The 57,671-nt window shown below is 62.3% G+C and carries 47 protein-coding genes and 1 pseudogene (2 of these 48 only partly in view); 21 read left to right on the top strand and 27 right to left on the bottom strand.

Going from position 1 to position 57,671, the window contains the following annotated elements; translation table 11 throughout:
• Positions 1 to 330: the 5' portion of a nuclear transport factor 2 family protein gene (locus J5286_RS05770; protein ID WP_209189564.1), read on the bottom strand. Its footprint begins 18 nt before the window's first position; only the first 330 of its 348 coding nucleotides appear in the window; its start codon is at positions 328 to 330; its stop codon lies beyond the left edge, outside the window.
• Positions 331 to 610: 280 nt separating this feature from the next.
• Between J5286_RS05770 and J5286_RS05765 the strand changes: the two genes are divergently transcribed.
• On the top strand, positions 611 to 1,846 hold the full coding sequence (locus J5286_RS05765) for a multidrug efflux MFS transporter (RefSeq protein ID WP_209189563.1): 1,236 nt from the start codon (positions 611 to 613) through the stop codon (positions 1,844 to 1,846).
• Positions 1,847 to 2,328: 482 nt separating this feature from the next.
• Here the strand turns inward: J5286_RS05765 and J5286_RS05760 are convergent, their stop codons facing one another.
• Together J5286_RS05760 and J5286_RS05755 are read right to left on the bottom strand one after the other, a co-directional pair.
• Positions 2,329 to 3,255, bottom strand: coding sequence for a bestrophin family protein (locus J5286_RS05760; protein WP_209189562.1), 927 nt, complete (start codon positions 3,253 to 3,255; stop codon positions 2,329 to 2,331).
• A 225-nt stretch (positions 3,256 to 3,480) separates the two neighbouring features.
• Positions 3,481 to 4,368: a branched-chain amino acid aminotransferase gene (locus J5286_RS05755; protein WP_209189561.1), complete on the bottom strand. Its 888-nt coding sequence runs from the start codon at positions 4,366 to 4,368 to the stop codon at positions 3,481 to 3,483.
• A 304-nt stretch (positions 4,369 to 4,672) separates the two neighbouring features.
• Here J5286_RS05755 and J5286_RS05750 point away from each other — a divergent pair, with 304 nt between their 5' ends.
• The 7 genes from J5286_RS05750 to J5286_RS05720 all read left to right on the top strand — a co-directional run bounded on the left by J5286_RS05750 (position 4,673) and on the right by J5286_RS05720 (position 12,391).
• Positions 4,673 to 5,722 carry a patatin-like phospholipase family protein gene (locus tag J5286_RS05750; protein ID WP_209189560.1) on the top strand — a complete coding sequence of 350 codons (1,050 nt, stop codon included), beginning with the start codon at positions 4,673 to 4,675 and terminating at the stop codon, positions 5,720 to 5,722.
• Positions 5,723 to 5,875: 153 nt separating this feature from the next.
• On the top strand, positions 5,876 to 6,310 hold the full coding sequence (locus tag J5286_RS05745; protein ID WP_209189559.1) for a cupin domain-containing protein: 435 nt from the start codon (positions 5,876 to 5,878) through the stop codon (positions 6,308 to 6,310).
• Positions 6,311 to 6,706: 396 nt separating this feature from the next.
• Positions 6,707 to 8,266, top strand: coding sequence for a TerC family protein (locus J5286_RS05740; RefSeq protein WP_209189558.1), 1,560 nt, complete (start codon positions 6,707 to 6,709; stop codon positions 8,264 to 8,266).
• A gap of 18 nt (positions 8,267 to 8,284) precedes the next feature.
• A complete protein-coding gene (tam, locus tag J5286_RS05735) occupies positions 8,285 to 9,055 on the top strand; it encodes a trans-aconitate 2-methyltransferase (RefSeq protein ID WP_209189557.1) in 771 nt (256 codons plus the stop codon).
• 634 nt (positions 9,056 to 9,689) lie between these two features.
• A complete protein-coding gene (zwf, locus tag J5286_RS05730; RefSeq protein ID WP_209189556.1) occupies positions 9,690 to 11,213 on the top strand; it encodes a glucose-6-phosphate dehydrogenase in 1,524 nt (507 codons plus the stop codon).
• A gap of 363 nt (positions 11,214 to 11,576) precedes the next feature.
• Positions 11,577 to 11,783 carry a hypothetical protein gene (locus J5286_RS05725; RefSeq protein ID WP_026282725.1) on the top strand — a complete coding sequence of 69 codons (207 nt, stop codon included), beginning with the start codon at positions 11,577 to 11,579 and terminating at the stop codon, positions 11,781 to 11,783.
• 179 nt (positions 11,784 to 11,962) lie between these two features.
• Entirely contained in the window at positions 11,963 to 12,391 is a 429-nt protein-coding gene (locus tag J5286_RS05720) for a hypothetical protein (RefSeq protein WP_209189555.1), read from the top strand.
• Positions 12,392 to 12,651: 260 nt separating this feature from the next.
• Here J5286_RS05720 and J5286_RS05715 read toward each other — a convergent pair whose 3' ends face one another.
• The gene (locus J5286_RS05715) at positions 12,652 to 13,047 is read right to left on the bottom strand and encodes a hypothetical protein (RefSeq protein WP_209189554.1); all 396 of its coding nucleotides are present in this window, start codon (positions 13,045 to 13,047) and stop codon (positions 12,652 to 12,654) included.
• A gap of 244 nt (positions 13,048 to 13,291) precedes the next feature.
• Here J5286_RS05715 and J5286_RS05710 point away from each other — a divergent pair, with 244 nt between their 5' ends.
• The 4 genes from J5286_RS05710 (at position 13,292) to J5286_RS05695 (ending at position 17,496) form a co-directional block, all read left to right on the top strand.
• Positions 13,292 to 14,848 (top strand): helicase HerA-like C-terminal domain-containing protein, encoded by a 1,557-nt coding sequence (locus tag J5286_RS05710; RefSeq protein WP_209215329.1) that lies wholly within the window; start codon positions 13,292 to 13,294, stop codon positions 14,846 to 14,848.
• A gap of 28 nt (positions 14,849 to 14,876) precedes the next feature.
• Positions 14,877 to 15,263: a hypothetical protein gene (locus J5286_RS05705; RefSeq protein WP_209189552.1), complete on the top strand. Its 387-nt coding sequence runs from the start codon at positions 14,877 to 14,879 to the stop codon at positions 15,261 to 15,263.
• A 144-nt stretch (positions 15,264 to 15,407) separates the two neighbouring features.
• Positions 15,408 to 15,629, top strand: coding sequence for a hypothetical protein (locus J5286_RS05700; protein ID WP_209189551.1), 222 nt, complete (start codon positions 15,408 to 15,410; stop codon positions 15,627 to 15,629).
• 340 nt (positions 15,630 to 15,969) lie between these two features.
• A complete protein-coding gene (locus tag J5286_RS05695) occupies positions 15,970 to 17,496 on the top strand; it encodes an ABC-F family ATP-binding cassette domain-containing protein (RefSeq protein ID WP_209189550.1) in 1,527 nt (508 codons plus the stop codon).
• An 86-nt stretch (positions 17,497 to 17,582) separates the two neighbouring features.
• Here the strand turns inward: J5286_RS05695 and J5286_RS05690 are convergent, their stop codons facing one another.
• The 3 genes and pseudogenes from J5286_RS05690 to J5286_RS05685 all read right to left on the bottom strand — a co-directional run bounded on the left by J5286_RS05690 (position 17,583) and on the right by J5286_RS05685 (position 19,420).
• Entirely contained in the window at positions 17,583 to 17,903 is a 321-nt protein-coding gene (locus J5286_RS05690; protein ID WP_449089923.1) for a YccF domain-containing protein, read from the bottom strand.
• Positions 17,889 to 18,014, bottom strand: a pseudogene (locus J5286_RS31710) (YccF domain-containing protein); the annotation flags it as partial. The pseudogene J5286_RS31710 and the gene J5286_RS05690, both read right to left, overlap by 15 nt.
• Before the next feature lie 173 nt (positions 18,015 to 18,187).
• Positions 18,188 to 19,420 (bottom strand): ABC transporter substrate-binding protein, encoded by a 1,233-nt coding sequence (locus J5286_RS05685; protein WP_209189548.1) that lies wholly within the window; start codon positions 19,418 to 19,420, stop codon positions 18,188 to 18,190.
• Positions 19,421 to 19,833: 413 nt separating this feature from the next.
• On the opposite strand from J5286_RS05685, the gene J5286_RS05680 reads away from it, so the two are divergent.
• Positions 19,834 to 20,631 (top strand): transglutaminase-like cysteine peptidase, encoded by a 798-nt coding sequence (locus tag J5286_RS05680; RefSeq protein WP_245205372.1) that lies wholly within the window; start codon positions 19,834 to 19,836, stop codon positions 20,629 to 20,631.
• Between the two features lie 118 nt (positions 20,632 to 20,749).
• Here the strand turns inward: J5286_RS05680 and J5286_RS05675 are convergent, their stop codons facing one another.
• Both J5286_RS05675 and J5286_RS05670 read right to left on the bottom strand, forming a co-directional pair.
• The gene (locus J5286_RS05675) at positions 20,750 to 21,178 is read right to left on the bottom strand and encodes an SRPBCC family protein (RefSeq protein ID WP_209189546.1); all 429 of its coding nucleotides are present in this window, start codon (positions 21,176 to 21,178) and stop codon (positions 20,750 to 20,752) included.
• A 4-nt stretch (positions 21,179 to 21,182) separates the two neighbouring features.
• Positions 21,183 to 21,506, bottom strand: a complete 324-nt coding sequence (locus J5286_RS05670) for an ArsR/SmtB family transcription factor (RefSeq protein WP_047507735.1) — start codon at positions 21,504 to 21,506, stop codon at positions 21,183 to 21,185.
• 167 nt (positions 21,507 to 21,673) lie between these two features.
• On the opposite strand from J5286_RS05670, the gene J5286_RS05665 reads away from it, so the two are divergent.
• The 3 genes from J5286_RS05665 (at position 21,674) to J5286_RS05655 (ending at position 22,898) form a co-directional block, all read left to right on the top strand.
• Positions 21,674 to 21,967: a type II toxin-antitoxin system Phd/YefM family antitoxin gene (locus J5286_RS05665; RefSeq protein WP_209189545.1), complete on the top strand. Its 294-nt coding sequence runs from the start codon at positions 21,674 to 21,676 to the stop codon at positions 21,965 to 21,967.
• A gap of 4 nt (positions 21,968 to 21,971) precedes the next feature.
• Positions 21,972 to 22,424 carry a hypothetical protein gene (locus J5286_RS05660; protein WP_209189544.1) on the top strand — a complete coding sequence of 151 codons (453 nt, stop codon included), beginning with the start codon at positions 21,972 to 21,974 and terminating at the stop codon, positions 22,422 to 22,424.
• 81 nt (positions 22,425 to 22,505) lie between these two features.
• Entirely contained in the window at positions 22,506 to 22,898 is a 393-nt protein-coding gene (locus J5286_RS05655) for a GFA family protein (RefSeq protein WP_209189543.1), read from the top strand.
• A gap of 12 nt (positions 22,899 to 22,910) precedes the next feature.
• Here the strand turns inward: J5286_RS05655 and J5286_RS05650 are convergent, their stop codons facing one another.
• From J5286_RS05650 to J5286_RS05635, 4 genes are read right to left on the bottom strand one after another with little or no spacing between them, the layout of a single operon-like run.
• Positions 22,911 to 23,570, bottom strand: coding sequence for a ribbon-helix-helix domain-containing protein (locus tag J5286_RS05650; protein ID WP_209189542.1), 660 nt, complete (start codon positions 23,568 to 23,570; stop codon positions 22,911 to 22,913).
• Between the two features lie 2 nt (positions 23,571 to 23,572).
• The gene (locus J5286_RS05645) at positions 23,573 to 24,862 is read right to left on the bottom strand and encodes an HlyD family type I secretion periplasmic adaptor subunit (RefSeq protein WP_209189541.1); all 1,290 of its coding nucleotides are present in this window, start codon (positions 24,860 to 24,862) and stop codon (positions 23,573 to 23,575) included.
• Positions 24,859 to 27,270 (bottom strand): type I secretion system permease/ATPase, encoded by a 2,412-nt coding sequence (locus J5286_RS05640; RefSeq protein ID WP_245205370.1) that lies wholly within the window; start codon positions 27,268 to 27,270, stop codon positions 24,859 to 24,861. Before J5286_RS05640 ends, J5286_RS05645 begins: the two co-directional genes overlap by 4 nt.
• A gap of 20 nt (positions 27,271 to 27,290) precedes the next feature.
• Positions 27,291 to 28,652: a TolC family outer membrane protein gene (locus J5286_RS05635; protein ID WP_209189539.1), complete on the bottom strand. Its 1,362-nt coding sequence runs from the start codon at positions 28,650 to 28,652 to the stop codon at positions 27,291 to 27,293.
• A 454-nt stretch (positions 28,653 to 29,106) separates the two neighbouring features.
• Here J5286_RS05635 and J5286_RS05630 point away from each other — a divergent pair, with 454 nt between their 5' ends.
• A complete protein-coding gene (locus tag J5286_RS05630; protein WP_245205369.1) occupies positions 29,107 to 29,733 on the top strand; it encodes a GGDEF domain-containing protein in 627 nt (208 codons plus the stop codon).
• A 547-nt stretch (positions 29,734 to 30,280) separates the two neighbouring features.
• On the opposite strand, the gene J5286_RS31485 is transcribed toward J5286_RS05630, so the two are convergent.
• The 3 genes from J5286_RS31485 to J5286_RS05615 all read right to left on the bottom strand — a co-directional run bounded on the left by J5286_RS31485 (position 30,281) and on the right by J5286_RS05615 (position 43,512).
• Positions 30,281 to 41,674, bottom strand: coding sequence for a VCBS domain-containing protein (locus tag J5286_RS31485; protein ID WP_209189538.1), 11,394 nt, complete (start codon positions 41,672 to 41,674; stop codon positions 30,281 to 30,283).
• A gap of 256 nt (positions 41,675 to 41,930) precedes the next feature.
• Entirely contained in the window at positions 41,931 to 42,710 is a 780-nt protein-coding gene (locus J5286_RS05620; RefSeq protein WP_209189537.1) for a VOC family protein, read from the bottom strand.
• Between the two features lie 73 nt (positions 42,711 to 42,783).
• Positions 42,784 to 43,512, bottom strand: a complete 729-nt coding sequence (locus J5286_RS05615) for a DUF899 domain-containing protein (protein ID WP_209189536.1) — start codon at positions 43,510 to 43,512, stop codon at positions 42,784 to 42,786.
• An 84-nt stretch (positions 43,513 to 43,596) separates the two neighbouring features.
• Here J5286_RS05615 and J5286_RS05610 point away from each other — a divergent pair, with 84 nt between their 5' ends.
• Entirely contained in the window at positions 43,597 to 44,043 is a 447-nt protein-coding gene (locus J5286_RS05610) for a MarR family winged helix-turn-helix transcriptional regulator (RefSeq protein ID WP_209189535.1), read from the top strand.
• A 2-nt stretch (positions 44,044 to 44,045) separates the two neighbouring features.
• On the opposite strand, the gene J5286_RS05605 is transcribed toward J5286_RS05610, so the two are convergent.
• The 4 genes from J5286_RS05605 to J5286_RS05590 form a co-directional block, all read right to left on the bottom strand.
• Positions 44,046 to 44,804 (bottom strand): RES family NAD+ phosphorylase, encoded by a 759-nt coding sequence (locus J5286_RS05605; protein ID WP_209189534.1) that lies wholly within the window; start codon positions 44,802 to 44,804, stop codon positions 44,046 to 44,048.
• Entirely contained in the window at positions 44,764 to 45,147 is a 384-nt protein-coding gene (locus tag J5286_RS05600) for an MbcA/ParS/Xre antitoxin family protein (protein WP_047507755.1), read from the bottom strand. Before J5286_RS05600 ends, J5286_RS05605 begins: the two co-directional genes overlap by 41 nt.
• Before the next feature lie 136 nt (positions 45,148 to 45,283).
• Positions 45,284 to 46,615, bottom strand: coding sequence for an MFS transporter (locus J5286_RS05595; RefSeq protein ID WP_111564410.1), 1,332 nt, complete (start codon positions 46,613 to 46,615; stop codon positions 45,284 to 45,286).
• A 398-nt stretch (positions 46,616 to 47,013) separates the two neighbouring features.
• The gene (locus tag J5286_RS05590; protein ID WP_018898985.1) at positions 47,014 to 47,436 is read right to left on the bottom strand and encodes an organic hydroperoxide resistance protein; all 423 of its coding nucleotides are present in this window, start codon (positions 47,434 to 47,436) and stop codon (positions 47,014 to 47,016) included.
• 120 nt (positions 47,437 to 47,556) lie between these two features.
• Between J5286_RS05590 and J5286_RS05585 the strand changes: the two genes are divergently transcribed.
• Positions 47,557 to 48,039 (top strand): MarR family winged helix-turn-helix transcriptional regulator, encoded by a 483-nt coding sequence (locus J5286_RS05585; protein ID WP_280638443.1) that lies wholly within the window; start codon positions 47,557 to 47,559, stop codon positions 48,037 to 48,039.
• A gap of 114 nt (positions 48,040 to 48,153) precedes the next feature.
• Complete coding sequence (locus J5286_RS05580) at positions 48,154 to 48,864, top strand: gamma-glutamylcyclotransferase (protein ID WP_245205368.1); 711 nt, start codon at positions 48,154 to 48,156, stop codon at positions 48,862 to 48,864.
• 29 nt (positions 48,865 to 48,893) lie between these two features.
• Here J5286_RS05580 and J5286_RS05575 read toward each other — a convergent pair whose 3' ends face one another.
• Entirely contained in the window at positions 48,894 to 49,772 is an 879-nt protein-coding gene (locus J5286_RS05575; protein WP_209189533.1) for a LysR family transcriptional regulator, read from the bottom strand.
• A gap of 96 nt (positions 49,773 to 49,868) precedes the next feature.
• Between J5286_RS05575 and J5286_RS31590 the strand changes: the two genes are divergently transcribed.
• Entirely contained in the window at positions 49,869 to 50,096 is a 228-nt protein-coding gene (locus J5286_RS31590; RefSeq protein ID WP_209189532.1) for a DUF1127 domain-containing protein, read from the top strand.
• A gap of 84 nt (positions 50,097 to 50,180) precedes the next feature.
• Here the strand turns inward: J5286_RS31590 and J5286_RS05565 are convergent, their stop codons facing one another.
• The 6 genes from J5286_RS05565 to J5286_RS05540 form a co-directional block, all read right to left on the bottom strand.
• A complete protein-coding gene (locus J5286_RS05565; protein ID WP_111564405.1) occupies positions 50,181 to 50,906 on the bottom strand; it encodes a L,D-transpeptidase family protein in 726 nt (241 codons plus the stop codon).
• Between the two features lie 169 nt (positions 50,907 to 51,075).
• The gene (locus J5286_RS05560; protein WP_209189531.1) at positions 51,076 to 51,912 is read right to left on the bottom strand and encodes a L,D-transpeptidase; all 837 of its coding nucleotides are present in this window, start codon (positions 51,910 to 51,912) and stop codon (positions 51,076 to 51,078) included.
• 100 nt (positions 51,913 to 52,012) lie between these two features.
• A complete protein-coding gene (locus tag J5286_RS05555; RefSeq protein ID WP_209189530.1) occupies positions 52,013 to 52,945 on the bottom strand; it encodes an alpha/beta hydrolase family protein in 933 nt (310 codons plus the stop codon).
• Between the two features lie 158 nt (positions 52,946 to 53,103).
• Complete coding sequence (locus tag J5286_RS05550; protein ID WP_209189529.1) at positions 53,104 to 54,729, bottom strand: cisplatin damage response ATP-dependent DNA ligase; 1,626 nt, start codon at positions 54,727 to 54,729, stop codon at positions 53,104 to 53,106.
• A 241-nt stretch (positions 54,730 to 54,970) separates the two neighbouring features.
• Positions 54,971 to 55,981 (bottom strand): ligase-associated DNA damage response exonuclease, encoded by a 1,011-nt coding sequence (locus tag J5286_RS05545; protein WP_209189623.1) that lies wholly within the window; start codon positions 55,979 to 55,981, stop codon positions 54,971 to 54,973.
• 90 nt (positions 55,982 to 56,071) lie between these two features.
• Positions 56,072 to 57,671, bottom strand: partial view of a sensor domain-containing protein gene (locus J5286_RS05540; RefSeq protein ID WP_209189528.1) — the 3' portion only. Its footprint extends 689 nt past the window's final position; only the last 1,600 of its 2,289 coding nucleotides appear in the window; the start codon falls outside the window, past its right edge — the gene reads right to left on this strand; the stop codon is at positions 56,072 to 56,074.

Genomic DNA, 57,671 nt, shown 5'->3' with positions numbered 1-57,671 from the left:
ATAGACCTCGACGGCGGCAAGCCTGTCATCTCTGAAGCGGAGCGTTTCCATGTTGCGGAACGCTCCTCCATCGTGCTTTACGGCGCGATAGCGCACCACGGCCTCATCGCCTGACAGGCCGAGATATTCGATCTCCATGGTGCGGAAGGGCGGCGGCACCGGCCAGCAGCGTGCGAAATAGGCGTCGCGGTCGATATGGTCGTCGCGCGGGCTGGAGAAGGTGAAGTCCTCCGTCAGCATGGCAGCGACGATATCCCTGCGGCCGTCGATATAGGCGGCGTAGAGGGCGCGGACTGTTTTCTCGCGCCCGGTGTCGGTTTCATCCGTCATGTCGGTTATCCTCCTCTTTCGGAAACTGCGGTCGCCCAAGCAAAAGGCCAGCCCTATCGGCCGGAATCCGACGTCGAGCGAACCGAATGGCCCCTTATCCGTCCTTGATGGCCTGTCGGCAGCGGGGCTATACCGATGGCGTGCCACCGGAAACGGAGGCTCTCCTGTCTTTCCTCACCCGCTCCGCCCGGCCCTCGCCCGGGCCTGACCGGTTTGTGATCGACATCAGTGCCGCCTTTCTCTTGCGATGTGGACGATCGATAATGCAGAAGGCCCTGACATGAGTGACAAGACAGAGGATGCCGGCGCGGATGCGCCAGGCTCGATCCATTGGAAACGCAACCTGGCGGTTTCGCTTGTCGGCTCATTCACGACCATCGTGGCCATGACGCTGCTTCTTCCCTTCCTGCCGCTCTACGTCGAGGAGCTCGGCGTCAGCGACCATGCCGCCATCGTGCAATGGTCGGGGATCGCCTATGGCGCCACCTTCTTCGCCGCCGCCTTCGTGGCGCCGCTCTGGGGACGGCTGGGCGATATCTACGGGCGCAAGCTGATGCTGGTGCGCGCCAGCCTCGGCATGACCGTTGCAATCTCGCTGATGGGCATGGCCGGAAACGTCTGGCAGCTGGTGGCGCTCCGGCTCTTCGTTGGGCTCGCGGGCGGCTACTCATCCGGCTCGATGGTGCTGGTGGCGACGCAGACGCCGAAGGATCGGTCGGCCTGGGCGCTGGGGACGCTGGCCTCGGGCATCATGGCCGGCAATCTCGTCGGGCCGCTGATCGGCGGCGTGCTGCCGCCCCTGATCGGCATTCGCGGCACGTTTTTGGCCGCCGGCGCGATGATCTTCCTCGCCTTTCTCGCCACGCTTTGCCTCATCAAGGAGGAGAAGTCCCCTGCCCGCAAGAAGGCCGCCAAGCAGAGCGGCGGCTGGGCCTCGATACCGGACAAGCGGCCCGTCATCGCCATGCTCTTCACCGGTATGCTGTTGATGCTCGCCAACATGTCGATCGAGCCGATCATCACCGTCTATGTCGCGCAGCTTGTGGACGACGCGGCGAGGGTGACTGTTATCGCCGGCATCGTCATGTCCGCGGCGGCCCTCGGCAGCATCCTTTCGGCCTCGCGGCTGGGCAAGCTCGCGGACAGGATCGGCCACTGGCCGGTCATCGCAGGCGCGCTCGGCATTGCCGGCCTGCTCCTGATCCCGCAGGCTTTCGTGACGTCGTCATGGCAGCTGATCGTGCTGCGCTTCCTGATGGGCGTGGCGCTCGGCGGCCTGCTCCCCTGCATCTCCGCCGTCATCCGCCACAGCGTCCCCGACAGCGCGGCCGGCAGCATCCTCGGATGGTCGGTCTCCTCACAATATGTCGGCCAGGTCGCCGGCCCGATCCTCGGCGGCTTCGTCGGCGGGCATATCGGCATGCGGGCGGTGTTTCTGGGCACCTGCGTGCTGTTGATCGCCGGGGCGGCCTATTCGTGGATGGTGCGGCCGAGAGGGGATGTGGCGCACTCGTAAGGTGTTGGAGTTGCTCGGCTTCCACGCCCTCGACGTCGTCCTCGGGCTTGTCCCGAGGATCTAAGCACGCAGCAACGCGTTCGACGTGGATGGATCGACCGAGGCGCAAGCCAGTGTTTGCGGCCACGGTTGTCCCAGCGGTCGCACCGTTGCATTCGTGGAAACGGCCGAGGATGACGGTGGAGAACATCCCCGTAAGTCGTTGATGCACAAGGCTTTCATCTCGCTCGACGTCATCCTCGGGCTTGTCCCGAGGATCTGCTGAGGCGGCAACGGGCTGGACGTCAGTGGATCGACCGATGTACGGGCTGGCATTACCGGGCTGCCGTCGCGCGCACCGGCACCGTTACATCCGTGGCGGCGTGCTTAGATCCTCGGGACAAGCCCGAGGATGACGATGGAATGAGGGGCGTCCACCAGCAACCCTTTGAAACGACGCAGTTTCCCCTGGCGCCGCCATCCGCTCGCAAACGCCACTCCCCCTACATCAACAAATAATCCACCGCCACCGGCAGCGGCGGCAGGTCCTTCTCTCCCATCGCCTCGCGAATGTTGATCTCGACCGTGTCGGCGATCGCCTCGATCGGGAGTGCGTTGGGTTGCTTTCCGAAGGGTTCTTCCAGTTCGTCGCCCAGCGCGTCGAGGCCGAAGAAGGTGTAGGCGACGAGTGCGGTGCCGAAGGGCATGAACCAGCCGAGCACGTCGTCGAAGCCGAAGGGCAGCATCAGGCAGAAGAGATGGGCGGTGCGGTGCAATAGCAGGGTGTAGCCGAAGGGAACGGGCGTCCAGCGGATGCGTTCGCAGGAGGCCTGGGCGAGCGTCAGATCGGCCAGTGTGCGGTCGAGCATCTGGTAGTTGATGTCGGTGAGCAAGCCCTTGGCGCGGAGATCGGCGAGTTCTCGGGCGATTTCCAGGGAGAGCGCTTCCGGTGGGTTGCGGCTGGCGGCATAGTGGGCGTTGATATCATCCGGCAGCAGGCGCTCGACCTTGTGGCGGGAGATGCCGGTGCGCAGGTGCGGAACGAGCGACTGGACGAAGGCGATGACGAGCGTCAGCACGCGCTTGCGGGCGTCCTTTCCGGCTTCGCCTGACATCGTTTCGAGGATCAGGGTCTGGCGGGCAAAGTGGCGGGCGGAGAAGACGATCACGCCCCATTGCCGGCGCGCTTCCCACCAGCGGTCGTAGCAGGCGTTGTTGCGGAAGCCGAGGAAGATCGACAGCGCGATGCCGAGCAGGGCGAAGGGGGCGCCGTTGAAAACAGGCAGGACACCCGGCCACAGCGTGTGACAGAGCACGACCAGCGAGGAGAGCACGGCGGTGAGTATGATCTGCGGCAGGACGCGCTTGATGATAGAGCCGCGGAGGATGAAGAAGAGGCGAAAGAGGGTTGGGCGGGGGCGCACGATCATGATGCGGGGGACCAGGTGGGGGTGGGAGTGATGAGTTAACGCAGTGGGTGTTGCCCCCTCATCCGCCTGCCGGCACCTTCTCCCCGCTGGGGAGAAGAGACTCGAGGCAAGCCGCTCGCGCCGACCTCCCCTTCTCCCCCACGGGGAGAAGGGGGCCCGAAGGGTTCAGGCACAACGAGTTGCGCCGGGGATGAGGGGGCCACACTCTCCTCCCTCAATAGCAGATCAGCTGTCGCTTGCGCTGCGACCAAATGCCCAGTTCATGTAGATTTCGAGCGCCTTGCGGGTGACCGGGCCTTCCTGCAGCTCGCGATCGTCGAGGCGGTTGACGCCGACGACCTTGGAGTAGTTGCCGGAGGTGAAGATCTCGTCGGCCACCATGAAATCGTCGACCGAGAGCGTCTCCTCGCGAACCTCGAAGCCGGCCTGGCGCAAAAGGCCGATGACGCGGGCGCGGGTGATGCCGGCGAGGAAGGTGCGGTTGGCGACAGGCGTCTTGACGACGCCATCCTTGACGAGAAACACGTTGGAGGACGCGGTTTCGGCGACATTGCCGTTCATGTCGCGCATCAGGGCGTTGTCGAAGCCGCGGCTTCTCGCTTCCGCAATGGCACGGCCGCTGTTCGGATAGAGCGAGCCGGCCTTGGCATCGGTCATCGCGGTCTCCGGCGACGGGCGGCGGAAGGGCGAGACGGTGAGCGAGTTCGGCTTGTTGTTGCCGAGCGGGGCTTCGAACAGGCATAGCGCGAAGCGGGTGCTGTCACCATCAACGGTGACGACGCTGCCGGCCGAGCCATGCTCGCCCCAGTACATCGGCTTGATGTAAATAGGCGTCTTGCCGTCGAACTTCTTGATGCCTTCCCAGGCGAGCGCTTCGATTTCTTCCGCGGTCTTCACCGCCTTCAGGCCCATGTTGACGGCCGAGCGGTTGATGCGCTGGCAATGCAGGTCGAGATCCGGCGCGATGCCGTCAAACCAGCGGGCGCCGTCGAAGACGGTGGAGGCCAGCCACATGGCATGCGAGGTCGGCCCGATCAGCGGCGGGTTGCCGGTCAGCCACTCTCCCTCGACATAGGTCCAGGTGTTGGAACGGGGCGATGTATCGACGGCCATGAGACTCTCCTTCAAGAAATTGCAGGGAGACAAAACCCCGCACGCGGACCGGGTCAAGGAGAAATATGTCGCGGCAGAGGCTAAGCAAGAAACGGCATGCCGTGGCTGAGTCAGTGGCAATATTCATGCGCACACCTCAAGCGCTGACGATGGGTGTATCAGCGAAACTCATGGGTGTAGTGAGGTACGCGTTCGGGCATGCATCCACAACTGCCCTCAACCAAAGCGATTGTTTCAGTTTGTTGCAATCTTTAGTTTAAGTCGCATACTTCCCTCAACCGGATGAACCGGCATGGAGGGGAGCATGGCAAAGCGTTTTATTCTTTCGATCGATGGCGGCGGCATTCGCGGGATCATCCCGGCGGCCATCCTGGTGGATTTGGCCGCGCGACTGGATGGGCTGCCGCTTTACAAGGCATTCGACATGATCGCGGGGACATCCACCGGCGGCATCATCGCGGCGGGGCTGACCTGCCCGCATCCGGATGGGTCGCACAAGGCCGCATGCACGCCGGCAGATCTGCTGGAGCTCTATGCCGATGAAGGCGACGAGATATTCAAGCAGAACCCGGTCCTTGGGCTCATCAACCCCTTCGGCATCAATGATCCGCGCTACAAGCCCGACGCGCTTGAAGACAGACTGCAGAAGAAGCTCGGCATGGCGACCCTCGACAACGGGCTCTCCAAGGTGCTGATCACAGCCTACGACATAAAGCAGCGGCAGGCGCTGTTCATGGCAAACACCGACAAGGAGAACAGCAATTTCCGCTATTGGGAAGCGGCGCGGGCGACATCGGCGGCGCCCACCTATTTTCCGCCGGCGCTGATCGAAAGAATTGGCGAGAAGAACAAGGACAGGCGCTTCGTGCCCTTGATCGATGGCGGCGTCTTCGCCAACGATCCTATCCTTGCGGCCTATGTGGAGGCGCGCAAGCAGAACTGGGGCAATGACGAGCTCGTTTTCCTGTCGCTCGGTACCGGCCAGCAGAATCGACCCTTCGCCTATCAGGAGGCCAAGGGCTGGGGCATTCTCGGCTGGATGCAGCCATCTCACGATACGCCCCTGATTTCGATCCTGATGCAGGGTCAGGCGAGCACCGCTTCCTATCAGGCGAATGCGCTGCTCAATCCGCCCGACACCAAGATCAACTACTCGACCGTCGTGACGAAGGAGAACGCCGGCTCCCTCAGCTATTTCCGTCTCGACCGACAGCTGAGCTCCAAGGAGAACGATGCGCTGGACGACGCATCTCCCGAAAACATCAAGGCGCTGAAGGCAATCGCCGCGTCGATCATCAAGGACAACGCGCTGGCGCTCGACGAAATCGCCAAACGCATCCTGTCGAGCCACTAACCGCCAAACACGATACGGTGATCAGGAAGTGGAAAGGCCACGAACTGTGCGGGGTTCCGGAATACGCATCGGAGCCTTGCATTTTAGCGGGTTGCCATCCTCCGGCTAAAGGTCTATCGCGCTCGCCGCTAATAAAAAGAAAAGCGAGACATCATGTCCAACTCATTTGTGAACACGCATGCGCCCGAGGGCGCACAGGCCGGCTTTACGCCGGAAGGCCAGCTCGAGCGGCATACGCGGCTTGAAGGAACCTGGCTGAACATCTTCGACGTCACGGTGCCTGCGGGCGGGCGCACGCCGCTTCATCGCCACGCCAGCCCCGAGATCCTGCGCATCATCGAAGGCTGTCTTATCGTCCGTCGGATGACGGACAACGGACTGGAAGAATTCGAAGCCACCGCCGGCGATATCGTCCGTATCGAGGCTGATCAGGCGCATGGTTATTCCAACCGTGGCCCTGAAGCCGCACGGTTTTCGGCAACGATAGACAGCGACATGTCGGACTTCTTCGAAGCCGCCGAATCGCGCACCCGCGATTTGCTGACCGTCGTCGCCAACAGCGACAGCACGCGCATCCTGGCGGCCTGATCAGGCCGCTTCAGAGCCGTCCGGATCTCCGGGCGGCCATCCTCCCCGGGCGCCAAGCGTCGGCCAAGATCGCAAGCATGCGAACGAATTCTGCCACGCCCCTCTTGCGCTTGGTCACGTTACCCTTCAAAATTGAAGAATGCCCGACAGCGACCCGTCCAGTACCAGCTCCACCCCCTCTTCCAGCGACATGTCCGCTGATGGCGATGGGGATGGCTGTAGATGGCGTGCGCTTCGCCGCGCCGGCCTTAGGTCAGGCATAGCCGCGTTCAGAGCGGCTCTATTTCTATTCATCGCTGAGTTCGATCGCCGGTCGTTTGCGGCCGCCGTCATCCGCCTTTCATATTTTCATCGCAAAAGGAGCGGTCCCGTCAACGTGGCCGCATTACAGCATTGATGTTCTTCGACTGGATGTCCGACCCCTCCGCTTGGGTGGGTCTCGCAACCCTGATCGTGCTCGAGATCGTTCTCGGCATCGACAATCTCGTCTTTATCGCGATTCTCGCCGACAAGCTGCCGCCGCATCAGCGTGACCGCGCGCGGCTGATCGGCCTAGGGCTGGCGCTCGTCATCCGGCTCGGACTGCTCGCCTCGATCGCCTGGATCGTGACGCTGACGACGCCGATCTTCTCGGTCATGGAGTTCAGTTTCTCCGGCCGTGACATCATTCTCCTCATCGGCGGCGTCTTCCTGCTCTTCAAGGGCACGATGGAGCTGCACGAGCGGCTCGAAGGCCATGTCGAGACGTCTGAGAAGAAGGTGGTGCATGCCGTCTTCTGGCAGGTGATCGTGCAGATCGTCGTGCTCGACGCGATCTTCTCGCTCGACAGCGTGATTACCGCCGTGGGCATGGTGCAGCACCTGCCGGTGATGATGATCGCGGTCGTCATCGCCATCGGCGTCATGCTGCTTCTGTCGAAGCCGCTGACGAGCTTCGTCAACAAGCATCCGACGGTCGTCATCCTCTGCCTGGGCTTCCTGATGATGATCGGTTTCTCGCTGATCATCGAAGGCTTCGGCGTGCACCTGCCCAAGGGCTATCTCTACGCGGCGATCGGCTTCTCCGTCATCATCGAATCGCTGAACCAGCTGGCGCGGCACAATCGCGAGCGGCTGATCACGCCCACCAACATCCGTGAGCGCACCGCCGACGCCGTGCTCGGCCTGCTCGGTGGCAGACGGCCGCAGGTGACGCTCGGGCCGACGGCGGAACATATCGCCGAACAGGCGGCCGAAGAGGACGTGTTCTCCAACGAGGAGAAGGACATGATCCAGGGCGTGCTGACGCTGGCCGATCGCTCGGCCAAGTCGATCATGACGCCGCGCATCGATATCGACTGGCTGGATCTCGACGCGCCTGAGGCGGAGCTGCAGCGCCGCATCGTCGATCTCGGCCATTCGCGCTTTCCCGTGGCGCGGGGGAGCCTCGACAATTTCATCGGCGTGGCCAGCGCCCGCGACCTGTTGCGCGACCTGATCGTCGATGGGTCGATCAATGTCGAGCGCTCGATCCGCGAGCCCTTCGTGGTGCATGAGAGCATCAGCGCGCTGAAGCTGATGGAACAGCTGCGCCATTCCAGCGAAGCGGTCGCCATCGTGCTCGACGAGTACGGCGATCTCGAAGGCATGGTGACGCCCACCGACCTGCTCGAGGCGATCGCCGGCGAGTTTCCCGACGAGGACGAGGAGAAGCTCTCGATCGAGCGCGGCGAGGATGGCTCGCTGACGGTCGACGGCTGGATCGACATCCGCCACGCCTCGAAGCTTGTCGATATCGACCTCGTGGACGAAGGCGACCGGTTCTCGACGCTTGCCGGCTTCATTTTGTGGCGGCTCGGGCATCTACCGCATCAGGGCGAGACGATCCGCTTCGAGGAACTGACATTCGAAGTGGTGTCGCTCGATGGTCGCAACATCGACAAGATCAGGATCAAGCGTATCGAAGACGCAGACTAAGAAAGGGAGAGAGACGCCATGGCATGGTCGGCAAGCCAGTATGTGAAATTCGAGGATGAGCGGACGCGTCCGGCGCGTGATCTTCTGGCGCAGGTGCCGATGGAGCACGTCGAGCGCGCCATCGACCTCGGCTGCGGCCCGGGCAACTCGACGGAGCTGATCATCGACCGCTACGGTGCTGATGGCGTCAGCGGCCTCGACAGCGATCTCAACATGCTGGAGGCAGCCCGCAAGCGGCTGCCCGGCACGGATTTCCTCGAGGCGGATCTTGCGACATGGCAGCCGAAGGAGCCGGTCGATCTGCTCTTCGCCAACGCCGTCTTCCAGTGGCTGCCCAACCATCTCGATATCTTCGACCGGCTGATGGATGGCCTGAAGCCGGGTGGCGCGCTTGCCGTGCAGATGCCCGACAACCTGACAGAGCCGACGCATCTCCTGATGGAAGAGACCGCCCATGCCGGCCCCTGGAAGACCGCCTTCGAGGCCAAAAGCGTCCGCCGCAACCCGCTGCCACCGCCCTCCACCTATTACTCCCGGCTGATCGGCAAGGCCAAGCGCGTCGACATCTGGCACACCGCCTACAACCACCCGATGGCGGACGCGGCAGCGATCGTCGAATGGGTCAAGGGCACTGGACTCAGGCCCTATCTCGACCATGCCGGCGATCAGCATCGCGAGGCGTTTCTGGCGGATTATCTCGGGCGGGTGGAGAAGGCTTATCCCAAGATGTCCGACGGGCGGGTGCTGCTGAGGTTTCCGCGGTTGTTCATGGTGGCGGTGAAGGGGTAGAGTTGGGAGATGGCCGCGCCTCCGAGGCGACTTAGGCCACGGCATTTCAATCGGTTACGGACGTCCAGCCCGTTCTCCGACGTCATCCTCGGGCTCGTCCCGAGGATCTAAGCACGTCTCCACAAATTCAACGGCGCCGGTGCTTTCGACGACCACCCAAGCGATACCTGCCCGCGCGCCGGTCGATCCACCCACGTCGATCGCGTTGCTGCGTGATTAGATCCTCGGGACGAGCCCGAGGATGACGTCGAGAGCGTGGATGCCTTGGCATTTCAATAGCTTACTACGGACGGCCGACCAGCTCTCCGGCATTGTCCTCGGGCTTAGTCCCAAGGATCTAAGCACGCCTCCGCAAGTTCAACGGCGCCGGTGCTTTCGACGCCCCTCCAATCGGTACCTGCCCGCGCATTGGTCGATCCATCCACGTCGAGCCAGTTGCTACGTGATTAGATCCTCGGGACTAAGCCCGAGGATGACGTCGCGAGGGTGGATATCTCGGTATTTCAATAGCTTACGGACGGGAGACTCGGCCAACCCCCGTCATCCTCGCCTTCCTCACGTATCAATGCACCACCCCCGCTTGGCACCCCATCCACCCGCTCTATCTTCCCCCTCCCATATCAAGGAGATCATCATGGACGCAGCTCCCAGCCCGCCGGTCACGCTTGTCATCTTCGGGGCCACCGGAGACCTCACCCGGCGGCTGCTTGTTCCCGCGATCATCAACCTCACGCAGAGCGGGCTGACCGGCGAGGATCTCCGTATTCTCGGCGTCGGCATCGAGCCGGGTGACGATGCGACGCTGGTGGCGCGGCTCGATGATTTCCTGAAGACGCTCGATGACGGCGGCGCGCATGCCGAAAGTGATGGCTGGAAGAGCCTCAGCAAGCGGATCGCCTATACGTCGGGCGATTTCACCAAGGATGAGATCTATCTCGACATCAAGGCGCGACTTGAGAAGGCGCCTGATGGTAATGCCGCCTTCTATCTCGCCGTGCCGCCGCAATTCTTCGGGACGATCGTCGAGAAGCTCGCCGAACACGGGCTGACCCAGGAGATCGACAGCGCGTTTCGGCGGATCGCCATCGAGAAGCCGTTCGGGACCGATCTCGCCTCGGCCAAGGCGCTCAATGCGCGCATCCTCTCCAAGGTCTCGGAAGCCCAAGTTTACCGGCTCGATCACTTCCTCGGAAAGGAGACGGTGCAGAACATCCTGACCACGCGCTTTGCCAACATGATGATCGAGGCGCTGTGGAACAACAACTATATCGACCACGTGCAGATCACCGCCGCCGAGACGGTCGATGTCGGCAGCCGCGGCAAGTTCTACGATGCGACGGGCGCGCTGCGCGACATGGTGCCGAACCATCTCTTCCAGCTGCTGGCGATGATCGCCATGGAGGCGCCGAACGGGTTCGGGGCCGAGGCGATCCGCAGCGAAAAGAGCAAGGCGCTCAGCGCGCTCAGGATCTATACGCCCGAGGAAGCGGCCGACCACGGCGTGCGCGGCGTCTATACCAGCGGCCCCCTTAACGGCAACCCGGTCACCGCCTTCCGCGAGACCAAGGACGTGTCGCCCGACACCAGGACAGAGACCTTCGTGGCGCTGAAGCTTTATGTCGACACATGGCGCTGGGCGGGCGTGCCGTTCTATCTCCGCACGGGCAAGGCGATGAAGGCGCGCGATACGGAGATCGTCGTCACCTTCCGCCAGGTGCCCTTCGCGCAGTTTCGCGAGACCGACATCAAGCGCAGCCTGCCGCCGAACCGGCTGGTCATCCAGGTGCAGCCGGATGAGGGCTTGAGCGTCGAGCTGTCGATCAAGTCGCCGGGGCTTTCGGTCGATACCGTGCCTGTCTCGCTCGACTTCCGCTATGCCGACATGTTCGATATCGGCAAGATGACCGGCTACGAGTCCCTGCTCTACGATCTCTTCATCGGCGACCAGACGCTGTTTCAGCGCGCCGACGGCATCGAGGCGGGCTGGGCCGCCGTGCAACCCTTCCTCGATCTCTGGGGCACAAGCCACGACCAGCCGGAGCCCTACCTGCCGGGAAGCATGGGGCCGACCTGCGCCGACGAGCTGATCCGAAAAGATGGCCGGCAATGGCACGAGCTCGGCGTTATTCCACACAACCCAAAAAGCGCACATGAATAAAAATACACTCTTATGTTAGTATATCCGGAACAACCATGCTCACGCGCCGCCGTCCCGAAATAAACCCATAATATTTACGGGAAACGGCTCGCTTCGCCGCTGAAAGGCGGTACCAAGTACAAAAAAGGTAGAAGTTGACCGGTTACTTCCTGGGATCCAAGCTTTTACTGCTGACAGCGTTGCTTTTCCAGTGCGACAAAGAAGGCGGGGGCCCGCCACACCCCGGCGGGCCCTTCTGGACGCTTTAGTTGTTTTTTTGCTTATGTCAGGCAAAAAAATCGAATTGTTAATGACCGATTAACATATTTACTTGCGCTCTTCAGCGGCCTTGCTAAATCTACCCTCTAATCTGGGGTATTGATGATGACGGATATTCAGTCTTCCAAGAATCGATCCAATTCAGACCAACGAATGGAGACCTGCCGGTCCGAATTCGAACCCATGCTCTTCGAACTTATCCGTGACGGAGAGAAGAGAGGGTGGAAAGCCGCCGAAATCGCCATGGCCCTCGCCGACGCGGCTGATGACGTCATCCTGAAGCTTGCCCGCGAGACAAAAAGCAAGCACTGACACCCCATCCGGCCGCGAATGCCAGGATCGATTTTCCGGGCCGAAACCCACTTTCGGCGAGCGGCGATAACACATACACTCACGACTGATTTGGCATTCATCACTGATTTGGCCTGTCGTGAGCCATCGTCCGATGTCTTCCAGCAAGCAGTGTGGTCGCGCAACGGCGGGAGGCGATATTGCAGTGGTTTGCGGCAGCACTTCTGGCTTGCGGATGCGTCAACCTGGCCGAATTCCCCGACTTCCCACCGGCGAAGGATTATGTCGCCACGACGTCGTGCAATCTCAGCGCCGATCCGGCCGGATGCCGGGATACGCGTGCCGGGTGGGAGGCGACTTATGCGCGCGCGGTTGGTGGGGGTTACGAGAGCCAGAGGGCGGTCGCGCTGTGCTTCAGTACCGGGTGCGATACGGCGATCGTCGAGGATCGCGTCTTGGGCTGCGCGTGGCGGCACGTGATCGTTGGCGCCAAGCATGCCGCGACGGCGGAGAGTGACCGGGCGCAGGTGGAGCGGTTCTGTGGCGGGAGCGTGCTGGATGAGGCTGATCGGCAGACGGCGCGGGATCAGGCTGCCGTGTGGATGCAGTTGGTTGGGGTGACGCAGTAAGGGTTGTTGGGTTTGGCTTAGGCTGATGGTTAGCGTCTACGCGTGTGGCCCCCTCATCCGACCCTTCGGGCCACCTTCTCCCCGCAGGGGAGAAGGGGAGGTTGAGCGAGCGGCCCGCCCCGAGTCTCTTCTCCCCACCGGGGAGAAGGTGCCGGCAGGCGGATGAGGGGGCCACCAACACAGCATTCACCTCAAAAACCACCCCACAGCAAAACGGGCGGAAAATCCGCCCGCCGTATCACCCAATCAACCCAATCCGATCAAACGAACTGGCTGAGGCCCGGCACCGAGGCAACAACCTCGTCGACGACTTCCTTGCCGGCGTGCTGTTCGGCAATTGAAAGGGTCTCCTTGGCGAGCGAGGTGATCTCGCCCATGCCGAGTCCTTCGGACATCAGCTGCTGGCCGAGCGCCATGATGCCGCCGCCGCCCAAAGCGCCCATGATGCTGCCGAGAAGGCCGCCGCCGCCGGCTTCGCCGGCGCCGTTATACTGGGCCACCAGATCGGAGGCGCCCGGAATGGCTTCGATCATCCGGGCGACCGGGCCGTCGGCCGCTTCGCGCTGGAGAAAGCCAAGCATCATGCCGAGCGCCTTTTCGGCCACTTCGGCCGGAATGCCGACCCGTGCGGCTATCTGATCCACGATTTCATTCATCGTCATCCTCCTGGTTTTATTGACGTTAACGTCAACGTTAATCGAGTTTGAGTGGCAACTCAAGGCATCGGGCGGGAGAGCGGACCAAGATTGGCGCTTATCCCAGTTTTCCTTTTAATGCAGACAGTTGTCGGCATTGCGGTCCCTGCTTATAACAGTCGAAGCATATTACAATGAACATGCGGATTGTGCTCTCCGCATTTTGACGCAATCGGCGTCCGTCGCCGGCAGGGAGACCTTTCGCATGCTCGAGGATGGCAAGATCTACATCGGTACCAGCCGCAACCCTGATGACAGTATCAACACCCCCGAATATCTGGAACTCAAATACGGCAACCGCCACGGACTGGTGACCGGCGCCACCGGCACCGGCAAGACGGTGACGCTGCAGGTGCTGGCCGAAGGCTTCGCAAGAGCCGGCGTTCCGGTCTTCTGCGCCGATATCAAGGGCGACCTCTCCGGCATTGCCATGAAGGGCCAGCCGCAGGACTGGATGACCAAGCGGGCCGAGCAGATCGGCTTCGACGATTACGAGGCAGACCAGTTCCCGGTGATCTTCTGGGATCTGTTCGGCGAAAAGGGCCACCGGGTGCGCACCACCATCGCCGAGATGGGCCCTCTCCTGCTCGCTAGGCTGATGGATGCGTCGGAGCCGCAGGAAGGCGTGATCAACATCGCCTTCAAGATCGCCGACAAGGGCGGCCTGCCGCTGCTCGACCTCAAGGATTTCTCTGCGCTGCTCAACTACATGGGCGAGAACGCCACCGAGCTTTCCAGCCAGTACGGCCTGATCTCCAAGGCCTCCGTCGGCTCGATCCAGCGCGCGCTCTTGGTGCTCGAGCAGCAGGGCGCCGAGCATTTCTTCGGCGAGCCGGCGCTGAAGATCACCGACATCATGCGCACCGACAATCGCGGCTACGGGAATATTTCGGTGCTCGCCGCCGACAAGCTGATGATGAACCCGCGTCTCTACGCGACCTTCCTGCTCTGGCTTTTGTCGGAGCTCTTCGAGGAACTGCCCGAAGTGGGCGATCCGGAGAAGCCGAAGCTGGTATTCTTCTTCGACGAAGCGCATCTGCTCTTCAATGACGCGCCGAAGGTTCTCGTCGAGCGTGTCGAGCAGGTGGTGCGCCTGATCCGCTCCAAGGGCGTCGGCGTCTATTTCGTCACGCAGAACCCGCTCGACGTGCCGGAGACGGTGCTGGCCCAGCTCGGCAACCGCGTGCAGCACGCGCTGCGCGCCTATACGCCGCGCGAGCAGAAGGCGGTGAAGACGGCGGCCGATACATTCCGCCCCAACCCGGCCTTCGACTGCGCCACTGTCATCACCACGCTTGGAACCGGCGAGGCGCTGGTTTCGACGCTGGAGGCCAAGGGCGCGCCATCGATCGTCGAGCGCACGCTGGTGCGGCCGCCATCCGGCCGCGTCGGGCCGCTCACCGATGCCGAACGCCAGCAGGTGATGGACAAGAGCCCGGTTCTCGGCGTCTATGACGAGGATGTCGACCGCGAATCCGCCTTCGAGATTCTCGCGGCGCGGGCGCAGAAGGCATCGGATTCCGATGCCGCCAAGCAGGCGCAGCCGACACAGCCGACGGAGGGGAGCGCCTCCGGCCGCTGGACGCTGCCGGGCTTTGGCGACGACGACAAGGACGAGGAGCCGCCGCAGAGCCGCCCGCGCTCCGGCGGCTATCAGCGCGAGACTGTGGTGGAAGCGGCGATGAAGAGCGTGGCACGCACCGTGGCGACCCAGGTCGGGCGGGCGCTGGTGCGCGGCATCCTCGGCAGCCTGAAACGGTGATCCCTCAACTCTTTTCGGAAGCGACCGCGTGACGTTGATTTGGAGAGAGTTGAACCCCGCAGAAAAGCAGATCATCCAGCGTCTGGCGCGACACGCCGCCCGCGGCGAGGTGCCGCCAGCCTGGGACTGCGACCACTACCGCGCCGCCGAGATCGATGCATCCGGCTCGCTGCGCCTTCGCCTGCGCGACAGGACCGATTGGCCCGCCGACCTGCCGGCGCACCCCGTCGCGTCCGGTTATTTCGACGACAAGGATGTCGCCGATCCCTACGGGCCGCTTGTCGATATCATCCTGTTTTCGGCCGCGGGGGTGCTCTCGGAATTGCAGATCTACCGCAGCGACGGCGGCGCGATCCTGAAGGCGATCGAGGCCGATGCGATCTTCCTGATCACGGTGCACGAGCATCACGGTTGAATTTTCGCGGCCAATCTTCTCCGCCGAAGCACTTGTTTTGTGTGCGAGCATCACCCCAGCGTTTCGACGACACCTGAAGGACAACAAAGTCCCGTTCTTCGCCAGGCCGCCTAGCTAAGTTGAACGATCCATTGAGGATAGATCATGCGCCCCTTCTACATTTTCGACCTTCAGACCGAGGTCAATCCGCCTTTCATGGATGGAGACGTCTTGATCGGCTTCGCTCAGCTTATGGAACTTGAAGCTAGCTTTTTTGGCGCTGGACAACGATATGTGAAGGTATCGGGAAACTTGGATGACATACAAGCGCTCAAGGGTCATACAGGTGTCTTGCCTAATGAGGAAGGCAGGGACGACCTGATTTAGGCGGGACCACTCAGGCGTGATCACGGTGCACGAGCATCACGGTTGAATTTTCGCGCTCGCAATGCTATTGCCGAAATACTTGAGAAAGGAGGGTTGCGCGTGACGATACATTTCCGATTCAATCGCCAGCGTGGCCCCGTCAACGCCCTGCAAATGCGTTTGCAGGGCTGACCAGAGACCGTTTCTCGACACCCTCTTCCTGGTCCGCCCCTCGTGGCACTGCAGCCGTGAGCCTATGCTCGCCTGCATGTTTCTAGATCCCCGAGCTTGAGCATACGCGCGCGATGAAGGCTGATGCCCGCGACGCGCCTGTGCCGGCTCGCAAGACCAGAGCAAGATCATGACGACAATCCATATCCGCAATCTCGGCATCACCCTTGGCAAGCCGCTGTTTGCCAACCTCACGCTTGCGATCGGCGCCGGCGACCGCATCGGTCTTGTCGCCGCAAATGGGCGCGGCAAGTCCACGCTGCTGCGCTGCCTGTCCGGCGCGATCGAGCCGAGCGAGGGCGACGTCACCCGCTCGCGCGGGCTCACCATCGGCCATGTCGAACAGGACGTGCCGCCTGCCCTACTCGCGCTGCCGCTGCACGAGGCGGTGCTGAAGGCGCTGCCCGAGGACCAGCAGCTCAACGAAAGCTGGCGGGTCGACATGGTGCTTGCCGGCCTCGATGTGCCCGACGAGATGCGCGAGCGGCCGGTGGGGCAGCTCAGCGGCGGCTGGCAGCGGCTGGCGATGCTGGCACGCGTTTCGGTGACCGATCCCGACGTGCTTCTGCTCGACGAGCCGACCAATCATCTCGACCTCGGCAAGATCGCCCGGCTTGAGGACTGGCTGAACGCGCTGCCGCGCGACATGCCCGTCATCATCTCCAGCCACGACCGCGCCTTTCTCGACGCCACGACGAACCGGACGTTGTTTCTGAGGCCCGAGCAATCGGCGCTGTTTTCGCTGCCGTATTCCGAGGCGCGGGCAGCGCTCGACGACAGCGATGCGGCCGACGAGCGGCGCTACCAGCGCGACATGAAGACGGCGGAGAAGCTGCGCCAGCAGGCCGCCAAGCTCAACAATATCGGCATCAACTCCGGCAGCGACCTGCTCGTCGTCAAGACCAAGCAGCTGAAACAGCGGGCTGAAAAGCTGGAGGATGCAGCCAAGCCGGCGCATATGGAGCGCTCCTCTGGGGCGATCCGGCTTGCCAATCGCGGAACCCACGCCAAGGTGCTGGTGACGCTCGAGGATGCGATCGTGGCAAGGCCGGATGGCACGCCGCTCTTCAAGACCGGCAAGCAGTTCATCTGCCAGGGCGATCGCATCGTTCTCCTCGGTGCCAATGGCATGGGCAAGAGCCGGATGGTGACGATGCTGCGTCGTGCGATCCTGGAGGCTGACGGCGCCGTCGAGGGGATCAAGGCGACGCCGTCGCTGGTGCTCGGCTATGGCGACCAGGCTTTGAACGAGCTGATCGACGAGGAGACGCCGATGCGGATGATCCTCAGGCGCTTCGATGTCGGCGACACGAGAGCCCGCGCGCTGCTGGCCGGCGCAGGCATGACGATCGAGATGCAGGGCAAGCCGATCGGCAGGCTCTCGGGCGGGCAGAAGGCACGATTGGGGATGCTGGCGCTGCGGCTGACCAACCCGAACTTCTACCTGCTGGACGAACCGACCAACCATCTCGACATCGAGGGCCAGGAGGCGCTGGAGAGCGAGTTGATGGCGCAGCAGGCAAGCTGCCTGCTGGTCTCGCACGACCGCGACCTCATCCGCAACGTCGGCAACCGCTTCTGGCAGATCGACGGCAAGAGACTGGTGGAAGTGGAGAGCCCGGAAGGCTTCTTCGCCGCTGCCGCGACGGCTGCCTGATCGGGCGGCCGTTAGCTTAGGTCAGAACAAGGCTGGCGGCGGGATGCGATCTCCGCCGCCTGACCAGCAACGTTGATCGATCGCGATCAGCCCTGCCGAAGGGCCGCGAGTTGCGCCTGCGCATTGGCGGAGCGCGCCGCGGCCATCAGCTCCTTGGTGACCACGCGCTTGCCAACGGGAAACAGTGAGATGCCCGCGAGCTTGAAGTCCTGGAGACCGAGCGGAATGCCGATGATCGTCACGAACATCAGGCAGCCGTGCAGCACATGAGAGATTGCCAGGATGACGCCGAATGGCAGCCAGATGATGTTTGCGATCAATCGGAATATTGTCAGCCCGGCGCTGCTTTTACCGGTGAGTTCGGCATGCGATACGACATCCCGTCCGAAGGGCCACAGGCTGAGCAAGCCGATCTCCCAGCAGGCGCGCGCCCACGGCAAGCCGATAATTGAAATAGTCATCAGTGCGGCGGCAAACCACCACATCAGTGCCAATGCCCATCCGCCGAGTATGAACCATAGAAAATTTGCGCCAGTACGCATGATGAAATCCCCTCATATCTATAAGACTAGATGAGCAATACATCGCGCCGCCGTCAATCTGTGCGCGAAGAATTTACATCTACAATTCACGCCGAACTTGCCCTTTGCAGGCAAAGGCGAAGTGCTGTCAGGGGAAATGTTTGCTCGCTTCAGAACGAGGCCGGCGCCTGCGCCAGCACGTTGAGCTTGCCGCCGCCGATGGCGTAGAGGCTCAAGCGGCGCTCGACCTGGCCCGATGGCGACAGGCGGAAGAGGCCGGTGACGCCCCGAAAGCCGACCTTGCTGGTCAGCGTCTCGGCGTTGAGGCCCGTCGGACCCCTGGTGCGGATGATGCCCGATGCGATGGCGACGGCGTCATAGCCATAGGCGGCATCGGCCGACAGCGGGCGCTTGTAGTGGCGCTGGTAGCGCTCCGAGATCAGCGAGGTGGCCTCGGGCTCGACCATGGCGATCAGCGTGCCGTTGGCGGTCGGTTCGCGGTAGGTCTGCGGCGGCCAGGCGCTGGTGCCGACGAAATTGAGATTGCTCTGACCGCCTGCCTTGATCGCCCCTTCGATGGTGGTGGTGATCGCCGTGCGGCCGAGAATGAGCACCGTATCGGCCTGCTGCAGCTGCGGCTTGGCCGTCTGCACCGCGGCGGCGGCCGCGGCATCCGTCAGGTCATATCTGGTGATGCCGAGAAAGGTGCCGCCCGAGGCGCGGATGGCGTCCGCCAGCCTGAGATCGGCAGTTTGCGGGAGACTCCGCTCAGCGAACACGACGACCTTCTTGTGGCCGCTGGCAGCGGCTGTGCGCAGGCCTTCCAGCGCGCTGTCGGTTTCGCTCGATGCGAGATTGTAGACATTGCCTGATGTGGCCGGCACCGGCTGGCCGAGATTGAGGAGCGGCGGGCGCTGGTCGGACGGCATGGCGGCAACGGCTGCCGTGGTCGCCGGCGGCAGGTAGCTGATGAGGATCGCCGAGCTTCTGGACTTGGCGGCCGCGACGGCGGCGGATGCGGCTGCCGGGCTTGCGACATCGATCACCTTGACGAAGGCCTGGTTGGCGCCGAGTTCGCCGATGCCGAGTGCTGCGGCATCCCTGACATCGCGCGACGGGCCTTCGAAGAGCCCGTTCGAGCCCTTCTGCATCAGCAGAGTGATCTCGGCACCGTTTTCGCCGAAGCTTTCCTCGACGTCGCTCGATGGCGGCTTGATGTCGTTGGTCTTGACGTTCCTGGCGATGCCGTCAACGTCGGACTGGCACGCCGTCAGCGCTGTGCAGGAGAGGACGACGGAGAGAAGCAGGAGCGATCGTGCGGCTTTCGCCCCCTTGCGGGCTGCGCGAAGGACGCCGCGTAAACCATGCGCGCCACGCGCCTCATCCGTGCCCTTAACGATCATTGCTTCCCCCAACCCTAATCAGGCCGTCTATAGCGGCCATTTCGCGGCCTCATATCTGCATAGGCATCTGGTGAAAGCAAACCCTTCCCCCAAACTTGGTTGACGGAAAAGCTAAAATTTTCAGCTTTTTTGAGCGGATAACTTCGTTCTAAGTTATCCACGCTTCCAAACCCGATATTTATGGCTGATCGGTACATTTCTCCCAACAAGTGGAGAAATTAAGTCCCGTGACCAAAATAACAAAAACAAACAAAATCGCTTTTATCGCACTTCTTTCGGCATTTTCTTCTTTTTCTTACAATTATGCGTCGGCTTCTGTTCTTTATAATACAGAAGATTACGGCGCACCTTACTCCAGCTATATTTCAGCAAGCATCGCCGAGCAGGCAGCGAGCGCCGTCAGCGTTGGCGGCATGGCGCGCCTTGTCACGCTCGCCGGACGCGGTCTTGCACAGGCCTTCGGCTCGATCGACTTCGCGGCACTGAAGACGCCGGCGCCGGTTGCGGCAGCCGCGTTCAGCCCCGAGACCACCGCATCCGTGAAGCCGGCCACCCGCCCCTCGATCGCGGCGCGCTCCGATGATGGCGGCGTGTTCGGATCGGTGGCGATCCCCTTCAAGCGCCTGGCAGCCCTGAAGCGGCTGGCGCCTTCGCTGGACGAAATGACCAGCGGCACCGCCATTTCCTGCGCCGCGGGCAAGTGCACTGAGGCCGTCACGGCGGTCAAGGCATCGTTCGCCAAGACCTCGCAGGCATCGCTACGCGACAAGATGAACGCGATCAACACCACGATCAACCACACGATCCGCTACGCCCGCGACATCGACACCTACAAGGTCGCCGATTACTGGGCGACGCCTTCCGAGACGCTGAAGCGCCAGCAGGGCGATTGCGAGGATTTCGCGATCCTGAAGATGGCGGCACTCAATGCCGAGGGCGTCGACCTGAAGGACATGGCGATCGTCGTTCTCTTCGACCAGAAGCGCCATTTCTACCACGCCGTTCTCTCGGTCTCGGCCGGCGGCAACCACTATATTCTCGACAACATGCGCGACGAGGTTCTCGCCGATAGCCGCCTGCCCGACTACATGCCGCTCTATTCGATTGCCGGCGGCAAGGGCTACCTGCACGGCTCGCACGTTGGCGGCAGCCAGATGGCATCTGCCATGCCGATCGAAAAGGTCGCGCCTGGCGAAGGTGTTGCCTTCTGATCCGAAGGCAATGGCGAGGGCCGGGGCTGGCCTCCTCTCGCATCCCGCTTCGATACCGAGGCGAAATGGAGCCGCCGGCGCTGCATTGCCGGCGGCTTTTTCATGTCAGTCCCCTGACTTAGCCGAGATATGTCTCGAGTTCGCCGAGGATCGAGGTCCAGCCCTGGATATGGCCGTCGCGGGCGCCTTCGCTGCGGAACTTCACCTGCTTCAGGGTCAGTTCGGTGGTTTCGGCGTCGATCTCCTTCAAGTCGATGGTGACGACGCTGTCATCCAGCGAATGAGGGGATTCCCAGGTGAAGGACAGGCGCGAATAGGGATCGACTTCGAGATAGGTGCCGGAATGCGGGATCTCGCGCTCCGGTGTGACCATCACGATCATGAAGCGGCCGCCCTTGACCGGATCGGTGGTGACACCTCGGGCGTCGAAATTGCCCGATGGCGTCTTCATGAATTTCGCCAGTGCTGTTGGCGAGAGCCAGGCGTTGAAAATCTTCTCGCGCGAGGCGGCGATCTTGCGGCTTACCGTCAGTTCAAGTTCGGACATGACTTCACTCCTTTGAAACGAGTAACTCTTCCAACGCCGTCAGGCGCAGCTCCCATATCGACTTCAGTTGCGCGAACCAGTCTTCCGTCAGTCTCAGCGGTTCAAGCTCCGCGGCAATGAAATGCTCGCGGCCCAAAGTACGCCGGGTGACCAGCCCCGCCTCCTCCAGAACCTTGATGTGCTTGGAGACGGAATTCAGGGACATGTCGAAATGAGCAGCGAGCCCCGTCACCCTGAGAGGCCCCTCTTGCACGAGGAGCGTCAGGATCTGCCGCCGCGTGGTATCCCCCGCGGCCTTCAATATCCGTGACAGTGCGTCTTCATCCATTTCATTCACCCATGTGGTTGAATATATCCATATCCGAGTGATAGTCAACCACATGGGTGAATATCTTTACAGGGGTGAAACGTGCCCTCCCCTGAAACTTTTTGCGGAATTTGAGAAACAGCCCGATTTTGTGTATCTTACGTATATTACGGAAAATGGAGGCCAACATGCCGCGTGTTCCCGCTTCGGAGTTTCAGAAGAATTTTGGCGAGTGGCACGACAAGGTCCAGCAGGCGCCGGTCGAGATCACCAAATACGGCAGGCCGACGGCCTATCTCGTCTCGGCTGACATGTTTCATCAGCTTTGGGAGCGTTTCAGGGTTTCACTTCCCGTGGGCGCCCTGTCGGAAAGCGAAGTGGACCTGATCATGCAGGCGCGCGTGGAGACCGACACGCCTTACAATCTGGATGACCTGCCCGATATCGATGAGGATGATCTGTTACCCAGGCTGAAGCGATGACGCGATGAAAATCCCCGCTCTGCCGCCCATCGGTCATCTCGTCGCCTACGAATATCTGTGGGCCAGCAAGGCCAGGACGCGGCAGGACGGCGAGAAGGTTTATCCGACCGCGCTGATCCTATCGACGCGCGACGAACTCGGGTCGACATTCGTCTATGCGCTCGGCATTTCCCATATGCGCCCACCCGAGGGCCGCAGGGCGCTTGAGGTGCCCGCGAAATTGCGCCACCACATCGGGCTCGATGCCAGACCGCAATGGATCTACACCGACGAGGTCAATGCTTTCGTCTGGCCCGGTCCCGACCTGCGCCCGGCGCAATGGATATCCCAGCGCCGGATCGTGGAAGACACCTGCGTGCTTGGCGCATTGCCGGAGGATTGGTTCAATCTGGTCAAGAACCACTTTCATGAGAGCTACCGACTCGATCGCATGAGGCTAACGAAACGAACCTTGTAGCCAAGACTTGCAGCATGATTGCGAACTTTTGCGCGGTGACGCCGTTTGGCTTCCAGGATTCGCTGACTGAGGAGAAACGGCATGAGCGAAGTTACCGGCGGATGCTTCTGCGGCCGCGTTCGTTTGACTGTATCCGGTGCGCCCTATCGGGTCGGCATCTGTCATTGCATGGATTGCCGCAAGCATCATGGGGCGCTGTTTCATGCGTCTGCGATCTTTCCCGAGGATGCGATGCGGGTCGAGAGGGAGATGGGGGAGTATAATGGGCGGTTCTTTTGTCCGCGTTGCGGGTCGCCGGTGTTTGGGCGGAGCGGCGATGAGGTCGAGGTCAATCTCGGGTCGCTCGATCAAAAGGATCAGTTCCAGCCGACGTATGAGCTGTGGACCATCCGCCGCGAGGGGTGGCTTCCGGCGTTTCCGTTGAAGCATCGATACGAGCGCGACCGGGATGCGGCAGGGCGTTTCGAGGATTGAGGTGGTTTAGCTTCAGTAGCGGGAGATGTAGCCGATCAGCATCGACTTCTCGTGCGTCGGCGCCAGCGCCAGGTTGATCTGGCCCTTCATGGTCTGGGTGCCGACGGTGATGGTGAAACCTGTTGCAAGCGTCTTGCCCTTGTTGCGCGACAGGGTGGCGATGGCTTCCTCGATCTGGGTGTCGATCGAGAAACGCAGGCTCTTGGTCAGTTGCGCGAGATCGCCGAGCGGCAGGCGCTGGCGCAGCATCGACAGGAAGGCATCGTTGAAGAGCTGCACCTTCTTCTCATGCGTCAAAAGGATCGCCGGCGACGGCGAGGCCTGGATGATGGCGTTGACATTGGCGAGCGAGGAAATGTCCTCGACCGTATCCAGCCGGCGCAGCGCCCATTTGAGGCTAAGCACACGCAGAAGCGAGGCGAGATTGCCGGATTCCGGCATCTGCGAGGCGGTGTAGTGCACGAGATCGGCGGTCGACATCTTGCCGGAGGCCGACATGCGGCTGAGGCCGTCCCAATAGATGCGCTCCAGCCGGATGCCGCGACGCTCGCCGCCACGACCCGCCACGGCCCGGAAACGCGGCTCGATCTCTTCGGCATCGATCGCGGGCAGCTGCTGGTCTGATGGCTCGAGGTCGGTTGCGTCCTGAATTCCGGGCTTGACGATCAGCATGGTCAGCGCTCCGTCAGCGCTTCGGTGCGCGCCTTGTTGATCGGCTTCATGAGATAGCTGAGCACGGTCTTGCTGCCGGTCATGATCTCGACCGAGGCTACCATGCCCGGGATGATCGGATAGATCTTGCCGTCGCGCGCGAGCTCCGACTTGTCGGTCTTGACCTGCACGAGGTAGTAGGTCTCGCCCTTTTCCTTCTCCACCAGACTATCGGCCGAGATGTTTTCGACGATACCTTCGAGGCCGCCGAAGATCGAGAAGTCGTAAGCCGTGATCTTGACGATGGCCGGCTGACCACGGCGGATGAAGGCGACGTCGCGCGGCGAGATCTTGGCTTCAACGAGCAGCGTATCGGCCGTCGGAACGATGCCGGCGATGACGCGGCCGGGATCGACATAGGCGCCGATGGTGTTGACCTCGAGCGTGTTGACGATGCCATCGACCGGCGAGCGGATGTCGGTGCGCTTGACGCGATCGGAGGCGCCACGCACGGTTTCGTCAACGACCGAGAGCTCGGCCAGTGCCTGCGCCTTGTCCGTCAGCGCCTGCTGGCGCAGCTCAAGCGCGAGATCGCCGAGCTGCAGCTTGGCTTCCTGCACGGCGGCCTGAAGGCGATCGATGCTTTCCTGGTAGACCTTGAGCTGGCCCTGCTGATCGGTCAGATCGCGCTCGGTCTTCAAGACTTCGGTCTCGGCGACCAGCTTCTTCTTGGCGAGCGGGCTGATCAGGTCGTACTGGCGCTGGGCGCCGTCGATGTTCTGCGTCAGGCGGTCGATATTGGCGTGCGCCTCGCTGAGTTCGTTTTCGCGCTGGCGGACGCGCTCTTTCAGCACGCCGAGCTTGTTGGTGTAGCTGGCGCGATCGGCGGCGAAAAGCTGGGCTTCGTTGGCGCAGACTTCCTTGGCGACGGCCAGGATATCCTCAGGGCAATTGTAGGGCTCGTCGTACTTGCCCTCTTCCTCGAGCTTCAGGCGCGCCACCTTGGCGCCGAGCGCGCGGGCCTTGGCAACCGATTCACCGAGCGTCGAGGTGGTGGTGGTGTTGTCGAGTTGGACCAGCAGCTGGCCCTTGCGCACGACCTGACCGAGAACGACGGCGATCTGCTGGACGACGCCTGGTTCCGACGACTGGATGATCTGCGTCTTCGAGACGGGAATGACCTTGCCTTCGCCGCGGGCGATCTCGTTGATCTTGGCGATCGCCGCCCAGGCAACGAAGCTGGCGATGACGAGCGCCACGAGGCCGAGAATGGCGCGGGCGAGAAAGGGCGGGTTGTCGTGCTTGTTCGTCATGACAGCTTAACCCCCGGAACGATCGGCGTGACATTCGCGGCGGCCGCCGGGCCGACAGGCGCGCCGGATGCGACCGAGGCTACCGGCATCGGATGGGCGTGGGCGGGCGCGGCCGTTGCCACCTGCGCGACCGGCATGGCGGCGGAGCCTGCCGGCGCCGGCGCGACTGAGGTGACCGGGGCGACGGACATGGCGACCGGCGTGACCGGAGCCTGCCTTGCAACCGGCACGGCCTGCGGGGCCACGGCCGCCGCGGGTGCGCCGGGCTTGCGCTGCATGGCTTCGATGACGGCCTGCTTCGGGCCATCGGCGATGATGCGGCCCTTGTCGATGACGATCAGGCGGTCGACGAGATCCAGCATGCTGTAGCGATGGGTGGCGATGATCAGCGTCGTCTTGCGGTCGAAGGCCTTGGAGAGACGGGCGATCAGGTTGCGCTCGGTCGCGAGGTCCATGGCGCCCGAGGGCTCGTCGAGGAACACGACCTTGGGGCGGGTGAGCAGGAGACGGGCGATGGTGAGCGCCTGCTTCTGGCCGCTCGACAGATTGCTGCCGCGCTCGCCGACAGGCATGTCGAAGCCGCGCGGATGGGTGCCGACGAACTCATCGACGCCAGTCATGCGGGCGACTTCGAGCAGGTCCTCATCGGTAGCGTCGGCGCGGCCGAGCAGCAGGTTTTCCTTCACCGTCCCGGAGAACAGATCGGAGGACTGGCCGGCGACGGCGACATTGGCGCGCACTTCGGCCATGTGATACTGGCGGATATCAACACCATCGATCAGCACGCGACCGCCGGAGGGCGCGAAGAGGCCATCCAGCAGGCGGCCCAGCGTGGTCTTGCCGGAGCCGATGCGGCCGATGATGCCGATGCGCTCGCCCGGATTGACGTTGAAGGACAGCTTGTTGATGACGGGATAATCCGAGCCCGGATACTGGAACGAGACATCCTGGAAAGAGAAGGCGCCGCGGGTGATCTCGCGATTGACGAAGCCGACCGTCGAGGGGCGGTCGTCGGGCTGTTCCATGATCTTGTCGAGGATGCGCAGCGACATGGTGGCCTGGCGGAAGCGCGCCAGCGTCATGGCGATCTGGCCGAGCGGCGCGCCGGCGCGGCTGGCGAGCATCACGGTGGCGACGATCGCGCCCATGGCGATGCGGCCTTCGGAGAACTCGTAGGTGCCGGCGATGACGATCAGAACGCTCACCATCTGCTGCACGAACATGGTCATGTTGATGGCGTTGGTGGAGACGTGCTTGATCTCTTCGCTGGTGCGGCTGGAATACTTCGTCAGTTCCTGCCAGCGGCGCAGCATCGTGGCTTCGGCGCGCAGGCTCTTCAGCGTCTCGATCGTCGAGATGGTTTCGACCAGCAGCGACTGGCGGCGCGAGGCCTCGTTGGCGGCGGTCGCCATGCGCTTCCCGATGGCGGCTTGGGCGTAAAGCCCGATCACGACCGAGAGCACGAAGGCGACAGCGGGGATGACGACCAGCCAGCCGGAGATCAAGTAGATGACGGCGAGGAAGATGAAGACGAAGAGGCTGTCGATGATGACGCCGATCGTGTTCGAGGTGAAGAATTCGCGGACGAATTCATACTGCGTAACGCGGTTGGCATATTCGCCCGTCGACATCGGGCGCGAGGCCAGCGTCGAGTTCAGTACCTTGTCGAACAGCATCTGCGACAGGCGCAGATCCGCCTTGCGGCCGGCATAATCGATCAGCGAGGAGCGCGCGGTTTTAAGCAGGAAATCAAAGAGATAGGCAAGTGTGATGCCGGCGGCCAGAACCCAGAGCGTCGGGATCGCCTTGTTGGGCAGAACGCGGTCATAGACGTTCATCGTAAACAGCGGCGAGCCGAGCGCGATCAGATTGATGAAGAGCGCGGCCACCATGACGCGGACATAGGTGCGCCAGTAAGGCGCCAGCGTCGTTGCCAGCCAATGGCGCTTCTCGATCTCCACGGCATTGCCGACGAGCGCCTCTTCCGACGCGTTCTGATAATAAAGCGTGAAGGCGAAAGCCGTCTCGGGCTTCAGCGCGATCAGGTCTTCGCGCGACAGGCGCGAGGAAACGCCGGCGACGGGAACGATGTCGGTGATGTAAGAGCCGTCCTCGGCCATCTCCAGCAGAGGGAGCACGCCGCCATCGGCGAAGGCGACAATGGCGGGGCAATCGAAATTGCCCAGCCTGCAATCGCGCTCCGGATGCTTGATGACCTGAAGGCCGATGCGCTCGGCCATCTGCTCGACATCATCGCCCTCAAGCGATTCGGTGATCTCATCCGGCAGGCCGGAGAAGAGCACCGTATCGGAGCTTGGTCGACCATAGAACGCTGCCACGGACTTGAACGCGGCCTTGAATGTTTGAAGCGGCATGCTGCCGTTCGTCTCAGATGCAACGTTCCGCATGTTCTATGGTCACCTGACTACTACTGCTGCCGGATCGGCGCCAGCAGGTCCATAGGCATGCCAGCCTTCTGATGAGAGTCGACTTCGGCATATCCGGGATTCTGAGCGGCCGCTGGAACAGCGAACTCTTCGCGTGCGTAGGGCTTGGCCTGATCCAGCGGCTTCAGCTTCATGGTCTGAAGCAGATTGCCGGATGCGGCGAGGATCTTGTATTCCGCAAACAGCGAGGCAACGCGGGCCGTATCGGCCAGCACCTTGGTGTTGAAGCGGGTGTTCTGCGCATCGAGCACGTCGAGCAGCGAGCGCTGGCCGACCTTGAATTGCTCGCGGTAAGAACCGACCAGCTGGTTGTTGATCGACGACTGCTTGGCAAGGATGCCAGACAGCTCGCCGCGGCTGACACGTTCGTTCCAGGCGGAGCTGACCGATTCCTTCACCTCGCGCTGCACCTGGGCGAGCGCATAGCGCTCTTCGCCGGCGCGGCGGATCTGCTCTTGCTCGCGGGCGACATCAATGCCGCCGCGATAAAGGTTCCAGCGGGCGACAACGCGCACCTGGTAGTCGTTGGTATTGCCTTCATCGCCATCGATGTCGTTACCGACGCGGGCAGTACCTTCGAGATTGACCTTCGGCAGGTAGTTGGCGCGCGCGCCGCGAACGCCGGCATCGGCCGCATCAACATCGGCGTTGGCCGAGAAGATGCGCGGGCTGTTCTTGTTGGCCACGAACAGTGCATCGTCGAGCGTCTTCGGGATATACTTCGCGACCGACGGCGGGGTCTGGGCATTGACGATCGGCTGGCCGACGGCCTTCATGAAGCGGATCTTCGTTGCTTCCAGCTCTTCGAGCGCTTCGCGCATGCGGGCCTTGGCAGCCTGCAGACGTTCGCTGCCCTGAAGACGGTCGGCATCGGTGAGCGCGCCGCCGCGGATGCTTTCATTGATATCGCCGACCATCGCCGTGTGGAAGGAAACGTTTTCCTTCGCGGCGGCAACGATCTGGTTTTGCAGCATATATTCCAGGTAATCCTGGGTTACTTCGAGCGCCAGCGCTTCGGAGCGCTCGAGGACCCGGAAGGACGCGCCATCGACGCGCGATGCCTGCTGATCGACCTGCGACTTGCGCGCGCCGCCATCAAACAGCGTCTGCGTGACCGTGACCCCGACATCGCCTGGAGACAGGTAGTCATGGTCGGAGCTCAGCGTGCCCGTCGAGGAATTCGACAACCGGCGACGACCGATGCCGCTCTCCAGATCAACCGACGGTAAGTACAACCCACGCGCCTGGCGAAGTTCAAACTCGATTGCTTCTTTGTCTTTCGCAGCCTGAAGTATCTGCGGATTGGTTTTCATCGTCGTTTCGATGGCTTGTTGCAAAGACATCGCGTTGGCGTCGACGAAAAACGAGAAATTCAGAGCAACAGTGGCAGACAATGCTGCAATAATGCTTTTGGTTTTAAACAAGACGGATGCCCCTCAACATCTAAATTCACCGAGTGAACCCGTATACCGAACGCTTTCATTCGGCAAACAAGTAACACCTATTTTTCCACATTCCAATTCCGGTACAGGTCTTTCCTGCGGAGACGGTTAATTCCCAAGTATCAATAGCTAAAGCTAGAATTTTACAGGGTTTTTTAACGCCAACTTTTCCCGTCCGTGTTTATCTGCCGTTACTTCCACAGGGACCTGCCCCGCGATGAAATTCCGTCAGCGTTACCAATCCGCAACAAACCTTTCCGCACTCCGCATCGCATCGATCGTTTCGATCTGCTTCGCGGCCTTCTCGGTCGGTTTTTTACTTATCTTAAACCTTCTGATGCCGGAGCGACCATTTTTGGTTGGATTCGTCGGAGCCACCGCTATTTCGCTGTTTGTTGCATTTCCGCTGCTGATGATGCTGCAGATCAAGAATAACGAGCTCAGAAAACTGCAGGAAGCCGTTAACTATTCTCAGCGGCACGACAGCGTTACCAAGACGCTCAACGGAACAGCCTTCGCGGCCGCCGTCGAACACTATATCGACCGCCGCAAGCGAATCTCTACTGATGCGGGCGGCGTGATGATCGCCGTCGTGATCGACACGCTGGACGCCATCAGCCGCCGCTACGGGCCGCAATGGGCAGACACCGTAATGCAGTCGCTTGCCGCCATCACCCAGTCGTCGGTGCGCTCCGGCGACCTCGTTGCCCGGCTTGCGACCAACGAGCTCGGCGTGTTCCTGCCGGGCGCGACGATCGAAAACGCCCAGGATGTCGGCATGCGCATCCGCCGCCGCTGCGAACAGGCGGCGTTCACCGCCGGCGATGCACCGCTTTCGCTCGACATCCGCCTCGGCGGCGCGGTCTTCGACGGCCCAACCGACTTCAACCACATCCGCCAGCTGGCCGACGAAATGGCCATGGACCGTGGTGGTGGAGAGGGCGACGAGATCGTGCCGATCTCGAGACTGCCGGCGGCCTGAGGTCGGAGGGCTGAGGGCTGAGGGCTGAGGCGGATAAGGCAGCAATCGTGACATGATTTTGAGGCGCCATCGGGCGCCTCTTTTCGTTTAGAGCGATTGGTGCGTTGGGGATCGCAGTTTCGGCCAGGCGCTGGAAAGGCGGGCGGACGCAGGCGTCAATACCGGCGAACGTAAGCTGGAGGCTGGAGGCTGGAGGCTGGAGGCTGGAGGCTGGAGGCTGGAGGCGTATCGCAATCGCCGCGGCTTGCCGCAACGGCGAAAACCTGCCGCAACCATCAAGATCCATCGCGCCTCACCAGCCACTGGTATCGCAACGCTTCTCGCCATCCGAAGCGAAACAGTCCACGTGGTTTCATTCGCTATCCACCGACCGCGCAACCAGGCTGGCCGCAACGGCCGACTGCCCGACCATGCTCCGTATCTCGATCGTACGGCGATGGGGAGCCGGCCTCCCCTCATCCTTCACATCCCTCAAAACGCGAAAAAGGCGCTCGCGCGCCTTTTCCCTTGTCATGTCAGGCGGAGCATTCCGCCTGTCCGTCAGCCCTTAGCCGACATGCGGCGCGGTGGTGGTGTCGTGCTTGTCGTCGAACAGGATCTTGACCGCTTCCGTGGTGTTCTGGAGAACCGCCACGTCGTGCCAGCCGCCATTGGCGTTGACGCTGACCACCGTGTCGGCACCCTGGACCGTCGTCTTGACGCTCGAGAGCGCCTCGGCTTCGGTGGCCTGGTGGCCGAGCAGGCTGTCGAGGAGCTTCGACACGTCGAGCGTGTCGCCCTCGCCGGCCTTGTAGTCGGTGATCACGTCGGCGATCTTCACATCCGAAAGCGCATCGGCATCGAGCACGAAGGTATCGGCGCCTGCGCCACCCGTCAGCGTATACATGCCGCCGGCGCCCGAGAGCGTGTCGTTGCCGTCGCTGCCGATCAGCGAGTAGGCATGATTGTCGTCCGCGCTGCCGAGCGTGGCATCGAAGGCGACCTCGACGAAGTGACCGGTGGAGCCATCCGTCAGCGTGTAGCTGCCATCAGCCAGGATCGCCTGACCGTTGATGGCGCTGTCGGACGCATGCGCATCGAGCGACAGGCTGGCGATCTGGTGATCCGCCAGGCTCGAAAGCTCGCCGGCATCGCTGATGCCATTGTGGTTCAGATCCTGCCAGATGGTGAGCTTCGAGAAGGCCTCATCATTGGCATCGATCTTGCCATCATGGTTGCTGTCGAGCGTCGCCAGCGCCTGTAGACCATCGACATAATTGCCGCCGGCAAAGTGCGGCGAGAAGATCTCGCTGCCATTGTCGATCTTGCCGTTGCCATCCACATCATAGGCCAGGATGCCATCGGAGCCCGCCGTCCAGGCGATCTTGTCCTGGTGACCATCGGCATTGATGTCGAAGGAGACGCCGTTGTCGAGGGTGCTCAGGGCAATGCCGTTGTGGTCGAGGTCGAGGATGATGGGGTCGCCATTGGGCTTTGTGATCGATACCTGAAGCTCGTAGACGTTGTTGGAGCTTGAGAACCTGTCGAATGCGGCATCCTGAGAGTATTCGGAAACGCGAATATAGTACGTTCCGGCATTGAGGACTTGAACAATTGCCGCATCACGGGTGCTTGTCGATCCAGTATCTCCTCCAGCATCGTCGATTTGAGCAACAACACTCGGACCGCCCTGCGGGTTGGCTTTGTAAAGCGTCAAACTGTTGTCGAAGTTCGAGTGATCGACATCGAGGACAACCTTGGTGCCATTCTCCGTGACGACGAATTTGTAATAATCATACTGTCCCTTTGATGTTGTAGCACTCAAGGTGATCGACGGGCTCGTCGAAGCATTCTGAATATCCGGGTCGTTCGACTTAACGTAGACATAAGCGCTGCCGGTGATATCCAAGGACGAGCCTGCAGAATTCCCAGCATTAGTGCCAACGTTGTAGGTATTGGCGGTGGCGGCCAGCTCTTGAACGTCGGTAACAGTAATCACGATGGCCTTGCTTGTCGTGTTCACACCATCGCTGACTAGGACGTTGATGTCATAGACATTATTTGTACCAACATCCTTCGGAGCCTCGTAGTCTGGCGAAACCTTGAAGGTGACTGCGCCGGTGCTGGAGATGTTGAACAAATCCTTATCGGCACCCGAAAGGCTGTAGGTCAGTGGCTTACCTTCTGGATCTGCGGCAACCGTCTGGTAGACAATGTTGGAGATCGGAGTGTTCTCCGCTTCGCTGCCAGTTGAAGCCGACGTAATCTTCGGCGCTTCGTTCACATCCGTGACCGAGATCGATACGGCCTGCGTCGTTACCAAGGTTCCGTCACTGACGTTTACCGAAACGCTGTAGATGTTGTCGTGGTCGGCATCCGCTGCAGCCTCGTAATCAGGCGAGGTCTTGAACGTGACGGCACCGGTGCTGGAAATGTTAAATAGATCCTTGTCGTCACCACTCAGACTGTATGTCAGCGGCTTGCCTTCAGGATCGACCGCAGCCGTCTGGTAGACGACCTGGCTTACGAGGGAATTTTCCGCAATGCTGCCGGTCGCTCCAGAAGCAATCCGTGGTGCTTCGTTCACATCGGTTACGGAAATCGAGACGGCTTGCGTGGTCACCAGCGTTCCGTCACCGACATTGACGACAACCTTGTAGACGTTGTCGTGGTTGGCATCTCTTGCGCTTTCGTAGTCGGGCGAAGCCTTGAACGTTACAGCGCCGGTGCTGGAAATGTTGAACAAATCCTTGTCGTCACCGGTCAGGCTATAGATCAGCGCCTTGCCTTCGGGATCCGTCGCAGCCGTCTGGTAGACGACTTGGCTCACGAGGGAATTTTCCGCAATGCTGGCAGTTGCTCCCGATGTGATCTTCGGTGCCTCGTTGACGTCGGTTACCGAGATCAAGACGGGCTGTGCAGTCACGAGTGTTCCATCACTGACGTTCACGACAATTTTGTAGACATTGTCATGATTGGCATCAGCTGCGGCCTCGTAATCAGGCGAGGACTTGAACGTGACCGCACCGGTGCTCGAAATGTTGAACAAGTCCTTGTCGTCACCGCTCAAGCTATAGCTCAGCGTCTTGCCTTCAGGATCGGCCGCAACCGTCTGGTAAACGACCTTGCTGGAAGCAGAATTCTCCGCAATGCTGCCAGTCGTTCCGGACGCGATCGTCGGCTTCTCATTCACATCGCCGACCTGGATTGTGAACATCTGCGACGTCGTCAGATTGCCGCTGTCTTTCGACGTCACTGTCAGAGTGACCGAATGCTCGGTTTCGTAATCCAGCGATACGTTGCTCTTCAGCCTCAGTTCGCCGCCGACCACTTCGAAGCGATCGTCGGAGACGGTGTAGGTGTGGGTGTCGCCGACATCCTTGTCCGTGGTCGTCAGATTGCCGATCAACGCTCCCAGTTGGTTCTCGTTGACCGCGTTGTTCAACAGTACGACCGCCGTCGGCGCATCATTCGTGCCGTTGATGGTGATCTTGACTTCCTGCGTCGTGCCATCGGCCGAAGATACCGTGAAGGTGTCGACCAGCGTCTTGCCGGCGCCGAGCGCCTGGATCGCCGGGTTCGAATTGTCGGCCGCGTAGGTCCAGTGGCCGTTCGATGCCAAGGTGAATATACCGAGGCTGCTGGTCGCGGTCTGGGCGACGAAGCTCGACTGGTCGTGATCGACGTCGGAGACCGTAAGGTCGCCCTGCGTCATCAGCTTGCCGGCATTGGCGTCGCGGATGACGACGTTGTCGATGCCGAAGTCTTCGTTGCTGAAGTGCTCGTTGAGATTGTTCCCGAAACCGAGCTTCAGCGTGTTGCCGACGCCCTCGGCGATCAGCGTGATGTGATAGACGCGGTCGAGATAAAGGTTGCTGCCACCTAGCTGCGTATCGGTGCCGCTCGAAGTGACGACGTAGGTGCCGGTGATGCCGCCTACGGTGAAGGTGCCCGTGGCATTCGTCGAGCCGTCGGCGCCGGACTTGGGCGTGAAGGTGAATGCCTGGCCGTCGTTCAGATAGACCTGGAGATGCTCTCCCTGGTCCCAGCTGTCGATCTTGAGGAAGTCGAACTCGATCTTCGTTACCGCCGGCGCGGTTCCAAGATTGATCGTCTTGGCGACCGACTGGCCACCGTCGTAGAGCGCGGTCTCCTGTTCGGACAGATGCTGGGTCAGGCTGCCGCTGGACTGAATCCAGCCGTTGCTACCCCAGTCGCTGGCAAAGCCCGCTGGGCGACCCTCGAAATTCTCGCTGAAGAGCGGCGCCGCGCTCGTGGCGCCAACGTCCTCCGTCACCGATCCCGTCGTCGCGCCGCCGATCACGGCCGCATCGTTGGATCCCTTCACCGAGACGTCGAGCTTTGCCTGAGATGTCAGGCCATGTGCATCCTTCATCGTGTAGGTGAAGGTGTCGAGGCCGCTTTCGTTGCCACGCAGGCTCTGTGTTGCCGTGGCGTCGTTGTTCAGCGCGTAGGTGTAGCTGCCGTCGGAGTGGATGGTCAGCGAGCCGTAGGTGCCGTTGATGACGGTCGGCTGGTCCGATGTCACCGCGCTGCCGGAAACCTGGGTGACGACCCTGGTGTCGTAGGCGTTGGCGTCGGTGTCGTTGGTCAGCACGTTGCCGTCCGCCGTGGGAACGCCAGCGGTGGCGTTGCCGATGCCGCCGGCTTCCGTCACCAAGGCCGTGTCGTTGACGGCATGCGGCGCCGTGTTCAGCAGATCGCCGGCCAGGACGGTGCCGTCGTGGCTGTCGGAAACATCGGCTGCGAAAGTGAAGCGCTCGATGTTCTTGGCGGTGACGACGACATTGCCGCCCAGCGAGAACGAGTAGGTCCCGTCCGATGCCTTTTCGATGACGTAGTCGGCCCAGTGGCCGGCGAGCTTCACCGTGTCGGTGTCGCTTTCGATCGGCTTGACGGCGTCGCTGTCGCTGATCTCGACCTTGGTACCTGCAAGCTTGGTGAGGTCGATGATGTCATCGCCCGAGCCGCTGTTGATGACGATCGTTGCCGGCGCGATGCCGGTGCCGGTGAGGTCGCCAACCGTGATATTGTGGTTGCCGTTACCGGTATCGATGACGATGCGCTCGATCTCGTCGACGCGGATGGTTGCGGCATCCGTGCCTGTGTAGCTGATCGTGATGTCGTCGGCATCAGTGGGATAGGCATTGATGTTTCCGGCATCGGCCTTGCTGATCTTGCCGATGGTGAAGTCCCGGTTCTCGCCGTCGCCGGTAATTTCGAGAATGTCGTAGTTCGGGGCGGTGGTGCCGGTTTCCCCGCCGCCGTTGATGCGGTCGTTACCATCGCCCACGGTGTAGAGGAAGCGGTCGTTGCCTTCGCCGCCGATCAGCGCGTCGTCGCCCTTGCCGCCGATGATGATGTCGTCGCCCTTGCCGCCGTCGATGCGGTCGTTGCCGGCGCCACCGTAAAGCGTGTCATTGCCTTCGCCGCCGCGCAGGATGTCGTTGCCGGCACCGCCGTAGAGGGTGTCGTTGCCGCCGCCGCCTTCGATGACGTCGTCGCCGTCGAGACCGGAGATCACGTCGTCGCCATCGCCGCCGTAGAGCGTATCGTTTCCGGCGCCGCCGCCGATATAGTCGTTGCCCGCGCCGCCATCGATGGTGATGCCGCCGTCGGCCAGGTCGCTCTTGTAGTTCGCCGCCACCATGATGACGTCGTTGCCGGAGGTGCCGACGATTTCCTCGACGTGGGAAATGTAGCTTGGCGCGCTGTAGGTGTCGTAGACGTAGCCGCTCGCGCTGCCCTTATCGAGGACGATCTTGTCGTAGCCAGTGCCGCCATCCACGGTGTCGGAGGTGCCGGCCAGGCCGTTGATGTCAACCTGGATCTTTGTACCGTCGCCGAGTTCGAAGGCGCGCGTGCCGGAGCCGATGACGTCGGTGACGAGCTTGAAGGTATCGTCGCCCGCATCGCCGAAGAGCTGGTCGGCGCCGGTGCCGCCGGTGATGGTGTCGTCGCCTTCGCCGCCGTGGATGATGTCGTTGGCGGTTCCGCCGTAGATGGTGTCGTTGCCGACGCCGCCGTCAAAGGCCACGCCTGCGTAAACGCCCGCCAGCTTGTCGCCGGCATTGGGGAGATAGACGGTGTCGTTGCCGTCAAGCGCGTTGGTGAAGTTGCCGTCCTCGAACCAGTTGGCGTCCTTGGTCGGGTCGTTGCTAAGGCCGTTCGGGCCGCGCAGGTCGACCACATCGTCAACAGCGGTAAAGACGTGATCGACGACGCTGCCGATGGCGATCGTGCCAGTGACCGTGCCGGCGCTGTAGGCGCTGGTGCCGCCGGTTGCACCATTTTTGGTGAGATCGACGACCGAGCCTGCGGTGTCGTTGGTGGTGCCATCCCAGGCGTGGAAGGTGATCGTCGGCTTGTCGATCTGCGTCTGCGGGTTGGTCGACTGCTCGGTCTGCACGTTCATGTCGGGAACGAAGCGGACGAGCGACGTCAGGCCCAGCACCAGCGAGGCGCTGGCGCTGGCAGACAGCGTCGTCCAGCTGGTGCCGCCGTTGATGCTGTATTCCCAATGGCCGCCCTTATCGGACTGGCCGCTGACAGCGATGCCCTGCACCTGGCCGTCGACATCACTGGCGTGGCCGGCGATGAGGTCGGAGACGAGTGTGCCCTTGTTGTCGGCCGGCAGGATGTCTTCGGAGATCGGCGTCAGCGTGGCGTTGCCGTTTACGACAGGCGCGTCATTGGTGCCAGTCACGACGATAGTGACAGTGGTGGTGTCGGCGCCGCCGTGGCCGTCGGAGAGCGTGACCTGGTAGGTCAGTGTCAGCTTTTCGCCCTTGGCGAGGTAATCGAAGGTCTTGTCCGGCGCTTCGAAGGCCCACTTGATCACGCCGACCGCAGAGCCTGGAGCCTCGACCACGGATACTTTCAGGAAGTCGCTGTAGGCGGCATCCGTGGTGGTGCCGACTGCGCCCGATGCGGCGATTTTCGAGACGACCGCGGAGTGGCTGTCGCTGAGGTCGGCATCGGCGAAGGCTATCAGGCCCGAGGCCTTGTCGCTGACGTCGTTACCGGTCAGACCGGCGCGCTCGGTGATGGTGGCCTTGTCGCCGCCGGCGATGACCGGCTGGTCATTGGTGCCGGTGATCGTGATCTCGACGGTCTGCGGCGTGGTGCCGCCATGCTTGTCGTCGACGGTAACGGTGTAGCGCAGCGTCAGCTTCTCGCCGTCGGCGAGATAATCGAAGATGGCGTCAGTTGCCTTGAAGGTGGCGTTGACCGCGCCCTGCGTCGATCCGGCCTGCTTCGTCACGCTGTTGATGTCGAGCGCATGCTCCAAGAGGTAGCGGCTGACGAGGTTGAGGCCGGCCGTGTTGCCGGAGGCGGCAAAGCCCGTCACCTTTGCAGTGTGGCCGGTGTCGCTCAGATCGGCGTCGGTGAAGGTCATCGTCACCGATGCCATGTCGTTGGCGAAGGACAGTGTCCTACCGGCCGTTTCCGACAAGCCGAGTGAGACTGCCTGAACGATCGGCGCGTCGTTGCTGCCGGTGACGACGATGGAGACCACCTGCGTGCCCTTGCCGCCGTCATGGTCGTCGACTTCGACGGTGTAGCGCAGCGTTACGCTTTCGCCATTGGCGAGATAATCGAAGGTCTTGTCGGTGGCCTTGAAGGTCCAGGCGATCGAGCCTTCGGACGAACCGACGTTCTTCGTCACAGCGCTGGTGGAGATCAGCGAGAGGAGTGCGTTCTTGTCCAAGGACAGTCCGGACTGGGTGCCCTCAACAGCAACGTCGGTGAACTTGGCAGTGTGGCCCTTGTCGTTGAGATCGACGTCGGTGAATTTGAGGAGGCCGGAGGCCGAGTGCTCGGCCAGGGAGCCGGTCGTGGCGGGGTTCTCACCGAACTCCACCGGGGCGCCAGCCGTGATGACGGGTGAATCGTTGCGGCCGATGACGACGATCGTCACCTTTGCCGTATCGGTGCCGCCATGGCCATCGGACAGCGACACTGTGTAGGTGAGTGTCAGCTTCTCGTCCTTGGCGAGATAGTCGAACGTGCTGTCAGGGGCGCTGAAGTTCCACTTGATGGCGCCGAGCGCCGAGCCTTCGGCCTTGCTCGCCGCGACCGTCAGGAACTTGCTGTAGTCGGTGGTGCCGGCACCGGTAACGCCGGTTGCTTTGACGCCGTCGACCAATGCGGTGTGGCCGGTATCGTTGAGATCGACATCGGTGAAGAGAATGGTGCCGGAGGCCGTGTCTGCCTTGGTCGATCCGGTGACGCCGGAAAGCTCGCGGATGGTGTCGCCGTCGTTATAGGCGATAACAGGCGCGTCGTTGCTGCCTGTGATGACAACGGTGACGTCCTGGGTGACCTTGCCGCCATCGTGGTCATTGACCTGGATCTGATAGGTGAGCGTCAGCTTTTCGCCATCGGCGAGATAATCGAAGATCGCGTCGGTCGCCTTGAAGGTTACCTTGACCTGGCCATCGGTCTCGCCGGCCTTCTTGCTGATGCTGTCGATGTCGAGCGCATTGGCCAGCGCAAGGCGGGTCAACGCGTTGAGGCCGTCCGTTTCGCCGGAGGCCTTGAAGCCGACGATCTTGGCCGTGTGGCCGGTGTCGCTCAGGTCGGCATCCGTAAAATTGACGGTGAAATGCGCGACGTCGTTCTGGAACGACAGGGTCTTGCCCGGCTTTTCGTTGAGATCGACCGTGACCGCTTCGACGATCGGCAGATCATTGGCGCCGGTGACGGTGACGGTGACCAGCTGCGTGGTCTTGCCGCCGTCGCCGTCGTCGAGCTCGACCGTGTAGGTCAGCTTCAGCTCTTCGTTCTTGGAGAGATAGTCGAAGGTGCTGTCGGGGGCACTGAAGCTCCACTTGATCTCGCCCGTCGCCGAGCCCGCGTCCTTCATCACGGAATCGATATGCAGGAAGCTGCTGTAGTCTGCGCTGTTGGTGGTGCCGGATGCAACGACGCCCTTGACGATGGCGCTGTGGCCGGTGTCGGTAAGGTCGGCGTCGGTGAAGGCGAGAACGCCACCTGCGGTGTGCGCGTCCTTGGTGCCCGTCTGGTCGGCGTTCTCCCCAAACTTCGCGCCGGCATCGGTGGTGGTGATGACAGGCGTGTCATTGGTGCCGGTGACCGTCACCGTGACGGTCTGCGTCGCGGTACCGCCATGGCCGTCGTCAAGCGTCAGCGTGTACTTCAGCGTCACGGTTTCGTTGGCGCTCAGATAATCGAATGCCTTGTCCTGCGCGGAGAAGGTCCACTTGACCTCGCCATCGCTCTTGCCGGCCTCCTTGGTGACCGCATCGATATGCAGGAGCGACGCCAGGTTCGACGGCAGGCCGTTGACAGTGCCCGAGGTTTCGACGCCGACGCTCACCGAATGACCGGTGTCGTTCAGGTCGACATCGGTGAATGCGAATGTGCCGCTCTGGCCATGGGCGGTCGTCGAGCCGGTGATGTCCGCCGTTTCGCCGAAGGTGATGGTTGCGGCCTTGGTATCGAAGACCGGGGCGTCGTTGGCGCCGACGACGGTGATCTGGTAGACGCCGGTCTTGCTGTCGCCATCACCATCGGTGACGGTGAAGGGAATGGTGACCACGGCGATTTCGCCCCTTCCGAGGGATTCGAAATAGCCGGTCTTGACGACGATGTTTCCGGCTTTGTAGCCAAATGCCTCTTCCGGAAGCGCCAGCGTGATGCCCGAAGCCGAGGCCACAGTGGCCGCGCCGAGCACAAGGCTTCCCGCGCCATCGGCGCCGAAGGTGAACTGGTGGCCTGCCGCGAGTTCGAACGAGAAGGCCTTGTCGTCTTCGCCAACCGTTGCGGTGAAGGCCGGAACGGCGGTGCTTTCCGTCAGGCTGACATTGGCAAGATAGGTGCCGGTGTAATCGGCCGCGCCGACTTCCTTAAAGGTCACTGTGCCCTGACCATGTTCGTCGGCATAGAGATTTCCGATGACGACCTTGGTCATTGCGTTGGTCGGGTCGAAGAGGCCGACGCGCACGCCATTCCAGTAGACCTCGAGCTTGGCGGTGCCGCCGACGGGCGTGCCGATCTCGAAGGTCAGCGTCAGGGCTTCACCAAGCTTCAGGCCCGTGAGGTCCTGCGAGATGGTGGTGTTGCCCGGCGACGAGCCCATGTCGATCATCGGGGCTTCGTCGGAGGCGACCATGCCCATGTAGCCGCTGCTGACGCGCTCGACCTGCAGCGAGCTGGCATTTGTGCCGTCGACCTTCCAGCCGATGCCCTCATGGGCGGAGCCGGCATAACCACCGGCGTCCCAGCCTTCCGCATGCCATACCGCGCTCTTGAAATCGCCGTTGGCAAGCAAGTTGACGGCCTTTGCATCGCCGTCGATCTCCGGCACGTCGTCATTGACCGTCACCGTGAAGTTGACCGGCAACGTGTCGCCGTCGGCATCCTTGGCCGTGACGGCGAAGTTGAGGCCGATCTGCTCGTCCTGGCTCGTCGCGACGGACAGAAGCTGAATGCCGCCTTCGGAGCCCTCACCGCCTTCAGAGCCTGTCGTCTGCGGGTGATCGATGCTCTGCAGGAGTTCGAACGTGTAGGCGCCGTTGGCGGCGGCCGGATTGAGGGTCACGATGAAGACGGGAACAGTCTTGAGGCCCGTCAGCTCGCCTTCGCTCACCGCAACGACGATGTAGCCCGTCAACGTGTGGCCATCGGCGGAGATTTCGTAATGGATCTGCTCGCCATGCGAGGTCAGGCCCGTCGGCGCGGTCTGCTTGTCGAAGGTGACGTCGCGGTTGCTACCCTTGTCGGCGCCCCAGTCGATGCCGAGGGAGGCCGTGGTCACGGGATGGCTCTCGCCGCCGGTGATGCCGCTTTCGTTGACCGCGCTATCCGGGCTCTTCGCCGTGGGATCGATGCTCGGCGCATCATCGCGGATGTCGACGGAACCGATGCCGGTGACTTGGTCGTTGTTCTTGTCGGTGACGGTGTAGCTGAACTGCAGGCGCAGCACGTCATCGGCGCCGCTTTCGCCCCTGTCGGGATGATCGAGCGGGCCAAACTGGGTGAAGGTGTAGGCGCCGGTCTCGATGTTGGTAACCGTCAGCGTGAACACAGGCTGGCCATCGACCGAGCCGGTGATCGTCAGGCCGTTGATGGTGACCACGACCGGCTGGCCGTTGGAGGTCAGATCGACATGCGTGCCGTTCTGGGTGCCTTCATCCATGTTGAGGGAATCGGAGAGACCGACAGCGGTGATGACGCCAAAGTCCTTACCGGGGATGAAGCCGAACTGGCCGTTGACGACCTGGGTCGAGAAGGCGCCGTTGGCATCGCTGACTTCCGTTACCAGCGAAATGCTGCTTGCCGTGATGAGGGGAACGCCATTCTGCTCGTCCGGCGTGCGGCTGGGCGTCAAGTCAGCCTGCTGCGTATCGGCCAGCAGCGACGCCAGCTGCGTCGGGTCGCCGGCGTTGCCCTGGATCGAGTCCTGGAAATTGGCGCCGGAGCTCGAAGGCGAGGAGCTGGCGGAGTAGGAGCCGTCGGGGCCGGCGGCGACGTTGATGTTGCTCTGTTCGAGAGCGGCGATCACGGCCTGCTGGGGCAGCTCGACTTCGCCGAGCAGGAAGGTCGGAACGTGGAGCGCGCCGTTGACAATGACGATCTCGGTGCCGTCTGCCTGGACGAGGACGAGGTCGTTGCCGCGGACGTGGATATCGTCGATCGCGGTGCCGGCCGGCAGGTGGGCGATGTTGTTCTGATCCGGGACAACCTGGCCAGCGGGTGCTGCGGCGGCTGCGTCCTGGGCTGCCGGCAAGCGACCGGTCGTTTCAGTCGACTGGGCGCCCTGCTGATCGCTTGGCTGAGTGGTTCCGGCCTGTGCGACCTCGAGACCACCTAGGGCGGAAGTCTGCAGGCGGGCGTCCTGATGAATATCGGAGATCAAGTCATGCGATGCGTTTTCATTTTCAACGGCAGAGATGCGAGAATCTTCGATAGACATACAAAATACCCCAATGAGAAACTGAGGCCAAATAATTCCGCCGAAGATACAAAAGCAATACTGCCCTATAGGCGCCGATATAGCGGGTTATGCATCCACCCAGAAATGTTTAAGAACGGTTAACCGCAAAACCGCTTAGTCGGTAAAATTCTAATAAAAATAGAACGATAGAGGCTAATTCGCCACAGCAGAACGGCCCCGTTTCCGGGGCCGATTCGAGAGCGTTTCAGCTGTTTGCGAGCGGGCCTGCAAGGCCTCAGCGGGCTGGCGCCACGAGGCAGAAGAAGGCGCCCTGCGGGTCGATCGCCTGTATCACCCAGCTGCCGCCGGGTACTTCCATCGGGCCGTTGACGACCTGGCCGCCGCCGGCCTTGACCCGCTCGATGGCGGAATCGATGGCGGGAACGTTGAAGTAATAGGCCCAGGCCGGCATCGGCACATTCTCCGGCTTGGTCATCATGCCGCCGACAGGTGTGCCGTGTTCGGCGAAGATGCGGTAGACGCCCATCGGGCCCATGTCGAAATCATGGTCCTTGGTCCAGCCGAAGAGCTTTTCGTAGAAGGTGAAGGCCTCACCGCCGTCGCCGGCATAGAGTTCGCTCCAGCCGAGCGTGCCCGGCGCGCCCATTGCCGCTTCCGGCGGCGGGCTGTCCATCGGCGCCGGGGTCATGATGCAGATCACGGCGCCATGCGGGTCCGCGACCACGGCGAAGCGGCCGATTTCGGGGATATCTTCCGGCGGGCGGCGGACGGAGCCGCCATTGGCGGCGAAATCCCGGGCGCTCCGGTCGACATCGTCAACCGCGACATAGCCGGTCCAGTTCGGCGGGATGCCGGTGCCTTCGAGCTCGGCGGGAAAGACCATCATGCCGGCGCGGCCGACGCCATCGGCCTCGAAGATGGTATAGGGCGGCATGCCTGGGACGGTCATTTCGCTGGTCGTCCAGCCGACGACCTTTGTGTAGAAATCCTTGGCGCCCTTGGTATCGGGCGTCATCAATTCGCACCAGATGAACTTGCCGTGGGTCTCCGACATCGTGATCTCCCTTTCACGTTCTTCGTTGCGTCGATATGGGCGTGATGATCTCAGGCGCCCATAATCTCAGGCCTCAGTGGCAGCAGGATGACGTCTTGGGCGCCTCGGCATACTCGTCGTGGCGCTTGACGAAGTTCATCGTCGAATCCTCGTTGCGACCCTTTGGCGCCCGGTCGAGGATCATCAGCGTGCCGATCAGCTCTTCCGGGCCGCGGGCATAGCTGGAGTAGGTGTGGAAAATCTCGCCCTTCTCGTTTTTGTAGAAGGCGCTCAATCCCGGCAGTTCGTCATTGGCATCTTCGGGCGGGATCGAAGTAAAGTTGTAGAATACTTTATCCTTGCCGAGATCTTCGGGGCTGAACGACACGTGATAGTCGAAGTTGAAGTCGCTCGATGCCGAGGATACCCAGGGGAACTTCCAGTCCATCCTGGTCTTGTAGGCCTCGATCTTGGCGACGGGCGCGCGTGAAACGGCGACCCAGGTGACATCGTGGTTGTTCAGATGCGGCAGCGCGCCATCGACATGGTCGGAGAGGAATGAGCAACCGGGACAACCGGCCTCCCAATCGGGACCGAGCATGAAATGGTAGATGATCAGCTGGCTGCGGCCATCGAAGAGCTCGCTGAGCGATCTCTTGCCATCGGGCGTGTCGAAGGCATAGTCCTTCTCGACCTTGACCCAGGGAAGCGCCATGCGCTCGGCATTGACCTTGTCCCTCAGATGCGTTGCTTCCTTCTCCTTGAGAAGCAGCGCGCGGCGGGCTTCGAGCCATTCTTCGCGGGAAACGACTTGGTTCTGCATCGTGTGCGCCCTCCTCCGGCGCGACCGAAACGGTCCATTCTCCTTTTCCTTGACTATATATATTGATATCAATAGAAAATAGACATGTCAAACTCTACCGAGATTCCCTTCGCAACAACGCTGCTGGTGCGCGACACGTGTCTCTGCCTGCACGCGCAGCGGGCCGCCAGAGCCCTGGCGCGGCTGTTCGACGATGCGCTGAGGCCGGCCGGGCTGACCAACGGGCAATTCTCGCTGATGATGTCGCTGAACCGACCGGAGCCACCGCCGATGGGGCCGGTCGCCAAGCTGCTCGCCATGGACCAGACGACGCTGACGGCGGCGCTGAAGCCGCTGCAACGGCGCGGCTGGGTCGAGGTCTTTCCGAACCCGAGGGACAAGCGTGGACGGCTGTTGCGGTTGACGCCCGAGGGTATGCGCGTGCTGACCGCCGCCCTGCCGATCTGGGAAAGCACGCATGCGGCGCTGGAAAAGGCGTTGCCCGAGGGCAATGCCGAGCGGCTGCGGCAGGATCTGCAGGCGCTGGCCTAGGCTTAGAGCTTTTTGGCTATGCGTGGGTCATCGCCGAAATCGGTGCGGGTAAACCCAATTCTTGCCTTCGGAAATTCGCAAAGCGCCTGGACGCCGGTTGCGGAAAGGCGCAGGCGCCATGTCTGACGCTCGACGGGGTCGCGCGCGGCGAAGGCCGAGGCGGTGAGCAGCGCGATGTTGCGGCGATGGCCGGGATCGCGGACCGAGGCGTAGAGGATCGCCTGGCAATCGGCCTCGCGTGCGGCATCGGCCAGCGCCTGGCAGGGCTCGTAGCGCTGGGGATCGGTCCAGACCGCATGGTCGCGGTCGAGCGGCGGCGTGGTGAGGTCGATGGCGCGCGGCGTCTCGATGGCTGCTGCAAATGCGGTGTATTCGGCGGCATTGGCGGGGAGCGGCGTATCGGGGGAATCTGCGAAGAACAGCAGCCGGTAGAAGGCCATCTCCGATATCGCGGTTTCGACCGCTTCCGAGGCGTAGTAGACGCCGAGCGTGCGCCCTGCCCGGCGAAAGCGCGAGCCGTGGGGATAGATGGCGCCGTAGCGGAAGGGTGTTGCCAGCAGATAGTCGAGGCCTTTGCATTCCGGCGGCAGGACGGGCTTGCTTTCTTCCAGCAGCGTTTCGAGCAGGGCCTGCTCTTCCAGCGTATCGACGATCTTCAAGGTCGAGATCTGATGCTGCGCCTCCACCAATCGCCAGAAACGGCCGGAGACGGGTCGCGCTTCAGACGATAGCGCGGCGGGCGTCCAGGTAGGCGAGGACATCGGTCAATCCTGATATGCTGACGATCTTTTCGAGCGGCGTGGCGCCGAGCGCGGTGTTGGCGTTGCGCAGCCATGAGCGCGCGACCGCCTCATCACCGCCGACGATGGCATCAAGCGAGCGGAACAGGCGGACCAGCAGAATGGCGAGCTCGAAGGATTTCGAGCCGCGCTCAAGCAGGTAGTCCTGCCTTTTCATGCGCGATACGGTGGCTTCCGACAGGCCAAGCACTGATGACAGCGTGCGGGCACTGATGCCGAGGCGCTCGGCGGCGGCAACGGCGGCCTTGGTGATGACGACGGCCTCCGACGGCTGGGTACCTGATAGCGGATGGGCGATGGCCATGGCGATTTCCTTTCCTTGGAAACAATATAGCGATTTTATTTCTAATGGAAAGATGATTGGCGGGAATTCCGCCCGAAAAGAAAACAACCCGGCCTGCGAGTGCGGACCGGGTTGCCAATCGTGGTAACGGCTAGGCTTACTTCGCCGACGGGTCCTTGATGGTCTTGCCGATCGAGAAGGCCAGAAGGGCCGAGATCAGCATCAGGGCGCCGACGATGAACATCGGCATCTCGTAGAGACCCGTGGCATCCTTGACAGCACCGGTGATGTAGGGTGCCGCGAAGCCCGCAATGTTGCCCACGGTGTTGATGAGCGCGATGCCTGCGGCAGCCGCTGCACCCGTGAGGAAGCGCGAGGGGAAGGACCAGAAGTTCGGGAGCGCCGAGAAGATCGCGCAAGCGGTGAGCGTGATGGCGATGACGGTTGCCTCAGGGGACGACATCAGCAGAGCGAGCGGGATGCTGATCGCGCCGACCAGAGCCGGAATACCGACGTGCCAGGCGCGGACGCCGCGCTTGGATGCATCGCGGCTCCAGAAGAATAGCGCGACGGCGGCCGGCAGATACGGGATCGCCGTGATCAGGCCCTTGTCGAAGACGTTGAACTTGGTGCCGAACTTGGTCTCGAAGCCTGCGATGATCGTAGGCAGGAAGAAGGCCAGTGCGTAAAGGCCGTAGATCAGGCCGAAGTAGATGACCGACAGGAGCCAGACGCGCTTGTCCTTGAGAGCCTGCAGGGTCATCGAGCCGTGGCCGGAGAGCTTGCCTGCTTCTTCCTTGGCGAGTTCGCGGTTCAGCCAGTCACGCTCTTCCGAGGTCAGCCACTTGGCGGCGGTCGGGGTGTCGGGCAGGTAGAACCAGGTGATGATGCCGACGACGATCGCAGGAACGGCGACGCCGAAGAACATGATGCGCCAGCCTTCGTAGCCGAACAGGCCGTGCGCCTGGATGAGCAGCGAGGCGATCGGCGCACCGATGACTGTCGTCAGCGGCTGGGCCAGATAGAAGAGCGCCAGGATCTTGGCGCGGTGGCGGCCGGGAACCCAGGTGCTGAGATAGAGAATGGCGCCAGGGAAGAAGCCGGCCTCGGCAACGCCGAGCAGGAAGCGCAGCGAATAAAGGCCGGTAACGCTGCTGACCCAGGTGAAGAGCATCGCAACGACGCCCCAGGTCACCATGATGCGGGCGAGCCAGCGGCGGGCTCCGTATTTGTGGAGCGCCAGGTTGCTGGGGATTTCCAGAACGATATAGCCAACGAAGAAGATGCCGGCGGCAAAGCCGAACTGGGCCGCGGTCATGCCGAGGTCCTGCGTCATCCCGTTCGGGCCGGCAAAGGAGATTGCCGTACGGTCGAGGAAGTTGATGAAGAACATCAATGCGATGAAGGGAACCAGGCGAATGGAGATCTTGCGGATCGCCGATTTTTCGACCTGCTGTTCCTGGTCTGATAGTTTAAACGTCGCGTTCACATAGTCCTCCCGACAAGACCGCTGCGGCCCATCGAGCCTACGAGTGCGACTTGCGCTATGCAGCCCCGTTGTGTCGGGAATGCTGGATGTTGATCTCTAGCCCTACCGCGAAAGTCGGTCTCCTATGTCCGATACTTGTGCAACTGATCGCGCCCGTTTACCGAATGCGCCTTGCTGCACGAGCCCCAACGGACATGCCTCCTCCCCTAGCGAGCAACATATTTCTGTCAAATTAGCCACCACTCGTCAACTGGTATGATGAGATAGTGAGCACTCTTTAACAGAATATTAGAACATGTTCAAAATCCGGGTGCGCTGAATCGCGCCCGTAAACAGCAAAAAAGCGCCGCACTCCGAAGAGCACGACGCTTTGGCAGTCGGTATCAGGTGCGGCCTTATCAGGCGACGGTCACCGGCACTTCCGTGGAGGTGCGCATGGCGTGACTGTAGGGGCATACGATGTGGGCGGCGGCGGCCAGCTTTTCAGCGGTCGGCTTGTCGAGGCCCGGAATGTTGACCGTCAGCGCCACTTCGATGCCGAAGCCGCCGCCATCTTCACGCGGGCCGATGCCGACGGTGGCCGATACGGTCGTGTCTTCTGGAATCTTGACCTTCTGCTGGCCCGCGACAAATTTCAGAGCACCGAGGAAGCAGGCCGAGTAGCCGGCCGCGAAGAGCTGTTCCGGGTTGGTGCCGGTGGCGCCGTCGCCGCCAAGTTCCTTCGGAACCGTCAGCGTGACATCGAGAACGCCGTTTTCGGAAACGGCGCGGCCAGCGCGGCCACCGGTGGCGGAAGCTTTGGTTGTGTAGAGGATCGGCATGTGAGTCTCCTTTGTTGGGGTTGGATTTTGTATATCGCGCAATTAAATTGTACGCAAGTGAATTTTGCAAATTGCATTCGAAATCCGAAAAGACGACAATACGGGTATCGGGGAAAGACGATGACCAAAGCCCATACGACGAAGACGGCGACCAAGACGATGAAAATTCCGGAAGAGGAAAAGCGGCTGGAGCGGCAGCTCTGTTTCGCGGTCTATTCGACGGCGCATGCCTTTACGCGCGCCTACAAGCCGATCCTCGACAAGGTGGGCCTCACCTATCCGCAGTATCTCGTCATGCTCGTTTTGTGGGAGAAGTCGGCGCTGCCGGTGAAGACGATCGGCGAGCAGCTCGATCTTGATTCGGGCACGCTGTCTCCGCTGTTGAAGCGCCTTGAGCAGAGCGGGCTGATCGTGCGCACCCGCGACCCCAAGGACGAGCGGCAGGTGATCGTGACGCTGACGGCTGAGGGCGACGCGATGCGCTCGCAGGTGGATGACATCATGGGAGAGATCGGCCAGGCGATCGGCTGCACGCTCGAAGAGATGGCCGACATTCGCGAGAAGCTGCAGGGCCTGCGCGGCAACCTGACCGAGATGCGGTAGCCGCCCCATTCCATCGCTCAGTCGACAAGCGGGTTGACTCCGAGGGATAGTTTGCGAATTTTAAGGCCGCGACGCCTGTTCGCGCAGTTCAGTCGGGAGGAATTGCGAGATGTCATGCCCAAACCACGCACCATGTGCCTCACACCCGATCTTGTCCAACTCTGCTATCGCGAAGAGGTCGATCCCGGCCCGGATCCGCGTCGCACGACGCTGACGGACGACGATTTCGCCTCGCTCACCGCGCGGCTGACGGAAGAGAGTGGCGACGAACCGCTCTGGGTCTTCGCCTACGGCTCGCTGATCTGGAAACCGGAATTCGAGTTCGTCGACCAGAGCCGCGCGACGGCTCTCGGCTGGCACCGCTCGTTCTGTCTGGAGATCAAGAGCTGGCGCGGTTCGCCCGAGCAGGCCGGGCTGATGATGGCGCTCGATCGCGGCGGACAATGCGATGGCATGATGTACCGGCTACCCAAGGGAGACCGCGCGGCGCAGATTTCCCGGCTGCTGCGCCGCGAGATCAGCGACCGCGAGCACATCGACACCATCCGCTGGCTGCCGGTGAAGACGCCCGAGGGCCGGGCCCGGGCGCTGGGTTTCTGGATCGGGCCGACAGGCAACCGCATCTATCGCAAGCAGCCCCTGCCCCTGGTGGCCGCCACGCTGGCGCGCGCCTGCGGTTATGTCGGCTCCTGCGCCGAGTATCTCTACAACACCGTCACGCATCTGGAGAATTTCGGCATCCACGACCGAAACCTCTGGCGCCTGCAGGAGCTCGTCGCCGCCGAGATCCGCCAGATCCATGGGATCGCGGAGCCGACGGCATAGAGGCTTGCCGTAACCCGTCGATGGTAGCTTTACGACCCGGCCTCGCGCAGTGATTTCATCATTTCCCGCAGGCCCCGGCTCAGATGCTTGTCGCGGCGCACGACCATTCCGAGCTTGCGCACCAGCGGCGGATTGACGGGTGCTGTTTCGAGGAAGCCGGCGCGGTCGCGCTTCAGCGCCAGTCCGGGCAGGACCGACCAGCCGAGGCCGGCCGCCACCAGCTCCTTGATGGCCTCGACGCTGCCGAACTCCATGACAGGACGGGCGACCAGACCGGCCTGCCCCATCCATTCATCGATGGTCCGCCTCGTGTTGCCGCCGTCATAGAGCAGCAGCGGCTTGGCGTTGACGAAGGCCGCGTCCGGGCCGCCATCCGGGATGGCCGAGCCGCGCGGCGCGACCACCATCAGTTCGTCATCATAGAAGGCCTCGACCTCGAAAGAGCGGCCGGGCGCCGGCAGCGTGACGACCGCGACGTCGAGCGCATTGGTCTCGAGATCGCGCAGGATATCGTCGGTGTTGCCGATGCGGACGGTGATTTCGAGCCCGGGCATTTTCTTCCTAGCGCGCGAGATTGCCAGCGGCAGCAGATGGATGGAAGCCGTGGCGCCGCTGCCGATGCGCACACGGCCGCTCTCGCCATTCCTGTGCGGCGTCATCGCCTCCTCGGCATCGGCCAGTTCCCGCATGATCCGCCGCGCATGGTCGAGAAACTCAAGACCGGCCGCCGTCGGCTGCGCGCGGCGCCCGACGCGCTCGATCAGGCGCACGCCGAGGCGTTGTTCCAGGAGCTTGATCTGCAGGCTGACCGCCGGCTGGGTCACACCCGCCTTGTCGGCGGCGGCGGTGAAGCTTCCGAGTTCGGCGATGTGAATGAAGGTCTGCAGCTGGTCGAAGCCGAACGCCATGCGAAGTTTCTCTTATGGTTTGCATAAGATGCATAAGCTTCATTGCAGGATATATCCAGCGCATTGTCGGGAGAGGCCAATACGGAGACAGAAGAGATGGCGACCGACACATCGGACGAAAGAGCAAGCCAACCGCGCGTGGCGGGATTGTTGGCGACGCTTGCGGAGGCGGCGCGAAACCTCATGGAAAGCATCGAGACACGCTGCCGGAAGCGACGCGGCAGGGCGGCGCTCAGCGAACTCAGCGATGACGAACTCAAGGATATCGGCGTGTCACGCTCGGACGCGATGACGGAGGCGGCGAGATCGGCATTCTGGGGATAAGGAGTGCTTGGCGCGCACAGCCAAGGAGCCTTGGGGCCGGCGCGAAAAGTCTCTCCCCTGATCGGGGAGAGACGAAGACATAGCTTACTGCTTGACGACGATCGGCGCCTTGGTCGGCACGCGGTCGTAGAGGTCGATGATGTCCTGGTTCAGCAGGCGCACGCAGCCCGACGATACGGCTTTGCCGATCGAGCGCCAGTCCGGATTGCCGTGCAGGCGGTAGAGCGTGTCCTGGCCGCCGGAGAAGATGTAGAGCGCGCGGGCGCCGAGCGGGTTCTTCAGACCCGGCTCCATGCCGCCGTTCTCGATCGAGTATTTCACGAGTTCCGGCTGACGGGCGACCATCTCATTCGGTGGCTTCCAGCGCGGCCACTTCTGACGCCACTGGATGACGCCATCGCCCTGCCAGGCGAAGCCTTCGCGACCGATACCCACGCCGTAGCGCATCGCGGTCCCGCCCGGCTGGACGAGATAGAGGAAGCGCGAGGGGGTATCGACGACGATGGTGCCGGGGCGCTCGCCGGTCGGATCGATGACCTGCTGGCGATAGTAGCGCGGATCGATCTGCTGGTAGGGAACCGGCGGGATGAGGAAGCCGCCATCCTCGACCGGGCCGTACATGACAGCGAGCTCGGCATCGGTGGGCGCCGGCGTCGTCTGGAAGGCACGGATCGGATTCGGGAATGCCATTGGCTGGCCGTACGACGGGCTCGTGCCCGAGGTGGAGGCACACCCTGCCAGCGCCGATGCCGCGGTTACCGCTGAAAGCGATAGAAAGTTGCGGCGGGATATGGATTTGTCAAAGCTCATAACGAGGGTCAATTTTCCTTAAGCGCGGAAACGGCGAACGTCGTTTCCTGGAGGGTTGTTCAACGCTAGTCACAATTCAAGGAATCTATCCCGTTATGCTAAATAAACCAGAACCTCACGAAGACGTGTGCCCGCTTGCGGCGACGTTCTCACGCCGCCTGTTGCGCGGCTACATCACCACGATCTCGGACTTGGCCGAAACGCGGTCGTAGAGATCGATGACGTCCTGGTTCATCATGCGCACGCAGCCCGACGAGGTGGACTTGCCGATCGACTCCCAATCGGGCGTTCCGTGGATTCGGTAGAGCGTATCCTCGCCATTCTTGAAGATATACATGGCGCGCGCGCCGAGCGGATTTCCAAGACCGGGGTTCATGCCGCCGTTTGCCGCCGAAAACGAGCGGACATCGGGCTGGCGCTTGACCATTTCATCGGGCGGCGTCCAGCGCGGCCATTTCTGCTTCCACTGGATGACGCCACGGCCAGACCAGGCATAGCCTTCGCGGCCGAGACCGACACCATAGCGCATGGCCTTGCCACCCGGCTCGATGAAATAGAGGTGCTTGGTCTTGGTGTTGACGACGATGGTGCCTGGCTTTTCAGTCGAGGGGTAATCGACCTCCTGGCGCATATATACAGGATCGACGCGGCTGACGGGAATGGCAGGCAGCGTAAAGTCGTTGTCCCTGACCTCGCCATACATCGCGGCGCTGACGGGATTGATCAACGGCATGCCGTAGGTGCGCATCTGGGTGGCACCGGGGATGCCGTAGGTCTGGTTGTAGATCGTCGCCGGGACGCCGGGGCGCTGCGGAATCGGCGCATTGACCGGGCGGACGCGATCGGGATCGATGCCCGGCGGCTTGTAGAAGACAGGATAGGTTTCCTGCACGAAACGGGCCGGATCGGTGGCGCCGGTATCGGGCACGAGAATGTTGCAGCCGCCAAGCGACAGGGCCGCCAACACAAGCCCCGACATGGCCGACAACCGGCTTAGACCCTTCATGAAACCACCCTCATCGATAACAGCGACATTTATAGCTGCCGCGAGGATGGCATGCGCGGCTGGCGCGAAGCTTTCGGCCAGCGCTAACACACTGATGCGATCAGGCCGCCACGCCGTGGAAGAAGCGGATGCTCTGCTCGATTTCCTCGGGCAAGGCGGAGGTGTGGCCGCCCTTGGCCGTATCCGTCTCGATGCGAACGCCGCCGGAGCGCGCGCGGCTGGCAAGCAGGCCGGCGCGGTCGTTGAAATGCGATTCGTCCGTGCCGTGGACGACGCGCACCGGGCACTTGAAGCTCTGGGCGTAGCACAGCGCCGTGCGCACCTCGAACTCGTGGGCGTTGTCGTCGTCGAAGCGGATATCCTGCGGATAGCGATTGAAGAAGCGGAAGGCGTCGGGATTGCCGGAGATCGGGGCTGCGGCGCGGAACTTGTGGGTTGACATCGAGGCGAGCATGGTGAGCGTGCCGCCGATGCTGTGGCCGGCGATGAAAAGCCGGTTCGCATCGACACCCGGCAGATGCGCCAGGCGGTCTGCGGCGGAGAGCACGTCGTCCACCTCGTCATAGAAGCCTGAGAAATTGCCCGCCTGGCCGTTTTCGCCGCGCACCGACGGCATCAGCACCACGAAGCCGGCGTCGATATAGGGGCCCATCAGGTTCCAGTGGCCGACGCCCATGGCATTGCCGCCATGCAGGAAGAGAATGCCGGGCTTGGCCTTGCGCTCGCGCTTATACTTCGAAACCCAGGCAACCAGCTCCAGTTCGCCGCCATAGCCGGAGCGATAGAAAATCTTCTCGGCGTTGGCGGGTGCATCGAGCGGCTCGTACTTGTCGGGCGCCGGGCCCTTTTCGAGCAGCCGCGTGCGGAAGCGCTTGCGCACCTTGGCGTAATCGCGGGTGATCAGGCGCGGCTCGGGCGGAACGTCGAAGGCATTGGCGACACCTGGAAGAGCCGGAAGAACAAGGGCGCCGGCGAGCCCGCCAAGAAGCAGGCGGCGCTGGCGCGAAAAGGAATGGTCGTTGTCTGATGTCATCTCACTCTTCCGTCTTCCCCGGCATGATAGATGCTTGCACCCTCGGCGCATCAACGCCAAGACACATTGTGTTGAGGATGCACAGTCGGATGTATTTTGCATCAGGAAAATGCGGGATGAGGAGAGATCATCGAGAAAACGGTGACTTGAGGGCTATCCTACCCCGCCTTCGCGTCAATCATCGCCACCAGCGTCGTCAGCCGGTCGGCCTCGTAGGACGGCTTGTCCTGGCGCAGGCGCGAGATGCGGGGGAAGCGCATGGCGACGCCTGACTTGTGGCGGTTGGAACGGTTGATGCCTTCGAAGGCGACTTCCACCACGAAGCCGAAATCCCTGTCGGCGCGCACGGCCCGCACCGGGCCGAAGCGTTCGGTGGTGTTGTTGCGCACGAACTTGTCGAGGATCTCAAGCTCGGCGTCGGTGAAGCCGAAATAGGCCTTGCCGACGGGCACAAGCTGCTCGCCATCGGGCGTTTCGGCCCAGACGCCGAAGGTGAAATCGGAATAATAGCTTGAGCGCTTTCCATGGCCGCGCTGGGCATACATCAGCACGGCGTCGACATTATAGGGGTTGCGCTTCCACTTGAACCACGGCCCCTTCAGCCGTCCGGCCTGATAGACGCTGTCGCGGCGCTTGATCATCACGCCTTCGATGACGGGATCGGGCGGGGTCGAGCGCAGGTCGTCGAGTTCCTCCCAGGAGGAGAAATCTACCAGCGCGGAGAGATCGAAGCGTTCGTGCGGCGCTTGCTCGACGATTTCGCTCAAGCGCGCGCGGCGTTCCAGATAGGTCCTGGCGCGCACGTCCTCCTCGCCGTCGAACAACAGGTCGTAAGCCCTTATGAAGGCGGGGTAATCGTCCTGCATCTTCTGCGTCACGGTCTTGCGGTTGAGGCGCTGCTGCAGGTCGGAGAAGGTGCGGGTCGGGCTGTTGGAGCGGGCGGTGCCGCCGACCAGAAGCTCGCCGTCGATGACGCCGTCGAAGCTGATGGAATCCACGATATCGGGAAAGGCGGCGGAGATGTCGTCGCCGGAGCGGGAGTAGATCTTTCTCGTATCGCCGGCGCGCGACAGCTGCACGCGGATGCCGTCCCATTTCCATTCGGCTGCGTAGTCGGCCGGGTCGAGCTGCGTGAGATCGCCCTCTTCCACCGGGTTCGCCAGCATCACCGAATGGAAGATCGCCGGCGTCGCCAGCACCGGCTTGCCGCCCTTGCCCTCCAGCCAGGCAAACAGGCTCTCATAGGGCGGCTGCAGGCCGTGCCACAATGTTTCGATCTCGGTCACATCGGGTTCACCGAGATCGGCCAGCGCCTGCTTGGCAAGCCTCGCGGAGACGCCGATGCGCAGCGCGCCGGTCGCGAGCTTGATGAAGGCGAAGCGGCCGGAGGCGTCGAGGCGGTCGAGCAGGTCGCGGACATAGCCGCGCACCTCCGTGCGGCCGAGCGAGTTCATCTCAGCCACCACCTCGCCCAGCCTCGGTTGCGCCAGCGCCGAGCGCTCTATGTCGCGCTCATTGTCCCAGACAAGCGAGATGGTTTCGGCGAGATCGCCGACATAGTCGTAGGAGTAACGGAAAAGGACGTCGTCGATGCGCTCCAGCGCCAGTTCGCGCAGCATGGCGGGCTTGACGTTGCGGACATCGAGGGTGCCGGCGATGGCCGCGAGGCCGTAGCCGCGGTCGGGGTCGGGCGTGTCGCGGAAGTAGTCCGTCAGCAGCTTGAGCTTGCCGTTGCGGGATGGTGTCAGGACCAGGCGGTCCAGGAGGTCGGCGAAGGCTTTCATGGGTGGCCTCCGCTTGTTTTCTCGGAGGCGTTGGTGGGTGGGATACCCCCCTCTGTCCTGCCGGACATCTCCCCCACAAGGGGGGAGATCGATTCGTGGCGAGATTTGCGCCAACCAATGAAGGTGGAGCGAGCGGGTACGCCCAGCCGATCTCCCCACCTGTGGGGGAGATGCCCGGCAGGGCAGAGGGGGGTATCACGGGCGCCAAGCGTATCGACCGCGCAAGAGCTAACCATGCCCATCACTCCGCCTCATCCTCATACCCCACAAGATGCAGCGGCTTGGCCTTGATGCCCTGCAATTCGCACCAGCGCACCAGCGCCTCCTCGCGCCCATGCGTTACCCACACCTCGGCCGGGCGAAGCTCGGAGATCGTGTCGGTCAGCTCCGGCCAGTCGCAATGGTCGGAGATCACGAGCGGCAATTCGACGCCGCCCTGCTTGGCGCGCTGGCGCACCATCATCCAGCCGGAGGCGAAGGCAGGCAGCGGGTCGTTGAAGCGGCGGGCCCAGCGGTCGGCGAAGGCGGATGATGGGCCGACGACGACGGCGCCCTTGAAAGCGGATTTGTCGCGCCCCTCGACGGTTGCCGGGCGCAGCTCGCCGAGGTCGATCCCTTGTGAGACGTAGTAGTCGCAGAGCCGCTCCATGGCGCCGTGGATATAGATGGGTTCGTCGTAGCCGGTGTCGCGCAAGAGGCGGATGACGCGTTGCGCCTTGCCGAGCGCGTAGGCGCCGATCATGTGGGTGCGCTCGGGGAACTGGCGGAGCGACGCATAGAGCTTGGCCATTTCGCCCGCGGGATCCGGGTGATGGAACACGGGCAGGCCGAAGGTCGCCTCGGTGATGAAGACGTCGCAGGCAACCGGCTCATAGGGCGCGCAGGTCGGGTCGGGGCGGCGCTTGTAATCGCCCGACACGACGATGCGGGTGGCGTCCTTCTCGATGGCGATCTGGGCGGAGCCGAGCACATGGCCGGCCGGATGAAAGCTCACCTTGACGCCGTTGACGACGATTTCTTCGCCGAAGGCGGCGGCCTGTTCCGAGCCGCAGAAATCCTCGCCGTAGCGGATGCGCATGATGTCGAGCGTCTGGCGGGTGGCGAGCACATGGCCGTGGCCGGAACGGGCGTGGTCGGAATGGCCATGCGTGATCAGCGCGCGCTCGACGGGCCTGACCGGATCGACATAAAATCGGCCCACCGGGCAATAGAGCCCCTCAGGCGCAGGATAAAGCAGCGCGTCAAATCTCATCGCCATAGAGATAGCGGCAAATGGCGGAAGAACCAGAGGGGATGGCGGGATCGGGGGCCCTTTGACGCCACCCTGCCCCGCCCTCTCACGCTATCGCCTCAGAAACGCGGGAATTTCCTCGGCCGGCAGCGGCCTGGAGAAGCGGTAGCCTTGCGCCTCCTCGCACTTGGCGAAGCGCAGGAACTCGCGCTGCTCGTCGGTCTCCACGCCTTCGGCAACGGCGGTCAGCTTCAGCGTCTGCGCCAGCGAGATGACGGCGAGGCCGATGGCGACGGCGGTCTTGTCGGATGGCAGCGCTTCGATCAGCGAGCGGTCCATCTTCAGGCGGTCGAAGGGGAAGGTCCTGAGCGAGGCGAGGCTGGAATAGCCGCTGCCGAAATCGTCGATCGAGAAGCGGATGCCGAGCGGGCGCAGCGCGTTCATGGTGGCGCGGGCACGGTCGGCGTCCTGCATCAGCACGCTTTCGGTGAGCTCGAGTTCCAGCCAGTGCGGCGCGAGGCCGAAGCGTTCGACCGCTTCCGTCACATGACGCGCGAAATCCTTGTCGGTGAACTGCCTGGCCGAAACGTTGACCCCGATCCGCAGCGGCGGCAGGCCCATGTCCTGCCAGGCGCGCGCCTGGCGGCAGGCCTCGTTCAGCACCCAAAGGCCGAGCGGAATGACAAGCCCGCTCTCCTCGGCCATCGGAATGAACTCGACCGGCGGGACCATTCCTCGCGTCGGGTGGTTCCAACGCACCAAGGCTTCGAGCCCGGTGACATCAAGCGTCGAGACATCGATCTGCGGCTGATAGTGAAGGATCAGCTGATCGCCGATGATTGCCTGCCTGAGCTCCTCCTGCTCGCTGATCGGCAGGTTGAGATCGGAATCGCGGGCGCTTTGATAGTGCTGCAGCGTGTCGCGTCCAAGCTGCTTGGAGCGGTACATGGCGCTGTCGGCATTTGCCAGAAGCTCTTCGGCGGTGGCGCCATCGCTTGGGAAGGAGGCGACGCCGATGCTGCAGGTCACGTGCAACTGCTTGTCCTGATAGCTTATCGGCTTGCGCACCGCCTTGTGCAGCTCGCGCAGGCGGCGGGTGATGCCGGTGTCGTGACTCGACTGATGCACGAGGACAACCACGAACTCGTCGCCGCCGAGGCGCACGACCATATCGGAGGCGCGCACACCATTGGCCATGCGGGCCGCGACTTCCTTCAAGACTTCGTCGCCTGCCCCGTGTCCAAGGCCATCGTTGATATCCTTGAAATTGTCGAGGTCGATATAGGCAACCGTGACCTTGCGGCCGCTGGAGCGTGCCTGATGCAGGGTCTTGGCCATTCGCTCCTTGAAGAAGGCGCGGTTGGGCAGGCCGGTCAGATCGTCGTGGTGGGCCATGAACTGGATGCGCTCATCGCCACGGCGGCGTTCGATGGCAATGCCGGCGATATGCGTAGCCATGGCGACGAATTCCATCTCGCGCGATGTCGGGCGGCGAACCTCTCTGGAATAGAGCGCGAAGGTGCCGAGCACGTTGTTCTGCGCCGTCATGACAGGCATCGACCAGCAGGAGCGAAAGCCATATTGCTGCGCGACGCCGCGATAATCGTCCCAAAGCGGATCGATCATCATGTCCTCGACCATCACGAATTCGCCGCGCCAGGCCGCCGTGCCACACGAACCGGCATTCGGGCCGATCGTGATGCCATCGATC

The sequence above is a fragment of the Rhizobium sp. 16-488-2b genome (assembly GCF_017741815.1).
In the GTDB taxonomy this organism is placed as follows: Bacteria; Pseudomonadota; Alphaproteobacteria; order Rhizobiales; family Rhizobiaceae; genus Rhizobium.
This window is presented reverse-complemented; position numbering and strand designations above follow the sequence as displayed.

Bases quoted from the DNA above. Each gene is read 5' to 3' on its own strand.
- J5286_RS05765 (WP_209189563.1), top strand. From the start codon at position 611: ATGAGTGACAAGACAGAGGATGCCGGCGCGGATGCGCCAGGCTCGATC.
- J5286_RS05760 (WP_209189562.1), bottom strand. From the start codon at position 3,255: ATGATCGTGCGCCCCCGCCCAACCCTCTTTCGCCTCTTCTTCATCCTC.
- J5286_RS05755 (WP_209189561.1), bottom strand. From the start codon at position 4,368: ATGGCCGTCGATACATCGCCCCGTTCCAACACCTGGACCTATGTCGAG.
- J5286_RS05750 (WP_209189560.1), top strand. From the start codon at position 4,673: ATGGCAAAGCGTTTTATTCTTTCGATCGATGGCGGCGGCATTCGCGGG.
- J5286_RS05745 (WP_209189559.1), top strand. From the start codon at position 5,876: ATGTCCAACTCATTTGTGAACACGCATGCGCCCGAGGGCGCACAGGCC.
- J5286_RS05740 (WP_209189558.1), top strand. From the start codon at position 6,707: ATGTTCTTCGACTGGATGTCCGACCCCTCCGCTTGGGTGGGTCTCGCA.
- tam (WP_209189557.1), top strand. From the start codon at position 8,285: ATGGCATGGTCGGCAAGCCAGTATGTGAAATTCGAGGATGAGCGGACG.
- zwf (WP_209189556.1), top strand. From the start codon at position 9,690: ATGGACGCAGCTCCCAGCCCGCCGGTCACGCTTGTCATCTTCGGGGCC.
- J5286_RS05725 (WP_026282725.1), top strand. From the start codon at position 11,577: ATGACGGATATTCAGTCTTCCAAGAATCGATCCAATTCAGACCAACGA.
- J5286_RS05715 (WP_209189554.1), bottom strand. From the start codon at position 13,047: ATGAATGAAATCGTGGATCAGATAGCCGCACGGGTCGGCATTCCGGCC.
- J5286_RS05710 (WP_209215329.1), top strand. From the start codon at position 13,292: ATGCTCGAGGATGGCAAGATCTACATCGGTACCAGCCGCAACCCTGAT.
- J5286_RS05700 (WP_209189551.1), top strand. From the start codon at position 15,408: ATGCGCCCCTTCTACATTTTCGACCTTCAGACCGAGGTCAATCCGCCT.
- J5286_RS05695 (WP_209189550.1), top strand. From the start codon at position 15,970: ATGACGACAATCCATATCCGCAATCTCGGCATCACCCTTGGCAAGCCG.
- J5286_RS05685 (WP_209189548.1), bottom strand. From the start codon at position 19,420: ATGATCGTTAAGGGCACGGATGAGGCGCGTGGCGCGCATGGTTTACGC.
- J5286_RS05680 (WP_245205372.1), top strand. From the start codon at position 19,834: ATGGCGCGCCTTGTCACGCTCGCCGGACGCGGTCTTGCACAGGCCTTC.
- J5286_RS05675 (WP_209189546.1), bottom strand. From the start codon at position 21,178: ATGTCCGAACTTGAACTGACGGTAAGCCGCAAGATCGCCGCCTCGCGC.
- J5286_RS05670 (WP_047507735.1), bottom strand. From the start codon at position 21,506: ATGGATGAAGACGCACTGTCACGGATATTGAAGGCCGCGGGGGATACC.
- J5286_RS05665 (WP_209189545.1), top strand. From the start codon at position 21,674: ATGCCGCGTGTTCCCGCTTCGGAGTTTCAGAAGAATTTTGGCGAGTGG.
- J5286_RS05660 (WP_209189544.1), top strand. From the start codon at position 21,972: ATGAAAATCCCCGCTCTGCCGCCCATCGGTCATCTCGTCGCCTACGAA.
- J5286_RS05655 (WP_209189543.1), top strand. From the start codon at position 22,506: ATGAGCGAAGTTACCGGCGGATGCTTCTGCGGCCGCGTTCGTTTGACT.
- J5286_RS05650 (WP_209189542.1), bottom strand. From the start codon at position 23,570: ATGCTGATCGTCAAGCCCGGAATTCAGGACGCAACCGACCTCGAGCCA.
- J5286_RS05645 (WP_209189541.1), bottom strand. From the start codon at position 24,862: ATGACGAACAAGCACGACAACCCGCCCTTTCTCGCCCGCGCCATTCTC.
- J5286_RS05640 (WP_245205370.1), bottom strand. From the start codon at position 27,270: ATGCGGAACGTTGCATCTGAGACGAACGGCAGCATGCCGCTTCAAACA.
- J5286_RS05635 (WP_209189539.1), bottom strand. From the start codon at position 28,652: ATGTCTTTGCAACAAGCCATCGAAACGACGATGAAAACCAATCCGCAG.
- J5286_RS31485 (WP_209189538.1), bottom strand. From the start codon at position 41,674: ATGTCTATCGAAGATTCTCGCATCTCTGCCGTTGAAAATGAAAACGCA.
- J5286_RS05620 (WP_209189537.1), bottom strand. From the start codon at position 42,710: ATGTCGGAGACCCACGGCAAGTTCATCTGGTGCGAATTGATGACGCCC.
- J5286_RS05615 (WP_209189536.1), bottom strand. From the start codon at position 43,512: ATGCAGAACCAAGTCGTTTCCCGCGAAGAATGGCTCGAAGCCCGCCGC.
- J5286_RS05610 (WP_209189535.1), top strand. From the start codon at position 43,597: ATGTCAAACTCTACCGAGATTCCCTTCGCAACAACGCTGCTGGTGCGC.
- J5286_RS05605 (WP_209189534.1), bottom strand. From the start codon at position 44,804: ATGTCCTCGCCTACCTGGACGCCCGCCGCGCTATCGTCTGAAGCGCGA.
- J5286_RS05600 (WP_047507755.1), bottom strand. From the start codon at position 45,147: ATGGCCATCGCCCATCCGCTATCAGGTACCCAGCCGTCGGAGGCCGTC.
- J5286_RS05590 (WP_018898985.1), bottom strand. From the start codon at position 47,436: ATGCCGATCCTCTACACAACCAAAGCTTCCGCCACCGGTGGCCGCGCT.
- J5286_RS05585 (WP_280638443.1), top strand. From the start codon at position 47,557: ATGACCAAAGCCCATACGACGAAGACGGCGACCAAGACGATGAAAATT.
- J5286_RS05580 (WP_245205368.1), top strand. From the start codon at position 48,154: ATGCCCAAACCACGCACCATGTGCCTCACACCCGATCTTGTCCAACTC.
- J5286_RS05575 (WP_209189533.1), bottom strand. From the start codon at position 49,772: ATGGCGTTCGGCTTCGACCAGCTGCAGACCTTCATTCACATCGCCGAA.
- J5286_RS31590 (WP_209189532.1), top strand. From the start codon at position 49,869: ATGGCGACCGACACATCGGACGAAAGAGCAAGCCAACCGCGCGTGGCG.
- J5286_RS05565 (WP_111564405.1), bottom strand. From the start codon at position 50,906: ATGAGCTTTGACAAATCCATATCCCGCCGCAACTTTCTATCGCTTTCA.
- J5286_RS05560 (WP_209189531.1), bottom strand. From the start codon at position 51,912: ATGAAGGGTCTAAGCCGGTTGTCGGCCATGTCGGGGCTTGTGTTGGCG.
- J5286_RS05555 (WP_209189530.1), bottom strand. From the start codon at position 52,945: ATGACATCAGACAACGACCATTCCTTTTCGCGCCAGCGCCGCCTGCTT.
- J5286_RS05550 (WP_209189529.1), bottom strand. From the start codon at position 54,729: ATGAAAGCCTTCGCCGACCTCCTGGACCGCCTGGTCCTGACACCATCC.
- J5286_RS05545 (WP_209189623.1), bottom strand. From the start codon at position 55,981: ATGAGATTTGACGCGCTGCTTTATCCTGCGCCTGAGGGGCTCTATTGC.